Consider the following 57671-nt stretch of genomic DNA (forward strand, 5'->3'; position numbering starts at 1 on the left):
AGCAGCCGCGCATGGCAGTGGAAATACCGAGCACGGCGACCACGATCACGATTACCGCGAGGATGCCCGCCACCACCATGGGGGCCTTGCTCTTTTGCGGACGGATGTGCGAGGTGTCGTACGTGCGGAACTGACGCTCGCCCTGCGCATGCACCATGCGGGCGCGATGGGTGGGGTGCGAACTATACGTGATCTGCTTACGCGGCATGGGCATTTCCTTTGCAGACATCGGGCGCGCGAGGCACTGCGCGCGGTCTAATTATTTTGGGAATCGAGCCAGACCTGGAGAAACAGGCTCGCGGCAATCATATCCACTTTGCCGCGCATCGCGCGCTCATCCAGCCCCTCTTCACGCAAAATGCGTTTAGCTTCACGTGAACTCAGGCGCTCATCGGTGAAGGACAAGGGCAGGCCGGCGGCGCGAGAGATGCGTTGCGCCTTCTCGCGGATGCTGGCAGCCTGCGGCCCCTCCTCGCCCGCGAGGGTGTACGGCAAGCCGCACACGAGCTGCTCGATTTCCCAATCCTCTATGATGCGGCGAAATTCCTTGCCATTGCCTAGAACCTCCTGTGCAGGAAGCACCTTGAGCGGCGTTGCGATCCTGCCGGCGGCGTCGCTTATGGCGAGGCCGATACGAGCTTCTCCAATATCGAGAGCTAGCGTGCGCATGCTAATCAAAGGGGGAGGGGGAAGGGAAGTGTCCCTTCCCCCTCCCCCTTTGGAACCCCCTCCTCTTTTCCTCGCTCCAGGGCACTTGGGACACCGGATGATTGTGGCTTCATCGCCCACCGGGGCGGCTTCGCTTCGCTGGCCGCCCGATTGCGGCAGCGGTTGAGCATTGGGGCACCGCCAGGTGTCTCAATGCCCTTCGGTTCGCGCTTCGCGCGGCGCACTCGCTTCGCTTGTGCGCGGGCGGACATCGCCTTCGGCTTGCCCGCTTACGCTCCCAGCATTTCCTTTGCTGCGGCCAGGGCGGCATCCATGCCGGACGCATCCTTGCCGCCGGCCTGGGCCATGGTGGGCTTGCCGCCGCCACCGCCCTTGATATTGCCGGCGATGGCCTTGATGACTGCGCCGGCGTTGAACCCGGCGGCAACCGCCTCGTCGGTGCCGGCGGCCATAATCACGGGCTTGTCGTTGTTCACGGTGCCAAGCACGCAGGCGCCCGGCTTGTCCATATGGCCGCGAATGATATCCCATGCGTTGCGCAGAGCGCCGGTGTCCAGGCCGTCGATGCGGGCCACCACCAGCGGATACCCCACGTCGATCATGTCCTTGAGGTAATCGGCCATGCTGCCCTCTGCCTCAGCCTGGCGGGCGCGCTTGCGCTCTGCCTCGAACTCCTTGATGGTCGCGGCGTTGGCGGCGCAACGGTCGGCCACCTCGAGCGGCGTCACCTTCAAAGTGGCGGCGGCGCGCTTGAGCTCGTCCTCCTCGCGGTTCATGTACGCCAGCGCATCGAAGCTGGTCACAGCCTCGATGCGGCGCAGGTTGGCGCCCACGCTGCTCTCGGACACGATCTTGATGAAGCCTATTTCGGCGGTATTGGAAACATGGCAGCCACCGCACAGCTCGGCGGAGAAATCGCCCGCCTCTACCACGCGTACGGTGTCGCCGTATTTCTCGCCAAACAGCGCCGTAACGCCCGCCTCGCGAGCCTCATCGAGAGAGGTCTCATAGATGTTCATTGCCGTGGCCTGCATGACCACATCGTTGGCCACGTCTTCCACCTGCTTAATCTGCTCGGGAGTCACGCCCTCGAAGTGCGTGAAGTCGAAACGAAGGCGGTCGGGGCCCACGTAGCTTCCGGCCTGCTTGACATGATCGCCCAAAACCTGGCGCAATGCGGCGTGCAGGATATGGGTTGCCGTATGGTTGCGCGAAATGCGGGCGCGACGGCGCTCGTCGATCACGGCGCGCACGGTATCGCCCACATGCACCGAGCCGCGCACCACTTTGACCTGGTGGCACACAAGGCCCTTCTCGGGCGCCTTGGTGTCGAGCACCTCGATATGCAAATCGCTGCCCTCATCGGCGCCTTCCATGACGCCGGTATCGCCCACTTCGCCGCCCATCTCGGCATAGAAGGGGGTGATGCCCAGCACAACCTCGCCCTCATCGCCGCAGGCGAGCTCGTCGACGCGTTTGCCGTCCTTGATAAGCGCGGCCACGCCGGACGAAGCCATCGCGCGATCGTAGCCCACGAACGCAGATGCGCCCAGCTCCTTGAGGAGCTCTGCATGCACGCCGCCGTAGGTGCTCCACGCCGCCTCGGCCGAACCCTTGGTGGCGGCGCGGGCGCGCTCGCGCTGTTCGGTCATGCATGCCTCGAACTCGGCGGTGTCAACCTTGATGCCGCGCTCGGCGCAGATCTCCTCGGTGACCTCGACCGGGAAACCGTAGGTGTCGTGCAGCGTGAAGGCCTCCTTGCCAGAGAGCGTATCGCCCTCAAGCTTCGCCAGCGCCTCGTCCAAGAAGGCCTGGCCCTGGCGCAGCGTGGCGCCGAAGCGCTCCTCCTCGGAGGCAACCACGCGCTCCACGAGCTCGCGGTTCTCCACGATCTCGGGGTACACGCTGCCCATCTCCTCCACAATCTTGTCGATGTAGTTGGAGAGGAACGGGCCCTCGATGCCCAGCTTATGGCCGTGCATCACCGCGCGACGGAGCAGGCGGCGCAGCACGTAGCCACGGCCCTCGTTGGAAGGAAGAATACCATCGGCGATCATGAAGGTGACCGAACGGCTGTGATCTGCCACGATGCGCAGGGAAAGATCGGCGGCCGCATCTCCCGACTCGTAAGCCTTGCCGGAAAGGCGCTCGCCCACAGCCACCAGGCCGCGCAGCACGTCGGTATCGTAATTGTTGGTAACGCCCTGCATGATGGCCGCAATGCGCTCGAGGCCCATGCCGGTGTCGATGTTCTTGGTCTTAAGCGGAGCCAGCGTCCCATCTTCCTGGCCGTCGAACTGGGTGAACACGCAGTTCCAGTACTCCAAGAAACGATCGCAGTCGCAGCCCGGCTTGCAATCGGGCTTGCCGCAGCCCACCTCGGGGCCCTGGTCGAAGTAAATCTCGGAGCAAGGGCCGCAGGGGCCGGTGGGGCCGGCACGCCAGAAGTTGTCGTCTTCGCCCAAACGAGAGATGTGATCCTCGGGCACGCCCAGGTTCTTCCAGATCTCGATGGTCTCGTCGTCATCTTCGAACACGGTGAAGTACAAGCGCTCGGCGGGAAGCTCCAGCACCTGGGTGGAGAACTCGAGCGCCCAGGCGCACATCTCCTTCTTGAAGTATTTGCCAAAGCTGAAGTTGCCCAGCATCTCGAAGAAGCTCAAATGGCGGCCCGTGGTGCCGATGATATCGATGTCGTTAGTGCGCACGCACTTCTGCACCGTGGTGGTGCCCACATAGGCGGGATCGAGCTCCTTCACATGCAGGAAGTAGGGCTTGAACTGCACCATGCCGGCACTCGTGAGCAGAAGGCTCGGGTCGTCGGGGATAAGCGAGGAGGACGGCATGCGCTTGCAGCCCTTCTCCTCGAAGAACTTCAGGTACTTCTCGCGGATCTCCGCGGTGGTCATGTACTTCATCAGACGCGTCTCACTCTCATTGTGCAACCAAATCCAGCGGCATGGACATCCGCCCCGCCGCGCGAAAACCGGCACTCGCCGATTGAAAACATACGGTTAGGCATAATAGCCAAAAGGAAGGCCCTACGTCACCGGTTTTCCGGGTTGTTCTCCCCCGAATCCCGCGATTCTGCGGATTTTTCGGCAGAATCGCCGCTTTCATCACCCGAGGGCGGCTCCGCCTCCGAGCGCGTGGCGGCTTTTGCGGCGCCGCCTCGCTCGTAGCGCATGGCCAAAAGGCGGGCCTCTTCGCGCAGGCGCCATTCCTCGCGCATGCTCGCCACACCCACGGCGTCGGTCAGCGCGTCGGGACGCGTGGCCTCCTCGTCCAAATGCGAGGGAGTGCCGCGGAAGAACACGCCGTCTTCCGACACCACCTGCCTGCCCGTGCGCCGCTCGAAATAGAACACGAAAATCGATTTGGCGATAGCGACCATCGGGATAGAGAGCAGCATGCCCACAACGCTGCCCACAAGCCCCTGCATCGCCCCTCCGATGGCGCTTCCGCAGAGCAGGGCGACGATCACGAGCGCCGGATGCACGTCCACCGAGTTGGCCATGATCTTGGGGCTCACGAACGTATAGACGAACTGCTGGATGGCGATGGTGAAGACGAGCGCGAGCAAGGCCGCAAGCGGGCTGTCGAAAAAGCCAACGAGCGCCGCCAGCGCGCCGCCGATCCACGGACCCACCACGGGGATGATATTCATCACGCCGGTGATCAGACCCAATGCGGCAGCGTTGGGAATGCCCACGATCTGGAAGCAGATGCCGCACGCCGCGCCGATGAGCAAGCACTGCAGAAGCGTGGCCTTGATGTAGCCGCCCATCACGCGCGTGAACGTGATATGGATCATCTCAGCCTCTTCGCGGCGCGCCGGCGGAATCAAGCGCATGGTTTCTCGGCCGATAGCGGGCAGCTCCATAAGAATCCAGAACGCCACCACCAGCGAAAAGCCGATCACCATAACCGAGTTGGCCACGCCCGTGCCAAAGCCCACCACGCCGTCGGCCGACACCTTTGCCACGGTGGAAGCCCAATCGGTGAGCGACTTGGCGCCCGAATCGATCCAGCTGCGCACCGTATCGTTCTGGAGCACGTCGGCGTATTGGACGTAGAGCTGGTTGCCCCAATCCACGAGCTGCTGAACGTAGCCCGGCAAGCCTGACAGCATCGAGGCGAACTGGTCGCCCAGGCCAAGCGCAGGCGAGAACATGACCATGCCAAGCACGGCCAACACGATGAACATGCCCACATAGGCTATCGCCGAGCCCACTGCACGCGGCACGCCCGCAGATTCGAGCTTGTCAACCGGGGTGCGCAGGCACAGCACGATTATGGCGGTCCAGGCCACGATTGCCACGGGCGTTGACAGCACGTTGAGCACGAAGCCCAGCACGTACACGATAGCGATGGCGCCGATTATCGCCCAGATCTGGAAGAACCGACGTCGTGCGACGTCGGTTCGATCGGCCGACGTTCGCCCATGCGCCTCGACCGGCGAGCCCCCTTTGGAAAGGGGTTCCGTTTTGCCCCGCTCCTCGGCGGAGGTAGTAAAAGCGTCGGCCGCAGAATCTTTGCGACCGACGCCCTGGTGCGCTGGATGGTTCAAATCCGCATCTCCCAATCTACTTGTTGTACGTGAAGTAGCCCGTGGAGGCGTTTTCGTCCTTGCTTGCCGCAGGCCCGGAGGAAGGCTCTTGGACTTGCGGGGCGGAATCGACGGCAGCCTGCGCCGAAGCGTCAGCCGCTGCGGGCGCGGCAGGCTCGCCGGGCTCCCCTGCGAAAGCAGCAGGAGCCGCTGCGGACGCCTCCCCGAGCGCTGCGGCCTGAGCCTCTTCGCCGGCGGACCCCAGCGCGACCGACGCATCGGACGCCTTCTTCTGCGAGAAAGCCCCGCGCAGCTTCTCGGCGGCGGTGTTCACCAGCTTCATGGGCGTGTTGGCGACCGTTTCTACCGCGTTCGCCGCGCCGGCAGCCGAAGTGGTCATGGCGTCCACGTTCTCGAGAATGCCGTCCAAGCGCATGATCTCAAGATTGGCGGCATCCACCGCAAGCGACACGCGTTCGGCCAAAGGATCCATCTTGTCGATGGCGGGCTTGAGACTCTCGGTCATCTCCTTCACGTCGGAAATGACAGGGCGGATCTCCTCCTCCATCGTTTCGACGGTCTTGCGCGTCTTGCGCAAGAAGATGATCAGCTCCACGAGCGCCCACACCAGCACGATGCCAACGACCACGTATACGATAGGCAGGGCTACCTGCTGAATGAATGCCGTATCCATGATATTTCCCTCCATCTCGGGGCGCCGGACGCGTGCCGCGGCGCATGACAGGGCACATGCCCCACCTGACGATACGGCCGACCGCCAGGCTAAATCCTTGCCTGCCAGTGTATCACTGCCTCGGCGGTTTTCTATCGCGCGCGGCGGCTTCCATGCGATATGCTTCCCAACCGGCCTCGCCCGGCTGATAGAAGCACCCGCGCTCCAAGCCCTCGGGCAGGTAGCGCTGCTCCACCCAATGACCGGGATAGTCGTGCGGATACTTGTACTCGCCGTAACGCTCGCTGCCGGGGCGATGACGGTCGCGCAGATAGCTGGGTACGTCGCGCTTGGGGCCGCGGCGAACCTCGGCGAGCGCGGCATCGATGGATGCCTCTGCCGAGTTGCTCTTTGGCGCAAGAGCCATATAGATAACAGCCTGGGCCAGGTTGATGCGGCATTCGGGCAGACCGATCACCTCGGTGGCGCGGAATGCCGCTTCGGCTATGAGCAGCGCCTGCGGATCGGCGTTGCCAATATCCTCGCTCGCCAGAATGAAGATGCGACGCGCGATGAATTTGGGGTCTTCCCCGCCATCGATCATGCGCGCGAGCCAGTACAGGGCGGCATCGGGATCGCTGCCGCGCATGGATTTGATGAACGCGCTGATGATGTCATAATGCATGTCCTTGTTCTTGTCGTAGGGCAGCGCGCGGTGCGGCGTGGCGAGCTCTACCGCGTCCGCGCCCACAACCAAGGGCGCATCGATCGTGGGCTCGGGCTCCCCCGCACGACGCGCCTGCTCCTGGGCAAGCCCGGTCGCCAGCTCGAGCGTGGTGAGCGCGCTTCGGGCATCGCCGCCCGACAGGTTCACGATGGCGGCAACCGCTTCGTCGGTAAGCGCGAACTTCCCGCCCAGGCCGCGCTCATCGGCCAAGGCGCGCGCCACGATGCGCTCGATGTCGGCATCTTCGAGCGAATGGAGCTCTATGACGCGCGAGCGCGAGATAAGCGCCGAATTGACCTCGAAAAACGGGTTCTCGGTAGTGGCGCCGATGAGCACTACGGTACGGTTCTCCACCGCATGGAGCAGCGAATCCTGCTGGCTGCGATTGAAGCGGTGGATCTCGTCCACGAACAGAATGGTGCGGATGCCGTTGACAAGCAGGCGCTTTTCCGCCGCATCGATCTCGCGACGCAGGTCGGACACCGTTCCTCCGATAGCCGACACCTCCACGAACGCCGCCTTGGTGGTCTCGGCGATGATGTGCGCGATGGAGGTTTTGCCCGTGCCCGCCGGACCGAACAGGATGACCGAAGAAAGCGCATCGGCCTGAATGGCAAGGTTGAGCCAGCTGCCCGGCCCCACCGCCTCCTCCTGACCGGCGAGCTCGTCGAGCGTGCGAGGCCGCATGCGCACGGCCAAAGGAGCCACGCGCATGCGCGCTGCGTTGTCTATTTCGGTGAACAGGTTTTCCATGCGCCCCCGCGCCTTTCAGATCGATGGTTGCGGCCCTGCGAACGAATCGCGCCATCATACATGGACGCCCAGCCTCGCGCCGCCCTGGCAATGCGCTCTTTATCCCTATTATATAGGAACACTTGTTCGAATCAAATGGCTTGCGAACAGACTCCCGGGCACTTCGTTACGACCCCTTGCGAATCTTGAGAATCACCCACACGCTTAGAATCGCTGCGCCCAGATACCCCAAGAAGCCGATAACGGGAATACCGAGGAGCTGAGGCTGCATGCCCGTGGCATAGATGAACGACGAGCCTATGAACAGACCGGCCGTTATGATGGCCAAGCTCAGCCGGTCGATGATGTTGCCGAGCTTTTCCATGGGCTGGGTGGCCTCGGTCAAATCGAACCCCAGCTTGAGCCGGCCCTTCTCCGCCATGTCCAACACGTTAGCCACGCGCTCAGGAATCTGGGTCGCCTTGTCGGCTGCGTTCACGGCGGCGGTCAAGCGCCCCTCCATCTCCTTCACGGGGTCGAACGTGCGCGACATATAGCTTTTCACGTAGCGCTGCACCACGGCAAGAATGCTGATCTCGGGCGTGAGCGTAATGAGCGTGCCCTGCAACGACGCCAAGCCGCGCACCAGCATCACGAAGCTCTGCGGCATAATGACGTTGGCCGTGTCGAGGATGGCCATGATGTCGTTGAGCAGCTGGACGATATCCATGCTGGAGGCGTCCTCGGCGCTGTAACGGTTCACCAGCGTTGTCAGATCCTGCAAAAGCTTGCCGTAGTTGAGCTTTTTCCCGGGCGCATCGGACACGCGCCCCCACTCGATGAACAGGTCGGTCAGCGCATGGCCATCCTGCAGAACCATCGCCTTCATCATGTCGTAGAACAGGCTGCGCTCATGGGGCGAAAGCTCCCCCATCATGCCGCAATCGATCCATACCACCTCGCCGCGGTCGCGCTTGCCTTCGGCGCGCTCCTCCTCGGACAGCGCCGGACGCACGATGATGTTAGCCGCATGCGGGTCGGCATGGAAAAAGCCGAACTCGGTCATCTGGCGCATATACGAATCGGCGATGCGGTCGCCCAATTCGCGCAGATTGTATCCGGCGTCTTTGAGCGCCTGGGGGTTTTCAAGCGAAAGCCCCTCGACGAACTCCATGACCAGCACCGTCTCGTCCGAAAGCTCAGGATATACCTTGGGGCACGTAACGCCGTCGTCGCGCTCGGTGTCGCGCGCGAGCCTGAGCAGGTTCTCGCGCTCGATGTTGAAGTTGATCTCCTCGCGAACCGTGCGATCGAATTCGTCGATCACAGTAACGATATCGACCCCCGCCACGCGGGCGGCGCCCGCGAGGTTGAGCAGGTCGGCGGCGCGGCGCATGAGCTGGATATCGCGCTGCATATCCTCTTTTACATGGTCGCGGCGAATTTTGACGGCAACCGCCTCGCCGCTATCACGCAGATGCGCCTTGTGAACCTGAGCGATAGACGCCGAACCCAGAGGCGTTTCGTCCAGGTCCGAAAACACCTCGTGGTAGTCCTTGCCGTAAACATAACGCAGACGCTCCTCAACGCGCTCGAACGGCTCGGGCGTGGTTGAGCTGCGCAGCGTTTGAAGGGCGTTGCAGTACTCCTGCGGGAGCATGTCGGAGCGGGCGGAAAGGATCTGCCCCAGCTTGATAAACGTAGGGCCAAGATCCTCAAGAAGATGCACCAGCTGCTCGGGGCTGACGCCCCTGGTAACGCTATTCTTGCGCAGCGCCTTGATGATTTCTGCCAGACGCGAGGCGGATGTTTTATCGTTCATGCCGTCGCGCAGCAGCTTGACGACATCTTTGGCGCTCGGCATGTTCCACCCTCCTGTGAGTCGTTTCCCCGCAAATCGCGTATGCAAACTTAAGGCCTAGCGGCTTTATTCTGCACCCATTGTAGCCGATTCATGTCAAGGGGTTTCTTTCGTTACCCAGTCGTATATACTCAATGCAGGCCCTATCTCCGAAGCCGTTATTTGCGATGGACCGATGCAATTTTTTAGGGAGCCTCAGATTGCATGCGGATGCAGGGATTCGTATCCGTTGATACGAAAGCTCTGAAGCATGCTGCGGGCACCCACCTTGATAGGTGGGTTCATCCTTAGGCCGGGGGTAGGGCTTTTTGGGTTATGTTTCAAAAAGTGTGTCTTTTTGCTGCCCGAATCCTTTGTTGCAGCGGCGTTCGCCGCATGTGGCGTTATTCGATGGATTCCTCAAGAAAACGCTCGATAAGGCCATTGATGCGCTCCGGAGCATCGGTGTTGGAATTGTGGCCTGCGGCTTCGATCCATTCCATGGGGAATCCCGACCGAGCCTCCCATGCGCGGTTGTAGCGCTTGGCGGATCCGGCCGCATCCTTTTCTCCGCAGATGAGCAGCGTGGGGCAATCAAGGCTATAGGGGCGATTCTTTTCGACCGCCTCCGCAAGCACGCGGTAGCCCCAAGCGGCAAGGTCGACATACTCGTGCTTCTCGTACGAAACCATCATATCGCGCATGAGAGCGCGCCCATACTCGCTGACGGCGACACCGTTTGAGCCAATATCCAACAGTAGCTTCCAAGGAATCGACGCGTAAATGCCTCGCGTATGCTTGAGCGCCCAAAGCTCAAGTGCCGAGTAGTATGAACGCTGAAGCGGACAGGAATCGATGGAGATGAAGCCCGCCACCTCTCCGGGGTGCAGATCGATATACGCTTGCGAAACGTAGCCTCCCATGGATTGTCCGATCAGCACCGGGCGATCGAACCCTTCACGCTGCAGAATTCCATGCAGCATGCGCGCCAGATCGTCCATGCTCCAGTTGAGGGCAAACGGGCGCGACAGCCCATGCGAAGGCGGGTCCCAAACCAGGCAGCTTGCCCGCCTCGCAAAATGCTCGATCTGCTTGTCGAAAAGTCGGTGATCCGCCGTAAGGCCAGGGAGAAACACAAGCTGAAAAGAGTCGCTTGCCTGGGGTGAGACCCAGTAGCAGATGGAACCGCCGGTAGTAGCGAAGGCCTTCTCGAGCATGACACTCCTCCCGCGACATGGGCCAAGCAATTGCGCTTTACATTGTAGCGGCACCTACGCCCCGCCTCAGCGAGACTCGCTGACGGAAAAAGGGGGGCGTGCCGGGCTTGAGGCCGCGCGGCCCACCCCGGCGATACTCGCTGGCGGTTGACCTTGATGGAAGCGAAGACCCTAGGATGCACTTTCCAAACCGCCTGGACGCCAAACGCTCATCGCCTGTGAGGCCAGCGCTGTAAACCCAGGTATCTTCTCCAAGCCATCTGCGACGTCAAGCGGGCAGGCGGCGTCCGATGGGATAGACGCACGCACGATGCGATTCCAAACCGCCTGCGACGTCAAGCGAGCAGGCGCTCCTCCGCACGAATTGTGACGATTCAGAAACGGGAAAATCCCGTCTTTCTAGCGCGCCCGCGAGGGTCTATACTATGCCCGCATTTTATTCCAGCATGTTTCAAGCGGCTCAGCACATTTCTTCGCAACACCCCCCCCACGTCTTGACGGCACCTTCGAAACGCGTGTCGCACGATTCCGACGCGCACCGCGAAATGCCCGATGCACGCCGAGACGTCCGCCCGCATCACGCGGACGGATGCCGGGCGCGCCAAGGCTACCAAGCGCGCCTTGGCGCACGCCCGCATTGCCTGAATGGGTGGATGTTCGCGTTCGGGATGAATGCTTGCGCCCAGCAAGATAAAGCCGCACGAAACCGCACGCGCCGACCAACAAACTCGAGAAAGGACATCAGATGAGCGAACCCACGTACACGTTCCGCCTTGCCACGCCTGACGATGCCGAAGCGCTTCAGGCCATATACGCCCCGTACGTGGAGACGTCCATCACGTTCGAGCTCGAGGCGCCTAGCGTCGAGGAGTTTCGCCGCCGCATCGAGGAGCGCATTTGCATCTACCCCTACATCGTGGTGGAAGAAGACGGCGTGCCTATGGGCTATGCGTATGCGAGCCGCCTGTTCAGCCGCGCCGCCTACGATTGGGCCGTGGAGCTTTCGGTATACCTGTCGCGCGATTGCCGCGGACGCGGCCTGGGACGCGCCCTGTACACGCGCATGCTCACGCTGCTTGAGATGCAGGGCATCCGCAGCGCGCACGGCAAGGTGACCGAGCCCAACGAGGCGAGCGACAAGCTGCACCTTTCCATGGGATTTCGCCGTGTGGGATTCATGGACAACGTGGGCTTCAAGCTGGGCAAATGGCGCGATGTTGGCCATTACGAAAAGCTGATAGGCGATTTCGACAGCGCACCCGACCCCGTGATTCCTATCACCAAGCTCGATCCTGCCAAGGTTGAGAAGGTGCTGCGCGAGGGGGCCTAGCCGCCCCACATCTGCGCCCAATTGGACCGCCACGACCGTCAGGCCGAAGAGCAACGAGAACGCCCCCCCCCCGACGAGAACGCCCCCCGAAGCTCCGACTCGCATCTGCGCCCAATTGGACCGCCGCGGCACCTGCGCTGCACTATTCGTGCCTAGTTGGGCCGCTGCAGCCCCTGCGCAGCACTATGCCAGCCCAATTGGACCTCCACATCCCCTGCGCAGCACTATGCCAGCCCAATTGGACCTCCACATCCCCTGCGCAGCACCATTCGCGCCCAATTAGCTCGCCGCAGCCCCGCACAACTCTATGCGCGCCCAATTGGACCGCCGCAGCCCCCTCTATTGCTCTATTCCTCAGTTTTTGCGCCGCCCGTGCCCGAGAAGCAAGGAATAGAGCACGCCTTTGCGCGCTGGAAGCGCTCCAACCGAAATTCCCTTCCATAAAACACCTTTTCACCTGGGATTACATACTCCATCAAGGAATGCCTTTCATCATCGGCACCCATAGCGTGCTCTATTCCTTGACTTTCGGTCGCAACATGACAAAGAATCAAGGAATAGAGCATTGCCTGCATCACGCTTGCCTTTTGGGTATACAATGCAAAGACCATATGCTGAAGCTCCAGCGCCGCGCAATGCGCAGCAGCGAAGGCACTTACGCTACAGAAAGGCTGAAACCAATGGCAAGGAAATTCACAAACGTCATCGTCCGCCGCCCCGGCAAGTCGCTGTGCGACGGCATCACCAGCGCTCCCGAGCTGGGCAAGCCCATCTATGAGAAGGCCATTGAGCAGCATGACGCATACATCGAGGCATTGAAGCAGTGCGGCGTGGAAGTGACCGTGCTGCCCGCGCTGGAGGAATACCCCGACAGCTGCTTTGTGGAGGACACCGCCGTGATCACCCGCTGCGGCGCCATCATCGACAACCCCGGCGCCGGCAGCCGCAACGGCGAAGCCAAGGAGATGGAGCCCACCATCCGCCAGTTCTTTGACGACGAACATATCGCCCACATCACCGCGCCCGGCACGCTCGAGGGCGGCGACGTGATGATGGTGGGAGACCATTTCTACGTGGGTCGCTCCGCCCGCACCAACGAGGAAGGCATCCGCCAGTTCATCGAAATCCTCGAGGGCTGGGGGCTCTCCGGCTCCGAGGTGCCGCTGGAGTACGTGCTGCACCTGAAGACCGGCGTGAACTATCTGGAAGACAACAACATGCTGGTGGCCGGCGAGTTCGTGACCAAGCCGGAATTCCAGAAGTACAACCTGATCGAGGTGCCCGAGGAGGAGGCCTACGGTGCCAACTGCATTTGGGTGAACGGCACCGTCATCGTGCCCGAGGGCTACCCCACCGTGCTGGCAAAAGTCCAAGAACTCGGCTACAAGACGCTCGTGGTCGACACCTCCGAGTATCGCAAGATCGACGGCGGCCTGAGCTGCCTGAGCCTGCGCTTCTAATCAGGCAGCCTTTCTGGCCCACTACGCGCCTTCATCAAAATCGCGCGCTATTGCAAAGCGGAGCCCGTGCAGTACGGGTTCCGCTTTTTCGTTTTGGCGATACACCGCCATACCTTAGCCTGCGACGCTGGCCTCTCGTTCGCCGGCGCTGTTTCGCGCGCATCGCTATCCGCTCCTCGTTCGCCGGAGCTGTTTCGCGTGCACCGCCATCCGGCCCTCGTTCGCCGATGCACGCCCACGCCCGCGGCTTTGCCCCTAACGCAAAGCCGTCGGTATCAAGACGGTCGGTCTCAATGCCGCAGGTGTCGGGATCCGCGCGTTCCCGCGCAAACACCTCGTGGCCACCCGACCGCTCGGCGGAGATTGCGGGAACGCCCTCCGAAACCTCTTGGCAAAACTACAGGAACGCCCCAGGTACTACGATGCGCCCCTCCGTTGGACGCTCCGCAACAACTCCTTCAGCAACAAAAAGGCCGACCCTAACGGATCGGCCCCAAGAAAGCGAATGAGGTTTGGCTGAAGCTAGTCGCAGCACTTGCACTTGCAGCCAGCTTTGACGGAGCGACGCTTGCCATGGGCGCCCTGAGCCTTGGCGGCAAGAATCAGCTTCTCGGTGAGGGCGTTGAGCTGCTCGATTTCCTCGTCGGAAAAATCAGCGAGAAGGTTACCGGCCACCTCGGTGTGCTTGGCGCAACGCTTCTCAGCGATTTCTTCACCCAGCTGGGTCAACGTGACCTTGTACGTGCGCGGCTGCTCGACATCGGACATCTCCACGTAGCCATTGCGCACGGCCTTCTTGACCACGGCCTTAAGCTCCGCGCGGTCGAACGAGAGCACGTCCACCAGCTCGCGCGAAGTCATAGCGCCCTCGTGCTTGTGCAGCACTTTGAGCAGCGCACCCTGTCCGCGCTTGTAGCTCTTGGGGCCGTTCTTATGAAACGCGCGGTTCACCAACTTGGAAGATTTCTTCAGCTGCGCCAGCGTTTTGGTCTGCTTGCTCATTGCATCCTTCTCTCATGCTCAGCCACCCATATGCCATGTGTGGCAGTTTCCGTTGTGTTGATGCGTATTATGGCGCAACCGCAACCATCATCTCTATTATTCAGTTAAAGTGCATTGAATATACATTTATCCAGGTAGATGACTTGATTCATATTATCTATGATTTAATATATTCTCACAGATGATTATAGTTTGGGAAACATCGTCATCCAAGCTCGCCGCCATTCCGCCCCGCTTCCACGATCCCCGACGCCCCGACCGTTCGGCGGCGGTTGCAGAAACGCCCCAGAACCCATTGACAAAACTATAGGAACACCAAAAAAGAATATCGACAGAGCCAAAGCAGTTCCCGATAAAAGCAAAAAGGCCCGGAGCGATTCCGGGCCTTGGCTGTGTTTCAGAAGAAGCGCTCCCGTTAGAACTTGCGGAAACGGTTGTAGCGGCGCTCGAGCAGCAAGTCGTGCGGCACCTCTGCAAGCTCGTCCAAGCGATGCGTCACGTAGCGCTTGACGGCGTTAGCCGCAAGCTCGGGGTTGGCGCTCGCCGAACCCTCGCCCTCTTCGAGCACCGCATCGATGATGCCCATCTCAAAGATCTCGTAGGCGTTCATGCGCATGACCGCGGCCGCCTCAGGCGCACGCGAGCGGTCCTTCCACAGGATGGATGCGAAGCCCTCGGGCGAAAGCACCGAATACACCGCGTGCTCCTGCATGGCGACGCAGTCCGAAAGCGCCAGAGCCAGCGCGCCGCCGCTGCCGCCTTCGCCCACCAGCACGCTGATGATGGGCACGCGCAGGCCCGCCATGGCGAACAGGTTATCGGCAATCGCGTTGCCCTGGCCGCGCTCCTCGGCCTCTTTGCCGCAGAACGCGCCCTGCGTATCCACGATGCACACGATGGGCATCTTGAAATGCTCGGCGGAGCGCATGAGGCGCAAGCTTTTGCGGTAGCCCTCAGGCTCGGGGCAGCCGAAGTTGCGTTTTATGCGATCCTGCAGGTCGCGGCCCTTTTCCTGCGCGATGCACATAACGGCTCGCTCGCCGATCCAGCCCACGCCGGCGAGAATCGCTCCGTCATCGCCGAAGGCACGGTCGCCATGCAGCTCGAAGAAGCCCTCCACCATCGCGTCCAAGTAGTGCGACGCCGTAGGACGATGCGTATCGCGCGCAATCTGTACGCTGCGCCAGGCAGGATTGTCCTCGCCCTCGCCGTCTTGAGAAGCCCCGCGAGCGGGCAGCGTAAGAAGGGCCGCCACGCGCTTGCCGCTTTCCTCGATACGCTGGCGCTCCCACGCGTTGGGACGACGCAAGGGGCGCGTCACGGCACGGCCGACGGCGCGCACGGCAGCGGACACGAGCCCGCCCGTCGCGGCAGGCATCTCGTCGCCATCGGGCGACACGGCGCCCTCCTCCACCTCTTTTGCGGTGGGGTGCGCCGCCAGAGCGGCCTTCACGGCGGAGTAGCCGCGCGGGGCCTGGGCATGCAGAGGCGCATGGAGCGGTTGCAGATCAGCATCGCGGGCCTCGTAAAGCGCAAGCAGGTTGGCCAATGCGGCTCGCAGGCGCGAACGCTCTACGATGGCGTCAATCAGACCGTGCTCCAGCGCGAATTCCGCCGTCTGGAATTCCTTAGGAAGCTCCTGGCGGATGGTGTCCTGGATCACGCGGCGCCCGGCGAAACCGATGAGGGCGCGGGGCTCAGAGATGATCACGTCGCCCTGCATGGCGAACGACGCGGTAACGCCACCCGTGGTGGGGTCGGTAATCACCGCGAAATACGGCAGACGCGCCTCGGAGTGACGCTTGATTGCGGCGGAGATCTTCGCCATCTGCATGAGCGACACCAGGCCCTCCTGCATGCGAGCGCCGCCCGAGCACGTGAAGATCACCAGCGGCAGGCGCTCGCGCGTGGCGCGCTCCACCGTGCGCGTGATACGCTCGCCCACAACCGAGCCCATAGACCCCATGAAGAACGTGGAATCCATGATGGCAAGCGCGAGCGGCATGCCGGCGATTTTGGCGCCGCCGCAACGCACGCCTTCGGAGAGGCCGGTACGGGTGCGCATCTTCTCTATTTTCTCCAGATAGCCGGGGAACTGGAGCGGGTCGGTCTCGGGAACATCCTCGATGTCGGTCCACTCTTCGAAGCTCTCGGCATCCACCAGATCGTAAATGCGCTCGGTGGACGTCATGCGGAAATGATGCCCGCAATCGGGGCACACCTTGTGGTTCTCGCGCACGTGTGCCGCGTCAGACACCTTGCGGCACTTGGGGCACACGGTCCACGATTCGGCCGTGGTCTGCGGCAGCTCGCACTTTAGGCAGTCGCACACGGCCCATGCCTTGGACGTGCCGCCGAACGTCACCGCCGAGGCATCGGCCTCCAGGCGATAGACGCTGCGACCCGCCTCGACCGCCATGCCCACAAAGCGCTCGTCGGATGCAAGGCGACTTCCCACCAGCAAGATGGCGCGCGCGTTGGCCACCTCTGCCGCCGAGAGAATGCGGTAGTTGTCCTCGAACGCGCCCTTGCCGCGCACCGGTCCGATGCACACGCTGCTATCGGCCAGCTGCAGCTGAGGCTCTTTGGCCATATCCTCCGTGTACACCATGCACGTGGCAACGCCCACCGCGCGGCATGCCGCCATGACGCCTTCGGCCGTGCGACCGGGATCGACCACCAGCACGCGATCGCAGCCGCTCATGCGGATGTCGACCAGGCTCTGCAGCTCTTCAGCGTCAACGCCCGTCACATCGCCCGCCATGCCGTCGGCGATGGCGTGCGTGGATTTATACTCGTTCTTCGCGGATTCCACCAGCTCGCCGATGCGCTCGAGGCTGCTCGCATCGCCGGGAATCTCACGCGGGATTGTGATATAGCCCGCCTTGTTGGAGCGACGCGCCACGGTATCCCCTTTCCTTCATACCGCCCTGGCCCACACGGGGCCAAGGCTGCGGGACTGCCCCGCAAGCAGGCCCGGCAAGCCACCGCCTGCCAGGCCACCGAGTTAAGCCAATACGTATTTCTGCGTCGCGGAGGCGGCCACATTGCCGCCCACGAACGCGCACACCTCGGCTACGCACATGCGCTTGGAGGATTTGACGATCTTCGCCTCAAGGCGCAGCGTGTCGCCGGGCGCCACCTGATGGCGGAACTTCGCGCCATCGATGCCGGTCAGAAAGCCGATTGCACCTTCGCGTTGCTGGGCCACCAGGATGCAGAAGCTCGCCGCCTGGGCAAGCGCCTCCATGATGATGACGCCCGGAAGCACCGGATGGCCGGGGAAATGTCCCTTGAACAGGGGCAGATCGGGATCGACGTCAAGCTCTGCCACGATGCTTTCACCGGGCACGCACGCCGTCACGCGGCTCACCCATACGAACGGGTCGCGATGAGGCAGCACCGCCTCCACGACTTCTTTCCCGCAAGGATACGTGATATCCATTTTTCCTCCTTGAGGCGGAGGCGGATGCCCCACCCCCTGAATTTGCCAATCGCAACAATACCCGCGAGAACGATTCGCGAAACCCGCAGGTCGCCAGAATGTCCATGCAAGCCTACTGCATACCGGAACTCTAGCGAAAGAAAGCTCCCCACCTTGTTGATCGCCGCAAGGTCAGCGAGGGTGAATCTGGCGAGTCATATTGCCCCGAAAGAGGAGCGCCGCGTACTTTGGTACGCAAGCGACGATTGAAGGGCAAGATGGCCGCCAGATTCATCCGCAGCGTCAAGCGGTTCGGAGGCTGCTAAGCCGCCGAAATCCCTAAAACGGTGCAATAGCCAAGCTCGCGTTGTGGCCGCCGAAGCCCAGCGAGTTGCTCAACGCCACCTTCTGGGGGTAGTCGGTCACGGGCTCGAGCGGAACGTTCACGCCGCACGCGGGGTCAACGTTCTGGGTGCCGGTGGTAGGCGGCACGCAGTCGCGCGCCACGGAAAGCGCGCACACGATGGCCTCGAGCGCGCCCGCCGCGCCCAGCGTGTGGCCGGTGCAGCCCTTGATGGAGGTCACGGGCACCTGAGCGCCGCGCTCCTCGCCGCACAGCGCCTTGATGGCGGCCGACTCCATGGCGTCGTTGGCCGAAGTGGACGTGCCGTGAGCGTTGAGATGGCCCAGGTCATCCGGCGTGAAGCCGCCCTCGGCGAGCGCCTGGCGCATCGCGCGCACCGCGCCCTCGCCAGAAGGCTCGGGAGCGGTCATGTGGTATGCATCGCCCGTGGAGCCGAAGCCCGCCACCTCGGCGATGATGTGCGCGCCGCGCGCCATGGCGTGCTCGAGCGACTCGAGCACCACGGCACCCGCGCCCTCGCCCGGCACGAACCCCGAACGGTCGACATCGAACGGGCGCGAGGCGGTGTCGGGATCGTTGTTCTTGGTGATGGCGCCCAAGTTGCCAAAACCTGCCAGGCAGATGGGCACGATGGATTCCTCGCTGCCGCCGGCAAGCGCCGCGTCGGCATAGCCGTGACGAATCAGGCGATAAGCCTCGCCGATGCAGTGGTTGCCCGTGGCGCACGCGGTCACGATGGACAGGCAATCGCCCTTCATGCCGTAGCGAATGGACAGGTTGCCCGCGCCCATGTTCTCGATCATGATGGGGATGAACAGCGGGTTCACGCGCTTGGGTCCCTTGTCGTGCAGCGCGATGCAGCCCTCTTCGAACATGCCGATGCCGCCGATGCCGCTGCCCCAGACGCATGCCACGCGCGTAGGATCCTCGGCCTCCATGTCAAGGCCCGCCTGCGCCATGGCCTCGTCGGAAGCGATCATCGCGTACTGCACGAACGGCGCCAGACGACGAGCGTCCTTCTTGGAGAACCCGAAGTTCAGCGGGTCGTAATCGGGAATCTCGCCCGCAATCTTGGACGCAAAATCAGTGGTGTCGAAACGCGTGATGGGAGCAATGCAGTGCTTCTTGGCCATGAGCGCGTCCCACAGGGTCTCGACGCCCGCGCCAGCAGGCGAAATGGCGCCCATGCCAGTGATCACCACGCGATGCGTGCCATCGGGTTTACGCATATCCGTCATAGTGCCAATCCTCCGTCTACTTCGATGACCTGGCCCGTAATGTAGGCAGCCGCGTCGCTGGCGAGAAACGCCACCACGGCCGCGATGTCCTCGGGCTGCCCCATGCGCTTCATGGGGATGCCGCCCAGCACGGCCTCTTTCGCCTTCTCTGGCATGGCATCGGTCATGTCGGTCTGAATGAATCCGGGCGCCACCGCGTTCACGGTCACGCCGCGCGAGGCAACCTCCTTGGCGAGCGACTTGGTGAGGCCCACCACGCCCGCTTTGGATGCCGCGTAGTTCGTCTGCCCCGCATTGCCGTGGATGCCGGAGATGCTGGACATGTTGATGATGCGTCCGCGACGCGCCTTGGTCATGGCGAAGGCGGCAGCGCGACAGCAGTTGAAGGTTCCTTTGAGGTTGACGGCGATCACGCGGTCGAAATCCTCTTCCTTCATGCGCACGAGCAGTCCGTCGCGCGTGATGCCGGCGTTGTTCACCAGCACGCTCACGGCGCCCAGCTGTTCGGCGGCGTCTTTGATCAGAGCCTGAGCCTCGTCGAAGACGGACACGTCGGCCTGAATGGCGAGCGCGTTCACGCCATACGCCTCGCGCAGATGGGCAGCGACTTCCTCGGCCGCTTCCTTGCTGCCGGCGTGGGAGTGGTTAACCGCCACATCGTAGCCGGCCGCGGCGAGAGCCTCGCACACCGCGCGACCGATACCGCGCGCGCCGCCGGTCACGACCGCGCACCCCTGGGAGGAAGCGGCCGACGCGGCGTCTTTATTCATTACGTCCATAGAAAGGACCCTTCTCTCTGCCCAACATATGCGGTCGTCGAGCAATCCCGAACCAATGAAAGATTTTTGGACAACGCAACAGGTTAGCCGGCAGCGTTTGGCGCAAATCGACGGTTCTGCGCGCCGCTGCGTAGGCAAAACCGCCAGAATCAGTCGGTTCTGTCCGCACAATGCGCAAGACGGCTCGGTTTGACGCCTTGTTTTTCCGGCCAACCCGCAAAGTTGTCCAAAAATCGGCCTGGAAAATGTCCCAGAATCATGGAACCGTGCCACGCACGCCAATACGGCACACGCATCGCACGCGCCCCATGGCACTAAGCACTCAGATGTTCCTTCACAGCGGCGATGTCTTCCGCAGATTCGGCCTTGAAGCGAGCTGCGGATTTATCGGTGCGACGCACCAGCCCTACGAGCACGCCGCCGAAACCGCACTCGACGAAGGTATCGACGCCCTGCTCGGCAAGCCACAGCACGCTCTGCTCGAAACGAACGGGGCTCACCACCTGGGCGACCAGATGGTGAGCCGCATCCGCCGCGGCGAGAGGCCGAGCATCCACGTTGCACACCAGAGGTACGCTCGCCTCGCGAAACTCGATGCCCGCAAGGAACTCGGCGAGCTCGTCGGCCGCGCTCTGCATGAGCGGGCTGTGGAAAGCGCCGGACGTGGCCAGCATGGCGGCGCGATGCTTGGGACGAGCGACCCAGGCCTCCTGCGCACGCGCAACGGCGGCGCGATCGCCCGAAACGACGATCTGGCCCGGCGAGTTGTAGTTCGCAGGCACCAGCACATCGCCCTCGGCGCACGTCTCGCACACCTCTTCCACCTCGGCGGGCTCGCCGCCCATAAGCGCGCACATCGCCCCATCGCGCTCGGCGGCCGCTTTGGCCATGACCGCTGCGCGAAACGCCGCGATGCGAAACGCATCCTCGACGCCCACCATGCCCGACACGGCGAGCGCGCCAATCTGGCCCAGCGAGAAACCGGCCACGAACTGCGGCTCAACGCCGGCTGCCCGAAGCGCTGCAGCACTTGCCACCGAGCACGTGCACATGGCGGGCTGAGCGATGGCCGTGTCGTTCAAACGCTCGGGCGTGGCATTGAGGCAGGCGTCTGCAACGTCGAAGCCGAACACATCGGCCGCGGCATCGAACACCTCGCGCGCTTCGGGGATATCCAGAAGCCCCACGCCCATGCCGGGCTTCTGCGCGCCCTGGCCAGAAAGCAGGAATGCGACCTTGCCCATGCCCTACGCCTCCTTGGATGCGCGAGCGGCGTTCGCATCGGCGAGCGCCTGAAGATCCAGCGCCCCGCGAGCGGAGCCTTCCTCCATGAGCTCACGAAGCACCTCGGCCGCGGTCTTGCGCTCATGCACCAGGCATGCCACCTGACCGGCCATCATGGATCCGTTGTCCACGTCGCCCTCGACGGCACGGCGCAGCGAGCCCACATAGTACTGCTCGAGCTCGTCGGAACCCATGTTGGAATCCTCGAGCTTGCGCACGGCGCGCGCCCACTTGTTCTTCAGGCCGCGCACCGCATGCCCGCTGCCGCGTCCTGTGACCACGGTGTCGGAATCCTTCGCCTTGAGCACGCGCTCTTTGTAGGCGTCGGCCACGCTGCACTCCTCCACGGTGAGGAAACGGGTGCCCACCTGCACGCCCTCGGCGCCCAGCGCGAAGGCGGCCGCCATGCCGCGACCGTCGGCGATACCGCCGGCGGCAATGACGGGGATGGATACGGTGTCGCACACCTGCGGCACGAGCGCCATCGTGGTGAGCTCGCCGATATGGCCGCCCGACTCAGTGCCTTCGGCCACAACCGCATCGACGCCGCACTTTTCCATGCGAGCCGCAAGGGCGGAAGAGGCGACCACAGGAATAACCTTGGCGCCCACCTCTTTCCAGCGCCCGATGAATGTAGAAGGGCTGCCGGCGCCGGTGGTGATCACGTCTACGCGCAGCTGGGCCAAAAGCTCAGCAAGCTCTGCCGCGTTGGGATCCATCAGCATGACGTTCGCGCCGATGGGGGCATCGCCCGCTATGCCGCGAGCGATCTTCACCTGCTCCTCCACCCAATCAAGCGGCGCGCCGCCGCAGGCGATGATGCCAAGGCCGCCGCCCGCCGAAACGGAGCCCGCAAGCTTACCGTCGGCGATGCGTGCCATGGCGCCCTGCATAATGGGGTACTTCGTGCCCAGAAGCTCGGTCACACGAGTTTTCAAAATACTGCCTCCAATAAAAATCGTATTGCAGGTCACCGAAACGGCGGAACTACTTCAGGCCGTCGATGTAGGTGCACAGCTGCTCGATGGTCTCCAGGCCCTCAGGCTCACCGAACTCGACCTCGCAGCGGTCCTCGATCTCGGAAATGAGCTCCACCATGTCCAGGGAGTCGATGCCCAGGCCCTCGAAGGTGGCCTCGGGGGTTACGGTTTCGGCGTCGATGTCGAGGTTCTCGGACAGAATCTCTTTGACGATGTCGATGGTTGCCATGATGATCTTCCTTTCGTTCGATATCTTTCGTTTTGGCCCGCCACTCGGTTCAGACCTTGCTTTCGATTTGTTTACTTCGCGATTCGCTCGGATGTGACCAGCCGCTTTTCCTGCTCTTCAAAAAACTCCTTGACCTTGACGAGCGACCGCGCGAACACGGCCTCCTCCTCGGGGCTAAGGACCGAAAGGGCGGCGTCCACCAGCTGCTTGTGGAAAAGCTCATGGGTCCGATAGGCGGAGCGCCCCGGAGCCGTGAGCGAAACCAGAACCTGCCTGCGATCGGCCTGGCTGCGCGAACGTGTGACGAAGCCCTTGGATACAAGCTTGTTGATCGAGGCAGTGAGCGTCGCGAGCGTCACCCCCAGCCGAGCGGCCACCACGTTCATGGGGCTCGAATCATGGAGCCCCACCGCATGGATGGTATGGATCTCGGCGATGGTGAGGCTTTCCGTCAGCCGATTATTGAGCACGTCCTGCTCGACGCGCAGAATGCTGTTGAACGTTTCCACCAAGAGGTCGTTGACCTCCTGGCGGCCCAGAGCAGTGTCAGTCATGCTCGTCCTTCCGCAACCTTCCTACAGATCGCGCGGGGCCATGGCGATGCCAAGGGTGCCCATGCCCAGATGGGTGGCGATGATGGCGCCGCAGTTGTCGACGGAAACGGTCTCGTAGTCCACTCCCGCATCGGCGAGAGCGTCGACCAGCTTGTCGATACCCTTCTGATTGCGAGCCTGCAGAAGGCGCACGCGCGCAGGGCCATGCTCCTCGACATAGGACGTGAGGTAATCGGTCATGGCGGAAATCTGGCCCTTCTGGCCCTTCACCTTGTCGAGCACGTTCACCAAGCCGTTCTCTTCAGTGAGGGTGATGATGAGGCGAATGTTGAGCATGCCGGCCTGGCTAGCCGCCTCGGCGGGCATGCGTCCGCCCTTGACGAGGTTCTCCAGCGTCTCGGGGGCGAGCACGATGCGGCAGGAGTCGCGGTAGGCGTTCAGCTTGTCGCACATCTCGTCGAGCGTGATGTCGGTCTCGCACAGCTCGCACGCCTTGTCAACGAGCAAGCCCAGAAGCGAGGCGGCGCCACGGGAATCAAACGTGCGCACCGGAATGGGCGAGGTCTGGGCAGCGATCTCGGCGGCCTGAATGGTGCCCGAAAGCGTAGGGGCGATATGCATGCTGACGATGCCCTCGTACCCCTCGCTCGCCAGGCGCTCGAACGCCTGAGCGAAATCATGGGGAGACGGCTGCGAGCTGGTGGGCAGCGTCTCGGAGGCGATCATCTTGTCGTAGAACTCATCGCAGGAAATCTCGTACTGGTCGGTGTAGGATTCCTCGCCGCCGAAGTTGACCTTCAGCGGAACCATGGTCACGCCGCGGGCGGCGTAATCCTCGAAATGCCAGTCGCACGTCGAGTCGGTGACAATAGCGATTTTCACGCGGTACTCTCCTTCTCTCGCTTGCGACGGACTCCGCGCGGCCGCCCGTGGGCGACAGGCGCCCCAAACCGCAAGGCGCAACGCAGCCATCCGTCAAAACCGATAGGGAGTATACCTTATTGTTTTGATAATCAAACTATTTTATAACCTAACCATATTTCTTTCGAAAATCGCCCAGAAGGCGCTGCCATGAAAAGGCCCGCGACGCACGCCGACGGGCCGATGCCGCAGAATACTCCCGCGCTCATCCCGCACGAAGCCGAGAGCGAGCGCGGAGCCGAAAGCTCACCTTTGCATATGCCTTGCGTAGTGCGCATGCCGATGGCAAGCGCGACAGGCCGACGCCCACAAAAGGCTTTTTACGAATCAGACGACACGCCCAACGCCTCATAGATATCATGCACGGCGTAAAGCGATCCGAAACAACAGGCCACGCCTGCATCGCCGTCGCGCGCCGCAGCTTCGCGAGCCGAACGAGCGGCGTCGCCCACGCTCGCGCACACATGCACCTCAAGCGCGGTAATCCCCAGGCTATCGGCAACCTCGCGCACCGCTTGAGCCAAATCGCCTGCCGCAAGCGCACGTTCATTATCCGCCTGCTCGCAGCAGTAGAAGCGCTTGGCGAGGGGCAGCACGCTCGCGAGCATCGAGCGGTAATCCTTGTCGCGCAGCACGCTCATGGCAAACGTCACACCGCCCTGTGGGAAATACTCGCGCAGCGAAGACGCCAGCGCGCGAGCGCCCTGGGGATTGTGCCCGCCGTCGACGATGACCACGGGAGCCTCCCCCACCACCTCGAAGCGACCCGGCCAACGCGTGGCCTCCAGACCCTGCTTGATTGCAGCGTCGGAAATGTCAAAACCGCGCGTGCGCAGAAGGCGGGCGACCTCGATGGCCACAACGGCGTTGCTCGGCTGATACACCCCCGCAAGCCGCAAGCGCACATCCGTGATGCCGTCATAGGAAAACGCCTGGCGCAGGCCCTCCGCATGCGCATGAACGCGACCGAAACGCGGCACTATAAGCGGCGCGGCCACCTCGCGCGCACGGTTGCGAATAACCGCCATCGCCTCATCGGTCTGGAGAGCGCATACCACGGGCACGCCGGGCTTGATTATGCCGGCCTTCTCATGGGCGATCTTGTCGATGGTGCCGCCCAGCACATGGGTATGGTCGAGCGAGATGGGCGTGATGGCGCAGGCGACAGGGTCTACCACATTCGTGGAATCCAGACGTCCGCCAAGCCCCACCTCGAGCACGGCCGCATCGCATCCGACGCGCGCGAAATGCGCGAGCGCCACAGCCGTGATCAGCTCGAATGCCGTGGGGCGTTCGTCCATCGCTTCCGCGATGTCGCGCACACGGCATGCATCTTCATACAGATCCTCGTCGGAGATATCGCGCCGATTCACCTGGACGCGTTCGTTGAAACGCAGGATGTACGGCGAGGTGAACAGGCCCGTCTTATAGCCCGCCGCTTGCAGAATGCCCGCGATGAACGCGCTCGTAGACCCCTTGCCGTTGGTGCCCGCCACGTGGACGATACGCAAACCGTCCTGCGGACGCCCCAATCGCTCCAGCAGTTCGCGCGTGCGATGCAGCCCAAGCTTCACATCGCGCCACGCCCCCTGCTGGAGATACGCCTTGGGATCGAATTCTTGGCCGACTCCACTCATGCCCAAATCTGACACAGGCAACTCGCTTTCATATGTACTCAGCGACATGCGCCGCAGCAGCTAGCAGCCACCGAGACAAACCGCGACCACGGCAAACGCGGACACGGTCAATGCCGACACAACCGACTCTGATGCAAACGATGCCGACACAGCCAATGCAATCGCGGCAGACTGCAGCCACCATGGACATGCCTATAGCTTTGCGTCATTTTGACACCGAAATTCTCTTATCCGGTGCAAATCGGCATCAAAATGACGTGATTCGCCCACAAAGGGCACACCCCCGAACGAAGTGCTTACTGCTGCCGCAAGAATTCTCCCAGCGTGCGGAAATCTTCCTCGAGCGATTCGCGCTTGGTGCGGTCGTAGATGGCGGCCGCAGGATGGAACACCGGGAACACCTTGAAGCGCCCCGTCTGCTCCAGGCGCCCATGCAGCTTGGTGATGCCGCGATCGGTGCGCAGGATGAACTTGGTGGCAAAGTTGCCCATGGTCACGATGTACTCGGGCCCTATCGCGCGCACCTGGTCGCGCAGAAACGGCGCGCACAGCGTGATCTCATCGGGCTGCGGATTGCGGTTCGAAGGCGGTCGGCATTTGAGCACGTTGCCGATGAACACTTCTTCGCGCGTGAGCCCCGCGTACCCCAGAAGCTCGGTGAGGTATTTACCCGCGGCGCCCACGAACGGGCGCCCCTGCAGATCCTCGTTTTTGCCGGGCGCCTCGCCGATGAGCATCACGCGCGCCTCGGGATTGCCGAAACCGGGCACCACGTTGGTGCGACCCTCGCACAGATAGCACTGACGGCACGCCGCAACGCTCTGGGCAATCATGTCCAGCAGCTGCTCGGGAGTTTCCTCGCCCACGGGCGCGATGGTCTTGAAATGGTCGTTCACGATGGTCATGTCCGAATCCTTCTCTATATAAGCGAAACGCCGCACTCGAGTCGCTGCCCCGCGCGACGCCTGCGGTTATCGTAGATACACCTTGGGCATGCGGGCCGAAAGCGCGCAGCATACCTCATGCGGGATGGTTCCCAGCATGTCGGCGATGTCTTCGATGCTCACGGCGGCTCCCCCCTGGGCGCCCACCAGCAGAACCTCATCTCCCACTTGCGGATCAAGGCGACGGTGCGTGCCGTAGCTGCGCAGGTCGACTTCGAACATGCACTGATCCATGCAGATGTTGCCCACCTGACGGCAGAGGTGCCCGTCATATACCACCGACGCGCGGCCCGAAAGCGCGCGTGCGTAGCCGTCGGCGTATCCGATGGGAATCGCGCAAATCTTGACCGAGCCGGGGCTGCGGTAGTTCATGCCGTAGCTCACGCCCTCGCTCATGGGCGGCATGTTGATGGCGGTGATGCGAGCGTGCACGCTCATCGCGGGACGCAGGTCAAAGCGCCCGCGCGTCTCGGGGCACGGATGAAAGCCGTACATAGAAATGCCCAGGCGAGCCATATCCATGTGCGTTTCGGGATAGCGCAGAAGCGCGGCGGAATTGGCGCAGTGCACAAGGCCGGGATTGATGCCCATTGCGCGAATGGCGGCGATGGTCTCCTTGAAACGACGGAACTGCATGTTGAAGTCCAGCGTTTCGGCACAATCGGCCGTCGCGAAATGCGTGAACGTGCCTTCCTGCACCAGAGCGCGATGGAAGCTGATCTGGCGAAGGAAATCCACCGCTTCGTCGAAACGCACGCCGATGCGGTTCATGCCCGTGTTCACCGCCAGATGGAAGGGAGCGCGCAGCCCGTGCGCGTCGGCCTCTTCGGCATAGGCGATAGCGAACTCCGCGGTATAGACCGACGGCATGAGGTTGTAGGCGAGCAGCACCGGAGCCGCCGTTGCAGGAGGCTCGGACAGAACCAGGATAGGCGCCTCGATGCCCGCCTCGCGCAGCTCGACGCCCTCGTTGACCGTGGCAACCGCAATCTGCGCGGCGCCGGCGGAAAGCGCGGTGCGCGCCACGGCAACCGCCCCGTGCCCGTAGCCGTTCGCCTTGACCACGGCCATGAGGCGGCATCCGGGCGTGAGACGCCGCTTTGCCACAGCCACGTTGTTGCGGATGGCGGAAAGATCGACCTCGATCCATGACCAGCGGCGATCGGGGCCCGTTATGCCTTCGAGGCGCTCCTCGGAAAACTCGTCGGGTTCTGCCTTCATACGGTACTGCGCATCAGAACGCTCGCGCGCGGCACGCAGGAACTCCTGCACGTCGCGACCCGTAGACGCCCCCTGCGCCCCAAATGCATTAAAGCTCATTTCCGCCGTCCTTTTTCTTACTTGCCCGCCTTGCGAGCATAAAGCGCATTGTTGGCAGCCAGCCAGGTTTCGATGGTGCCCGTGTCGAAGCCGTCTTCCTCGGAGATGACCAGGGCGTACATCTCCTCCTCCTTGAGCACGGCATCCAGCGCATCGGTGAGCTGGATTTCGCCGCCCACGGTGGGCTTGGCGTCGGCCAAAAGCTCCATCACGCGAGGCGAGAGCAGATAGCGCCCAAACACGGAGAGATTGGACGGGGCATCTTCCAGCTTGGGCTTCTCCACCAGGCCGGACACCTTCCACACGCCCTCTTCCACCTGCGTGCCGTCGATGATGCCGAAGCGACTCACCTGGTCATCGGGCACAGGAAGCACGGCGATTACGCTGGCGCCTCCGTGAGCGCGAGAAATTTCGAGCATCTTGGGGCACACGTTGTTGTCGGGCACAAGCACATCGCCCAGGAGCACGAAGAACGGCTCGTCGCCGCATGCCTCGGCAGCGCAGTGGATGGCGTGACCCAAGCCCAGCGGCTCGTCCTGGTACACATAGGATACGTTGAGATTGCCCACGCGCTCCACCTCGTCGGCGTAGGCGTCTTTGCCGCGAGCGCGCAACGTGGCGACGAGCTCGGGGTCGGGCGAGAAATGCTTCTCGATGGAGGTCTTCTCGCGACTGTTGATGATGACTACTTCGTCGGCGCCGGAAGAGAGCCCCTCCTCCACCACGTACTGAATCGCCGGACGGTCAACCACCAGCAGCATCTCTTTGGGCTGCGCCTTGGTAGCGGGAAGGAAACGCGTGCCCATGCCCGCCGCGGGAATCAATGCCTTCATGCAAGTGCTCCTTGTCTTTTCGAATGCCTCTTTCAAGGCACGCTCACGCCGCCGGCATCGAGCCTGCCGCGTGGCGCCGCTACCTCATGGCGGCTTTTCGGCGGCCTTGCGCAAGCGCGACGCAATGGCGTACGGCGATTTTGACCATAACAGACGTATTGTACTGCACTTTGGCGCAAGCGACGCGCGCCCCCATCAAGGCTGCACGTCAAATGGAGGCAAAAGAACGCGCGAGCGCAGTGGACCCTCGAAACCGCCCGCGTTAGATCCCTGATGGAAGGAACGAAAAGCGTGCAACCGCAAATAACACAACCGCCATATGCTAGGCCCCTGATGGACGAAACAAAAGCCGCCCGAGCGCTCCTTTGGCCGCTCCTAGGCAATGCGCCAATCAAGACGTTAAAACGCACCAATCGAAACGTTCAAACACACCAATCGAGACGTTCAAACGCACCAAGCGAGACTTTTCAAAAAAGGAAGATCGCTTGGCGGCAGTCGTGCTGGAAAAGTCGCGTTTAGCGTGATTTGCATAAGCTCCTGCTGAAAAAGTCGCGTTTAGCGTGATTTGCATAAGCTCCTGCTGAAAAAGTCGCGTTTAGCGTGATTCGCGTAAGTCCCTGCTGAAAAATGCACGTTTAGCGAGACTCGTTCTTGTTCGAAAACCACCCTTTTCGAAAAGCGAAAGTAATAACAATTCCTCCATCAGGCATTATGCAAAATCATCATACCGAGAGACGAAAGAGAAATTCCCATAAGTCGCGCTAAACGCGACTTTTTCAACACGAGGGGCCCCGAATCGCGCTAAACGCGACTTTTTCAGCAGAAAGAGACTACGACAGCATACGTCAGGAACTGCGACAGAATGCGGCAGGGACTACGACAGAATTGTGGACCCTCATGCCGCATGCCGGACGCCGGCGGCACCCCAATGCCGAACAGCACCGCCGGCTGTTTTAACGATTCGCATTCTTGTAGAAACCAGAAAGCTGCGTCGTAGCGAGGCGTGCCAAGCCGATGCCCAACAGGCGAATGCCGACGGAGCTTTTGTGCATGAGCATCGAATTGGATGCATAAATGATGAATGAGAACACCGGCCCCGCACGGAACTTTTGCGTATGCGCACCGAATCCGACGCTTGCATCATTGCGCGTCCGGAGCAACGACTCCACGATGGCCTCGCCACCCTCATAGCTGCCTTTTATCTTGCATCATTGCACGCCCGGCACGGCAACTCTACCGACCCCAGTAGAGCTCACTCGACCGTCAGTGAAGCCCCGGTTCAGAGGGAATTCTTCCATGAGGATTCTTGCCGGCCTCAGACGAGCCGGCAGTTGCAACCAATGCGGCAAAACCCTGACGACTATACGAATTACGCCTACCGGCCTCGGGCGGGCCGTACAGATGCGATTGGCCGGAAAAGTCGCGCTTCCGGCCACGCGCCCGTCCGCCACCCGCCCGGCACACGCGCACTTGGGCGTTCATCACGCTTCCGGCCACGCGCCCGCCCGCCCCGCGCCCGGCACACGCGCACTTGGGCGTTCATCACGCTTCCGGCCATGCGTCCGTCCGTCACAGGAAGCCCTCGCGTGAATCGCCCGCAGCGACGCGCTTCCTGCCACACGCCCGCCCGCCGCCCGCCGAACGCGGAATCGCTCGCCTATTGCGGCTTAGATGTCAGATGCCAGCCGCCGCAGTAGCGGCACTTGTAGCTGCGAAGGCCGCGCGTTCCGTGCTCGGCGCACAGGCGAATGGCCTCCTCGGCATCTGCATGGCTCGAATAGCGATTCTTGGAGGCGCAGGCTTTCTCATAGAGAGCCTCGTCGTGCTCAACCGCCTGACGCTCGCTGCGCTCTTCTTCGCGCGCGAAAATATCGTCGAGGCCGCCCAACCCACCATCGCCAAGCTGCGATTTGAACGCCGCGACCTTTTTCATATTCGCCGAAGGCTTTCTGCTTTTGCCCATAGCCCTCCCCCTTCAGCCGCACTGTCATTGAGCGGAATTGTATCGCAGATTGGCGCGACGCACCTACTCGGCCACCACATTGCGCTCCTCTTCGAGCAAGTTTTGGAAACGGCAGAGATTCGGCGTAAACTAGACCAAGACACTGAGCAACTCGACGCGCCCGACAAGCACGGATGGAAACGAGGCAGCATGAACATAGCCGTATACTGCGGGTCAAGCCCCGCCAAGAACCCCCATTTTACCGAATGCGCCCACGAACTGGGAGAATGGATTGCGCGCAACGGGCATACGCTCGTCTACGGCGGCAGCTCTGTGGGGCTTATGGGTATCGTGTCTCGCGCTGCGCTCGATGCGGGCGGCGCGGTGTACGGCGTGGAGCCACGCTTCTTCATTGAGGCGGGTGTGGCGCAGCACGACCTCACCAAGCTCTACGTGACCGACGACATGACGCAACGCAAAGCGAAGATGATCGAGCTCGCCGATGCGTTTGTCGCCATTCCCGGCGGCGTAGGCACGCTGGAAGAGATATCGGAAATCTTCTCGCGTATCAGGTTGGGGCTCGGGCCCGACGAGTGCTTTTTGATGAACATCGACGGGTTCTACGACCCGCTGAAATCGTTGCTTCACGGCATGTACGCGCAGGGATTTCTTTCCCAGGACGACCTCGATCGCATCCATTTCCCCGAAAGCCTGGACGAATTCGCGCGCATGCTGGATGAGTCTCGAAAGCATCCGGCAAAGCACCTCGCCACCGCAGCGGAGCTGAACCCGCCGAAAAAGCGCTAACGTTCATGACGGACAAGGCGCACGCATGCGAACGCATTCGATACGCAGAGCTTGAAGCGCAGGCAGGAATCAAGAGGCGATGAACAGGTCTCCGGAGTGGCAAGGCGTAAAGGGGGCAGGAGGCGAGCTCAATCGGGTCTTCAACAACATATCGCGTTCTTAATGCGGCCGACGATTCGTCATCGGTCATCTACGTAATCGATTCGGCGAAACACCCGTTCGGCATAGCCCAAGCGGCCTACGGGTGCGCATCGACGGTGGTCGCCATCCCCATTGCTAACTGGAACGACGCTCTCACGCCTTGGCCCGCACCAGGATTCTACGAGGATGAGCCATGGTTCGGCGGGCACGGCGACGAAACGCTCAAGAACCTTCTGAACCACACGATTCCCAAGATCGAGGCGGACCTTGACATGTGCCGCACGACCGCGCAACCCGCCCTCCATAACGATAATGCCGGATCGATTAGACGCGCCATCTGCGGGTATTCGCTCGGCGGGTTGTTCGCGCTCTACGCATTCGTGAACGACGCACGCTTCGATGCCTGCGCGAGCATTTCGGGGTCGCTGTGGTATCAGGGATGGATGGACCATCTTCGCGAAACGACGGAAAAGCTCGTCTCCTCCGGGTCCGTCGACCCCGACCGACCCGGCAAACAGGACCGCTATGCGTTTCTCTCGGTTGGCAAAAAGGAGTGCAAATCGGGTCTGCCCCTGTTCCGCTGCGTTGAAGACAACATGCACGCAAGCGCCGACCTTCTTCGCACCGTCGGCTGCCGGGTTGACGCCATCGTTGGGCCCGGCAACCACATGCAGCACATTCCCGAGCGCTTCGAAGCTGCGCTTGCCGAGCTGGACGAATTCCTCGCACGCCCGTAGTCCTTCGGCGCTCCACCGCTGCGGAGCTCGCAATATGCGCCATTCTCGGAAAGACCGCCACGCGTGGCCTCCGCACCACTCGCAGCACGTTCGCCGCTCGAAACCGTTCCCCGCTCGTAGCATGCTCGCCGTTGAAGACGCCGCCTTCTTGCTCTACCATGACGTGACGTTCTGTCGACGCAGGCGAAGCGCTCGCTCTCGCCATCCGTGCACGACTGCCCGCATGCAGCCGCTCCGGCGCCGACAGCCCTTACACGAATGCGAATCAGAGCGTAAGCACGCAAAGGAGACGGACTGTGGCGCGCATCGACTTCGACGCCATCCCGGCATCGACATACAAGATTCTTCTCATCGTCGTGACCGCCATCTGGGGGTCGACGTTCATCATGATGAAAGACGTCGTGGGCTCCATCGATCCCGCGTGGCTCATAGGCATTCGCTTCTTCTCTGCCGGCATCATCCTGCTCATCGCGCTGCGCAAGCATGTGGCGCGCTTCATCTCGCGCAAAGTGGTGAGCATGGGCGTGCTTCTGGGCATCTTCGATTTCACGGCCTTCCTCTTCCAGACCATCGGCCTTCAGCACACCACGCCCGGCATCAACGCGTTCCTCACCGCCACGTACTGCGTGATCGTGCCGTTCATTTGGTGGATCGTCGCGCGCCGTCGCCCCACGCTCATCAACGTGACCACGGCCCTGCTCGCCCTCGTGGGCATCTGGCTGGTCTCGGTGAGCAGCTCCGACTCGGGGCTTACGCTGGGCATCGGCGAGGGGCTCACGCTGCTCGGCGCCGTCATGTTCGCCGTGCACATCGTATTCGTATCCAGGTTTTCGCAGCTGGGAGACGTACTCACGCTTACCGTGCTCCAGTTCCTCACCGAAGGCGCCTGCGGCCTTCTGATAGGCGCCGCGTTTGAAACCGCTCCCACCCTCGCTACATTTACCCTGCCTATCGTGGCGCAGCTGGTGTTTCTCGTCCTTTTTGCGAGCATTTTCTGCTTCGGCACGCAAAACATCGCCCTGGCGCATGTTCCACCCGCCCAGGCGTCGCTGTTTCTGAGCCTCGAATCGGTGTTCGGCGTCATCTTCAGCGTAGCGCTGTATGGCGAGGTGCTCACCGCACGCCTCATCATCGGCTTTGTCGTCATCTTCGTCGCCATCGCAGCCAATGAAACGCTGCCGCAGCTGACCGATAAGTTCAAGAGGGGCAAGTCCGGCCAACAGGAATAGCCCAGGCGCGAACTTCAGCAAATGAACTCGAAGATACGCAACGTGAGGCTCCGTCATTGCGACCGGAGCCTCGCATTGCTTCGACGGCATGGAGCATCCGAAGAGCCCGCCCAGGGCAATGCTCCAAGGACAGCGCAAATGAATGGGGCTCCGCAAATAGCCGATGCGAAGCCCCATGATGCGTCGCTATGCTCGGACGCTATTTGATTCGGCCACCCTTCGAGCTACATTCCCAGCTCTTTGACCTTGGCCATGGCCTCGGCCTTAGGCGTCTTCCAATCCTCGGAGTCGTCGGGGCGCGGCGCCATGGCCTCTTCGGCGCCATTGGCATCCTTGAGGCGCTTGAAATAGCTGCGCGCCTCTTTGGCAACCACGCCGGACAGCGCGAACAGCGCAATCATGTTGGGAATGGCCATGCATGCGTTGAAGATGTCGGCGATGGTCCACACCGCAGAAACCGTCATGTACGGGCCGATGAAGATGCACAGGATGTACAGCCAGCGATACGCCTTCACGCCCTTTTTGCTGCGGTTGCTGAAATACTCCAGGCAGCGCTCGCCATAGTAGCTCCAGCCCAGAATGGTGGTGAATCCGAACAGCGCCAGACACACCATCAGCACGAACGACACCACCGCAGGCGGAACGAACGGCAGGCCCGCCTGGAACGCCGCCGTGGTCACCGCGGCGCCTTCAAGCCCAATCTCGTAGGTGTCGGTGAGCACCAGCGCAAGACCGGTCATCGAGCAGATGATCATGGAGTCGATGAACGTCTGCGTCATAGACACCAGGCCCTGGCGAGCAGGCTCTTTGGTCTGGGCGGCGGCTGCGGCAATGGGAGCGGATCCCAAGCCGGCTTCGTTGGCGAAGATGCCGCGGGCAAGACCCATCTGCATGGCGATGAGAATCGCGCCCAGCATGCCGCCGCCGAACGCCTGCAGGCCGAACGCGCTGCTCACGATGGTCACGATGGCGACAGGAATCTTATCGATGTTGTACACGATCAGCAGAAGCGAAAACGCCAGGAACACGACCACCATGGCAGGCACCACGCGCTCGGACACGCTGGCGATGCGCTTCACGCCGCCGATGATAACGAGCCCCGCGCAGATGGCGACCACCAAGCCGCCGATGATGGTGGCAACGGAAACCTGCACGCCAATGAGCGGCACGGTGACCAGATAGGCGTTGTTGGGGTCGAAGAACCCGTTCACGGCGCTGGAAATCGAATTCACCTGCGTGAACGTTCCGATGCCGAACAGGCCCACACACATGCCGAAGAACGCGAACACCTTGGCGAGCCACTTCCACTTCTGCCCCATGCCGTTTTCGATGTAGTAGAACGGGCCGCCCAGAACATGGCCCGCCTTGTCCATGGTGCGGTACTTCACCGCGAGCAGGCCTTCGGAGAACTTGGTCGCCATACCGAACAGCGCGGCCATCCACATCCAGAACAGCGCGCCAGGGCCACCGGTCACCACGGCGGTGGCGATGCCCACGATGTTGCCCGTGCCCACCGTGGCAGACATGGCGGTGCACATGGCCTGGAAGCTAGAGATTTCGCCGCGCCCGTCCTTCTCGTTTTTGAAGGTGTATCGCAGCGCCTTGCCCAGATGGCGGAACTGCAGCCCGCCCAAACGAAACGTCAGAAAAATACCGCCCACCAGAATAAGAGCGATCAGCGGCGGGCCCCAGATAAAGCTGTCGATGGTGCTGAGCAGCTGATTGAAAGCGTCCAAGATGTTCCTCCTTTTGCTTCAGACGTTTTCCTTTGAGCTGCGTATCCTGCATATCCGGCAACGCATGCGCACGTCGCGTGGGATTTGCAAGCGGTCTGAAGTTTTCCAGAAGGAAGAAGTGCGCGACGCCCGGATGGCGGCGTCTTGCTCTGTCCTTTGGCCTGAGAGTTTCGATGCGCGAGGCCTTACGCCCCAGCCGCCTCGTCACGAAGCAGCTTCGCCGCCCTCGCTGACGCCGACGAACCGGCGGGCGACGCGACTCGCATCTTGCCCCTTCGGCACCCGGTTTGCCCGGGATTCTCCAGAGGCCCCATCCACGTCCAGTCTTGCTTGGCGAAAGCCGCCACGGCAATCCAGGACGCTTCAACGGGGAAACGCAAATATGTGGTCGATATTGTAAAGCCGAGCAAGCGTTTGTCAAGCAACACTTTAGCGGATTGGAGCGAATGGCATAAAACGACCCCCGGTGATGAGCGCGCACCGGGGGCCCAAAGGAGGCTGCCGTCAGACGATTGCCGTCGGGCGATAGTCTACATACGGCCTGAATCGCACGGCCTGGATCCGAACGCGTCAGCTACATGCAGGTGTAGCCGCCGTCGACGGGAACCATGATGCCGGTAACGTAGGAAGACGCCGGCGAAGAGAGGAACAGGACCGCGGTGTCCAGCTCGCCCTCGTTGCCATAGCGCTCGGCGGGAATCATAGTGCGAGCATTGGCCTGGAAGAACTCACTGTCAAGCGTCTCCTTGGTGAGCGGGGTGTAGAAGTATCCCGGGCAGATGGCATTGACATTGATGCCCTTGGCCGTCCACTCGGCGGCAAGCGCGCGAGTAAGGTTGACCACGCCGCCCTTCGCGGCATGATACGGCGAGGAGCCGGCCACCTTGTTGCCCACCAGGCCGTACATAGAGGCGATGTTGATGATGCGGCCGTACCCCGCAGGAATCATGGCTTTCTTGGCAACCGCACGCGCCACCTTGAACGTGCCGAATAGATCGATATCCATCTCGTGGCTGAACTGCTCGTCGGTGATGTCCTCGGCGGGGGCTACGGCGCCGGTGCCGGCGTTGTTGATCAGGATGTCGATGCGGCCGAACTTCTCCAGAACCTTATCGACCATCTCTTCCACCATTTGGGTATCGGCCACATCGCAACGCACGGCAAACGTCGGAACGCCGAACTCTTGGGCGATATCGGCCGCAACCTCATCGATCTTCTCCTGACGACGGGCGATGGGAACGATTGCCGCACCTTGACTGGCCAACGCCTTGGCCATCTGCACGCCCAATCCGCCCGAGCACCCCGTGACGATGGCGACCTGCCCGCTCAAGTCGAAATAGTTCTTCATGCGATATACGCTCCTCACTTTTCACAATGGCGCACACGGCAGCCGCACGCGCCCCGTTGCCACGAACTGAAAGAGCTGGCCTTGCTCGATTGCGACTCGGATATCCTTTGCTATGTAAAAGGTAGCAAATAACGAAGCACCGCGCATGCCCCGATGGATGAACGGACGATATGGCCTGCTATCAGGTGTTTTATGTTTCCACGGTGTTTCACGCCCTCGGTGAACGGCAACAATCTTGCCATTCACGCCCATGACAGGCCCCGCATGTTCTACCATGGACGGCAACAAAGGCCGACGCAACGCTCGCATCGCGCCGGCACCCCGACGACAGATGGGAGGCCCCATGGCTAACATCAAGGAAACCTACGTCGACTACCTGGGCTTCAAGACCTACTGCAAGATTTTCGAGCCCGAAAATCCCGATCCTGCCAAAAAGCCGCTTCTGGTGCTGCACGGCGGCCCGGGCGACTGCCATAACTACCTGCTCACCTATGGCGAGCTGGCCGACCGCGCGGGACGCAAAGTGGTGTTTTACGACCAGATCGGCTGCGGCAAATCCATGATTCCCCATCAAGAGGACGAGTTCTACACGTACGACCTCTGGGTGAACGAGTTCTACGCCGTACGCGAGGCGCTGGGACTTGACGACATCCACCTGTTTGGCAACTCGTGGGGCGGCATGCTGGGTATGCTCTGCATGATGAAAGACGATACGGGCGTGAACTCGTTTGTGATCAACAGCTCGCCCGTACGCATCCAGACCTGGCTCGATGAGGCAAACCGCCTGCTCAAGTACATGCCGCAGGATATGCAAGACGCGCTGGCGGAAGCCGAACGCACCGGAGATTACGAAACGCCCGAGGCCAAGGCAGCGGCCGACGAATATTACAAGCGCCACGTGGTGGGATTTTACGAGAACGACCCAGACTACCCGCAGATGGTGAAGGATTCGTTTGCCGGCGTGGGCGAATGCTACATGATCATGCAGGGCGCAAGCGAATTCGTGGTTACCGGCAAGATGCGCGACTGGGACATCCGCGAAGGCGTGAAGAACATCAAAGTGCCGTGCATGGCGCTTTCCGGCACCGACGACGAAGGCACGCCCTACACCATCAAGGAAGGCGTGGACCTGATTCCCGGCTGCGAATGGACGCTCATCCAGGGCGCGCCGCACATCGCTAACGCAACGCACCCCGAGGAGTGCCTGGCGGCAGTGGAGGGCTTCATCAGCCGCTTCGACTAAGCCGCCGGCAACTCTAGCTTGGCGACGACCCCGGCCCAGCGACGGTCCCAGCTCGGCGACGGTCCCAACCTAACGGCTGCTCCATCCTAACAGTGGCTTAGCCCAACGAAGGCCCCTGCGAACCGGTGGTTTGCAGGGGCTGTTTGCTTTGGGTCAGTCACCCTCAACGTAATGCTCGCGGCAGAAAGCCTCGAGCGGCGGCACTTCGTTCTCAATGGCATCCCAGGCTATTTCCGCATCAAACATCTCGTACCCATGCACCAGATGGCATCGCATCCCGTAAATTCGACGCCATTCGATTTGGGGATACGCCATCTTGAATTCGTCCGACAGCCGTGCAACCGCCTCGCCTATTTGGATGAGGCACAACGAGCAGCTGTCCTGAAATGGAATGTCACCGCAAAAGCACTCATAGGAACGCCCGAACCGATCAAGCGAGGCGGCCAAGCGCTCGCAATAGCGAATGATGACGCCCAGCTGATCATTGTCACGCGCGGCTTGCCGCATACAACACCACCTCATCCTTGCGAATTTTCTGCAGGAACCTCTCGCTCGCCCCAGCAGTGGTCACCACATCCACGGAATGACCTAACCGCTTTGAGAGCTCGTCTTGGAAATCCAGCACTTGCATGCCGCGAATATCCCCCTTTTCGAGCAGAATATCCACGTCGCTACTGTCGGTCGCTTCGCCACGCGCGTATGAGCCAAAGAGCGAAACCTTGGCAGCTCCATACTCTTTTGCCAGGTCAATCACATGATATTGAATTTCCTTCATGCCGAATTTGGGGTCTTCCCCATCTAGATAGCGCTCGATGATGCGCTCGATGAGTTTTGAACGACTCGTAACCTGCCTGCCCTCCAAACCCTGTGCCCTATCCTGCGCCGCGCAACGCTCCACGGCAGCATCAAGGCGTCGTATGACGTCTTCCCGCAGGTAGATGGAAATCGCCTGAGACATAGTGCACCGCTTTCATTCAGCTTATCATATATTAGTATTATACATGAGAAGGACTAGCAAATGCCAAACTGGCAAATGATGCGGCTTTTACATACCGAACGCGACGGCGCCTCATGCACCATGCGCAGCAGAGGAACACTGCATCCGACGTTTAAGCGTAACTAAAAACCCGCTTATTCAACATAGTTGTTCACGATGTCCAATAGCTCCTGCTTTTTATGAATGCCGAGCTTTGCATACAGTCGCCTAACATGAGTTTTCACCGTGTTGTTTGAGATAAACAACTCCTCGGCAATTGAGGCCATGGTATAGCCGCGCGCGAAATAACCCAGAATCTCAACCTCGCGCTGTGAGAGACAGTACTTGCGCCCCACCAAATCGCACCTCATGGCAAGCCTGTCAGCATAAGCGGCGTCGTCAGTCTTTTGCGGCCCCGAGCCACCCTCGCGTTCCTCTTGCGCCTCCTGCGCGTCAAGCACGGCATCGTCAACGGGAATGGGCTCCTGGCGCGATAGCGATATAAACTCTATATCGCGCCCCTCTTCCTCGAACGAAACCGAAATACCTCGCACCGCATAGAGCACCAATGCCATTACAGCCTGCGTCACCAGCGCAATTACGGTAAGCACATCGACGCCGCTCGTGTTGCTCAATGCGGAAGCTCCCGGGCCAAGCGCATACCCTGCACCCTGCATGATAATGCTCGCGCCTATTTGCAAGCTGATGCAAAACAAAGGATTCACACCATAATCGTGAGCCGTTTGTACGCACAGCACCTGTAACGCAAGGCTTGAAAAGCTATACAGAATGTAAAGCACGGCAGCAACAGGGGCAAATTGCTCCACCCCGCAAAACGGAAGGGCGCACAAAGCAACAACCAGCAGGGGAAACACTACGCAAAAAAGACGGTTGATGCTAAATTTGACCGTTCTAAAACGCCATATCGCCGCAATGGCCGCCGCTGCGATGCATCCGCCCAAAATGGACGCGACATTGACGAAAGACATGACGTCCGCCTGGAGAGAAAGCGAGCGAATCACCCCTCCAAGAAAAGCGAACGCACCTCCAATAAGAACGCATTTCCACATGCTGCGCAGAGCATGCACGTAGCTCATCTTGTTTTCGCGCGGCACATTGAGCACCATGGGAGATCGAACGTCGGCCCGTCGCCATTGATGAATGAGCAGCAGCCACGAAAAAGCAATGGCGCACACCACAATCGCGCGTCTCGCTACAGCATCTTCGGCGAGGCCCAGCACAGCCCGTAAAGGCGCGCTGATAAACCAGGCGAGCAAAAGAATCATGAGCGCATTTTCGATGTCACGCATCGCCGCAACGGCGAACCACGCGAAGATAAGCAGGTATGCACCCGCCAGCAGCACTATGTTCAACGCAATTACATTCGGAGACGCATTCAAGAAAAACGCCATGGCGAAAGCGCCACAGGACGCAACAAGCATGCAGGCTGGATTGAATATGAGCAACGCAACCGCAAGCGTTTTAGGATGCAGGCACGACCAGGCAAACGCCACGATGCACGCCGCCGTACCCGTCAGCACGCCTATCCCATGCACGCTAAAAGCGGAAAGGTCGGCAGAGACCGCCCAGCCACTCTCCCAAAGCACAAGCGAGGAAAGCGCCATGGCCAACGCAAAGCCGAACGACGCAATTGCGACATCTTTACCGTGAATGAGCTTAGCCATAAATCCCTCGCATCCCCTTGACGCGCACAGACTACCTCAAAACGTTGCGTCACAGCACAGAAATGTGAAAACACGAGGCCTAAATTGGGGAATTCACGAAAAAGGGTGACACCCCATCAGGCAATTCACCAGTTTTGGGTTTCAACATCACTTCACCCTTGCCGCCATACTTGCCCGCATGAAATCTTCGGCCGCCCCCTCCACCCCCTCCATGCAGCCATACAAAACTGCATCGCCAGCGGCCGAGATTCTTTCAAGACCAACAGGAAGGGAGACCATATGAGCAATGCACAAGGGAATGCAATTTCGCGGCGTTCGTTCGTGAAAAACACGGCGGTTGCAACATTAGCTGCAACCGCTGCGGCGGGTGGGGCATCAAGCCTGTTTGGCTGCGCTCCTAAGCAAGTCGAGGAGCAGCAGACAACAGCAACCGGGCAAGTGGTTGCCAATGAAATACCAGAAGAAGGCAAGATTGTCTGGCAGAGCTGCTGCCACTGCGGGTTCACTGCCTGCCCTATCAAGTGCCACGTAATAGACGGCACCGTGCGCTGGATTGACAACGACACCGACGGCGACCCGGAATTTGGCGGTGTTGCTTTTCGCCCGTGCCTGAAAGCGCGATCCATTCGCAAATGGATCAACAGCCCTGAGCGCCTGAAATATCCCATGAAACGCGTGGGCAAACGCGGCAGCGGTGAGTTCGAGCGCATCAGTTGGGATGAGGCCCTTGACATCATCGCCGAGAAGTGGCAATACACGCTTGACACCTACGGCCCCGAGGCGTTCTATGTGTGCGCCACGGGAACACGCAACTATCCCATACAGCGCCTGATGAATCTCACCGGCGGATATCTTGGAACCTACGGATCGGAATCCAATGGACAAATTAACCAAGCCGCAACCTACCTTCTAGGCATGGACCCTGTCACATTTGACTGCGGCGGTGGACTAGGCAGCACAACTTCGGCCATCAAGGACGCCGATTGCGGCGTGTTCTTCGGCTGCGGGTCGGGCGAATCGCGCATGTGCGGCATGGGCGAGGTGTACGAGGCGGCCAAGGCGCGCGAAGCGGGCATCCCCCTCGCGTTCATAGACTATCGCTTGGGCGAAGGCTCTTCGGGCAACCCCGACGAGTGGTTCCCCATCTATCCCGGCACCGACGCCGCCCTGGCAAGCGCCATCGCCTACGTGATCATCAGTGAAGGCAAGCACGACAAGGAATTCCTGGGCAAATACGCGGTGGGCTTTGATGCCGACACCATGCCCGAGGGCGCGCCCGCAAACAGCTCCTATATGGATTACATCATGGGTACGGGCTACGACATGATTCCTAAAACGCCCCAATGGGCGGCTCCCATCTGCGGCCTTCCCTCCGAACGCATCGAATACCTCGCGCACTTCATCGCCGATGCCGACACCTGCTACATCACGCAGGGCTACGGACCGCAGCGCCACCACAACGGCGAATGGAGCGCCATGGCAATCGCCGCGCTTGCCGTGATCACCGGCAACATCGGACGCCCCGGCACCTGCCCCGGCCTCAACGGCAAGGGCATGCAGCTCGAATTCGACGGCGGCATGTGGAATTCCGTACCCATCGGTACCAACCCCGTGAAAAAGCAGATCTCCATCTCGGGGCGCTTCAACGCCATCGACCACGGCCCCGAAATGACCGCGCTCACCGACAACGTGAAGGGCGGAGACAAGCTGAATGTGGGCATCAAGTTAATGTTCCTCTATGAGGCGGGCAGCTTCGGCAACTCCAGCTCCGACCTCAACTGGGCAGCCACCATCCTCGAGGACGAATCAAAGTGCGAGTTCATCGTGGGCAGCGACGTCATCATGTCCACCTCGCTGCCCTACTGCGACATCATCCTGCCCGATCTTATGTATCAGGAGCGCATGAACTTCGTGTCCACCGTCACGGGCGGCTCGGCTTATGGCTTCGTCTTCGGACGCCCCGTGCAAGAGCCCCAGTTCGAGTGCCGCCTCTCTTACGACTGGTGCGCCGATCTGGCCGAACGCCTTGGCCTTCGCGACGAGTTCACCGAAGGAAAAACCTGGGAAGAGTGGATGAAAATCCGCTACGAGGAAGAAAGCCGCCCCTCTGCGCCCCACGGCAACGCCCCGTCGTTCGAGGAAGGGCTTGAGATGGGATTCTGGCGCGACCCCGAGCCCGCCGAGCCCATTATCGCCATGGATCGCTTCGTGGCAGACCCGGTAGCAAACCCGCGCACCACTCCCTCGGGCAAGATCGAGCTGTACTCCGAGCAGCTTGCCACCATCCGCGACACCTGGACGTTTGCCAACGGCGATCGCGACGTGGTGCGCCCCGTGCCGAGCTATTTCCCCGAAATTGAAGGCGTGGCCGATGTGAACGACACCTATCCGCTGCTGTTTGCCACCTGGAAGGCAAAAAATCAGTTCCACAGCCGCTACCAGGTAATCGAGGAGCTGCAGCAGGCATGCCAACACTGCCTGTGGATTAACCCCATTGATGCAGAGCCGCGCGGCATTCAAAACGGCGACGAGCTACGCGTATTCAACGACCGCGGCGAAGTACGCATCATGGCGCGCGTAACCGCCCGCATCATGCCTGGCGTAGTGGGCATGCCGCACGCCCATAGGCGGCAGATGGAAAACGGAGTTGACGTGGGTGCCAACGCCAACACACTCACCAGCCACCACTGGTCACCCATCTCCAAGAACTGCCCGTCCACAGGGTCCACGCTGGTACAGGCAGAAAAGGCTTAAGGGGGATTTTGCCATGACTCAATACGGATTTTACTTCGATACCTCGCGCTGCACGGGCTGCAAAACTTGCGAGCTTGTGTGCAAGGACTATCATGATTTGGGACCCGATATTCTTTTCCGTCGTATTTACGACTACGAAGGCGGTAGTTGGATCAAAACCGACGAGGGGGCATGGGAAAAGACCGCATTCAACTACCATCTGTCCATTTCTTGTAATCATTGCGACGACCCCGCCTGCGTCAACAACTGCCCCACCGGCGCCATGCAAAAAGATGACGAAACGGGCCTGGTGAACCTTGACCCCGCCGCCTGCACCGGATGCGAGATGTGCGTGAAGACGTGTCCCTATCTCGCACCGCGCTTCGACGAGACAATGGGGGTCGCGCGCAAATGCGACGGCTGCCTGGCGCGCGTGCGCAACGGCGAAGAGCCCATGTGCGTGGGTTCGTGCCCACTGCGCGCGCTGGAATTCGGGCCAATCGAGGAGCTACGCGAGAAGTATGGCGACGTTTGCCAGGTGCCCCCGCTGCTTGAGCCCACAACCAAGCCCAACCTGGTCATAGGCACCTGCCAGGCAATCGATTCAGACACGTACAACCTGGATGAAGGCTACGTTGCCAACCCGTTGGAGGTAATATAATCATGGCGGAACTGGCCGCATTGCACGAATCCATCGATACACACAGCACCATCGAGATGGATACGGAACTGCTTGAAAGCATCCGCTCCTGCGCAACGCTTACGGGGGCTCTGCTTTTGCAAAGCCCCTCTAACGAGGCGATTGCCCAAACTACCCGCGAGCTAAGGGCCATGGATGTGGTACGTGAATGGCCCTTCGGAACGGCCAACGAACGCTCTGATGCGGCCAATCTGCTCAGCGCCTGCCGAGACGAGCCGACCGACCGGCTTGACCGTGAGTACCACCATTTGTTTGTAGGACCGCAGTATTTAGAGGCGCCGCCTTGGGGATCGGTATACCTCGATTCTGAATCGGTGGTGTTCGGCGATTCATGCATCGCACTCACAAGATGGATGCGTGCAAACGGCATAGCGCTGCACGAGAGCTCCGGCCGAGAGCCCGCCGACCATATTGGGCGCATGTTGGTACTGCTTGGATGGCTATGCGAGAACGACCCTGCGCTTGTGGAAGAATACGTGCGCCTGCATCTGAACACCTGGGCACCTGTATATTTCAAGCGATTTGACGACGCCGCAGCGGAAAGCCCCTTTTACCGGGCGGTGGCAAGGCTCGCATCGCTCATGCTACGGGATATAGCCTGCAGGGGGCAAGTTAAGTAGCAGAAAGAAAACAGCATAACGCTAAGCCAATATACACCCAAACGAAAAGGCTCCCCGCATTCGACGTGTTTGTGAGGAGCCTTTTGCGTGGGTCGATACCGTTGCTCGACTCCACACGCCAACAGGCAAATTGGACAGGCAGAACGAACGATTAAATCACACGCCAATGAGGAGGGGGCACGGGCAGCGTCTCACGAAAAACGGAGAGCAGCCAAGCCAACACGCCAATCCTTACGCAAAACGCCAATCATTTGATACCGCATTGGCACCCAGCTCAAAGTGAAGCTTGGCGATTCCCAGATCAACCTTTCCGCATGAAATCGCAGGCAGAGCAACGGCGCGCACGGTTGAGCCGTCTTCGCCAAGATCGAAGCGAAAACGCTGCTGGTTCATGGCGGTGGGAGCCAAACGCGCCGCCTCAACGCCCGCGGCGAACCAGGCCGGCGCAGCGCCGGTTGCCTGGAACAGCTTCTCCGCAGGCTTCACCTTGTGTGCCGCGCCCGATGTCTCCCCGTGTCCGACAGCGATGCACAAGGAGTACTTCTCCCCCGGCGCTACGCGCGCCTCGCTTGCCTTTTTGCTGAAGGTCATTGCGACCCAGCACGTATTGAGCCCTACAGCCTGTGCGAGCAGAACCAGGCGCTCGCCGTAATAACCGCATGCTTCGTCAAGGCCTGGCCCCGCCGGCCCCACCAGTGCAATATGGTTGCGCACCCCTCTGAACGAGCCGTAATGGGCAAGCCTGCCGTTGAAGGCGTCAGGGTTGTCCACTATCAGCTGTATCGAAAGGCCGCTTTGGGCATTACATGCTTGAATTTCCTGCTCCAACGCTTCAAGCGCCGCGCCTTCGATGGGCTCGGGAGAATACTACCGAACCGAATGCCTGCCTTCCATCAGCTTCATCAACGCGTCGCGGCCAAGCTGCCCGACTACCGCCTCAAATGGCGTCATACCATCTCACTTCCTGTTGCTCGATGTCGACGAGCACGGGTTGATGCCCCTTGCCTCCAGCTGCGCCTCAGTTGCAAACAGGCCCCGCACTCAAAAAGAGCGCGGGGCCTGCGAGCGTGCGCGATCATAGTGCCGCACAAGCAGAGCGCGTGGATAGCCGCTCTAGATTTCGAATTTGGCACCCATCAGCTTTGCGAACTCGCGGCAGATGGCGGTATCGGCAGGCCACGCAGGAGCGGTAACCAGGTTGCGATCGACCACGGCATCATCCATGCCAACCTCGACATAGGTGCCGCCCGCATTGGTCACATCGGGGCCGACGGCGGGATATGCAGTTGCCTTGTAGCCCTCGAGAACACCGGCAGCGGCCAGAACCTGCGGGCCGTGGCAGATGGCGGCAACGGGCTTGCCTGCGGCAAAGAACTCACGGGTGATCTCGAGCACGCGGGGATTCAGGCGAATGTACTCGGGAGCACGCCCGCCGGTGATGAACAGGCCCTCATAATCCTCGGTCTTCACCGCGTCGAAATCGGCGGTCAGTGCGAAATTATGGCCGCGCAGCTCGGTATAGGTCTGCTCGCCGAGGAAGTCATGGACGGCGGTGGCAACGGTCTCGCCCGCCTTCTTGTCGGGGCATACGGCGTCCACCTGATAGCCCAGCATGGACAGGGCCTGGAACGGAACCATGGTCTCATAATCCTCGGTGAAATCGCCGCAGAGCAAAAGAACCTTCTTGGACATACGCGACTCCTTTCCTTGAGTCATATCGCCTAACCAGAACGCGTTTCACGCTTTGGCTTACAACCCTTATTCTACCCGCGTGCAATGCTAGCGGCGCGCTCATCGCCGCTAGCGGCACACCTTGCCGGGGTTCAGGATGCCCTTGGGGTCGAACACGCGCTTGATGCCGTCCATGAGCCCAATGGCCAAATCGCCCGCCGATTCACGCAGGTAGCGCTTCTTGGCATAGCCGATTCCGTGCTCGCCGGAAACCTGTCCGCCGAGCTCGGCGCACTTGGCGTACGCAGCATCCATGATCTTTTCCGTGCGCGAAACAAAATCGTCACGATCGACGTCGTTCCCCACGCAGTAGATATGCAGATTGCCGTCGCCGGCATGGCCAAACGAGCGAATGCGCACACCGTTCTCTTCGCCCAGGTCGTGCACGAAACCCAAGAACTCTGCGATGCTGTCCACGGGCACCACCACATCCATCTCGTCGCACAAATCCGCCTCGGATTCGATGACGGTCAGAAACGCGCTACGGGCGGCCCACACAGCCTCCTTCTCGGAAGGCGTATCCACCACCAGCACGTCATAGGCGCCGGCCTCGTCGGCAACGCCCGCCAGAATCTCGGCGCGCTGGAAAATCTCATCCTCATCGTTGCCATCGAGCGTGACCAGAATATACGCTCCCGCTTCCTGGCCCTGAACCACTGTGGGAAATACATGCTTGCCCGTGAAATCGGCCGAGGAATCCACGATGTCGCGTTCCATGAACTCGATCGACTGCGGGTTCAAACCGGCAAGCTTGATGGATGGCACCGAGCTGATCGCCGTTTCGATATCAGCGAACGGCAGGATGAACGAGGTATCGGCCTGAGGGTCGGGGATCAGCTTGAGAGTAAGCTCGCAGATGACGCCCAGCGTGCCTTCGGAGCCGATCATCAGGTGCAGCAAGCTGTAACCCGAGCTCGTCTTGGTGACGGCGGGTCCAAGCTCGAGCACTTCGCCGCTTGGCAGCACCACGGTCATAGCCAGCACGTAATCGCGCGTGGCTCCGTATTTCACGGCGCGCATGCCGCCGGCGTTGGTGCTGACGTTGCCGCCCACCGAGGCGGTTTTCTCGCCGGGATCGGGCGGGTACATGAACCCGTGGCTCGTAGCGTCTTCTGCCAAATCGCACAGACGCACGCCAGGTTGCACGCGCACGGTGAAATTTCGCTCGTCGTATTCGAGAATCTTATCCATGCGCATGGTGCACAAAACGATGCCGCCCTCGCGCGCCACGCAGCCGCCCACGAGGCCCGTTCCCGCGCCCCGCACCGTTACGGGAATGCAGTTGTCGTTGCAAAGCTTCATGATGGCAGCCACCTCATCGGTGGAGGCGGGCAAGCACACCGCATCGGGCGTGCGCATGCCGTACAAAGGCATTTCATCACGAGCGTAATCCTCGCCGATGGCATCGCCCACGAGGCAATTGTCCTCGCCGACGATGGCGGTCAGCTGCCCAATCAGTTCAGGCGTCAGTTCGCGAAATTCAGACATAGGAATCTCCTGGCGAATCAGGGTTGACATACGTTTTTATGGTACTCCACCCGAGCAAAGCGATTTACCGCTCGCCGGTCAAATTCGGCCGATGGCTCCACTGCGTTCCCCGATGGCTCACCTCGTCCGGGCGAAACGGGGCGATACGGCGGGCGTCTCCGCAAAGTATTTTCCCAACTGTCCCGCAAATGACCCACCTAAGCCGCACATCACCGCTAGTATCGTACACAAGTTCGAAAAACATACCGCAAACGCAGCGGGGTTGCGGGCACCATGCGTCTGCGCCTCAAGCAAGGAGACGATATGGCACATGAAAACTTCTATACGAACCAAAAGCTCGTCCAGGTTGAGGGCGACTGGATTGCGGATGTGCTGCGCATATGGAACGAAGACACCCGCGCCTGGGACAGCCATGCGCCCCTTACCATCAGGTTTGATTCTCTTGATCTTGTCGTATACGCCCATGAAGGCGGGGGGCTTAGATGGGAGGCGAATCTTGCGCCGTACGATCTTGCCCCAATCGAACGGACCCCCCGCGGCGCTTCGCATGGTTCCGCTTCGCAGGCCATCTACGAAATGGAGGATGGCGCACCGCGCGCAACCTACGACCTCGTCAGGTTTCCCGCCCTTTCTGCGGCAGTCGGATCGCGCGTGGAGAGGGTCACGGCGGGCCGCATGTCCCCCGATCGCGCGTCCGCCAGTCGCGCGCCCGAAGGCGATGCGCAAAGGGCGAATTCGCTTGAATTAGCGCTCGATACCAACATGACCCTTACATTGACGGCACAGAGCGATGGAGCGCTTCGAGCGTCTTTGGCGCCCACCTTCGAAGCGCCAAAGACGCCGGCATGCCCCCAGGCGCATCTCCCGTTCGGCCGGAACACGCATCGAAGCTGATCGATGCGTGCGCCTTGCGACGAAGCCCGCGCCTCCCAAATCGTGCGGCCGACGCGCGCATCAGAGCTGATCGATGAGCCCCTGCAGATATGCGCGGTAATCTTCCACCAGCCAGCGCGGCTCGGCGATCTTTACCGTGCCTCCCAGGCCCGCCACCCATCCGAAGAACTGCTCGCTCCTGCGCACGGTCACAAACGCCTGCACCCGCGCTTCATCTTCATCTTTGCCCATCGCGCCCATCTGCACGGCATCGCCGAAGCGATCGAACACGATATCCACCTTATCCGCCGCCACATCGAGCACCACGTTTACCGGGTCGCCGCCAAAGCGACCGAAGTTCTGATATTCAGCATCGTCGAACGCATGGCGCGTTATGAGCTCGTTGCGCGTCGCCGGTTCATCGGTCACCACGATGCGGTGCATGCGGTCTATGCGATAATCCGCGAATCCCTCATGGCTATCGCTGTACATGGTGGCGTAATAGAACCCGCCGGCATACACCACCTTTACCGGCGTGAGCACATACGGTTTGCCGTCGTGCTGAATCTGACGCGTGCGATCGGGCCCCAGCTTGAAGTAGAGAAACGACACCTTGCGCCGCTCGCGCAGAGCCTCATGGATTGCATCCACATTGCGAAACACCGAATCGTTCTTGGACTTCACGCGGCCCGCCACGTGGATGCGCTTATCAAGCAGAGCGCGCTCACGGTCGCTTGCAAGGAGCTTGATGTTGCGAACCAGCGCGTCACACTGGCGCCGCGTGAGAAAGCGGCTCGACTCCACGGCATCCACCATCAGCATGAGTTCCGAAATCGAAAAATCTCGTCGGGCGATGGCGTATTGCACGGGAGAGCGCTGGTAGGTGGCAATATCGAGCCCGAACTCGCGCAGCGTCTCGATGTCGCGGTAGACGCTCTTGCGCTCCGCCTCGATGCCTTGCGCCTCAAGGCGCTCGATGATGTCGCGCATGGTCAAACCGCGCTCGGAATCGGTCTCGTCCTGCAGCATGCGCATGATGGCGAGCAGTTTGAGCTTCTGCTTGTTGTTCGCGGCCATGAGGGTTCCTTTCCCTAGCACGCATCGCCCCAACGAACCGAGGCTCATCCCGCTCCGCAGAAAGAGGGCGCGGCGCGTGACGAGCGCGACGGCTCGCATTTCTTCCTAACTGTACCACAAAAGGGACATCCTAATCACTGGAACGCTGTATTCTACAGCCATCAAAAGCAATCCGAGGAATCGAGGAGCCATGTACGAACCGTCTCGCCGCATCGATGCATTCTTCATCGCCGGGTTCCAGCATTGGGATGGGGCGCTTGTTCTGAACGATCTCAAGCCCGGTATGCCGGTCGACCTCATCGCCGAGCCCGAAAACCCTTATGACCCCGAAGCTGTCGCGCTTATCTATCAGGGTGTGAAACTGGGTTATGTGCCCGCAAGCCAGAACAGCCTGCTCTCGCTGCTGGCGTTTTACGGCCATGCGGCAATTCTCGAAGCGCGCATCCTGCAGGTGAAGCCCGACGCCGACCCTTGGGAGCAGGTGCGTATCGGCGTGTTCGTCAAAGACGCGCGAGAACTCTAAGCCCTCGCCCTAGGCGCAAGAAAGGCGGATCCGGATGGCATCCACCCGTCCTTCCTTTCTTTCCTTTCGGTCTCCTTCCCGGATGCGTGCCGCACATTCGCCTTTCTTGACCGCCTTTTTTTTGAATAGCCACCCCGCCCGCAAAGGTACGCCCTTGTTATTGCCGGTCGCGATCTTGGCTATCGGCTATTTGATAGCCACCCGCCCGCAAAGGTAGCCACTCCGCCCGCAAAGGCATACGCTCGACGGCCCTACGGCAAAACCTTGATGTTCCCCGCAGCAATATCCTTCGTGATTCCGAAATACTCGCGCAAAACGTTGTTGGGAAGATAGAGCGGATTGGACGGCGCCGCGATGCCGCACGCGTTGGTCATGCCCTGCGACCTGGCGAGGGCCGTGCCGCGGAACACGTGGAAGTTGTTGGTCACGATACCCACCGAGCAATCGGGCGAATCCATGAGCGCCAAGCTGTAGGAGATGTTCTGCTGCGTGTTGCGAGCCTGGGGCTCCAGTATGATGCGCGACTCATCGATACCGACGGCCACCAGGTAGTCGCGCATGCCCTCCGCTTCGGTACATGGTTCGTTATATCCCTGCGCGCCCGTAACGATGCAGCGCGTTGCGGGGTTCTCCTGCAAATATGCGGCAGCAGCATCCAGCCGATACCGCAGCACCACACTGGGGCCGTCGGCCTTCACTTGAGCACCAAGCACCACTAAATAGTCGAGCCCTGGCCTTCCGGCGGCGTTGAAGCCTGTGGCAATGAACCCCGATTCGACCACGCCCACCGCGAGCACCGCCGCCAGCGCTACGCCGCCCGCCCATCGCACGGCCAGGGGCGCCTTGGCGATCCAATCAAAGTGCACGCCAGCCGCCGCTCCGAAGAAGAGCGCGGCAATGGCGAACCACACCGCGAAGAACATCGTGCCCGAACCTACTGCGAAGATCGCAAAGCCGTACGCTACGCATGCCACGCCCAATGCAACCAGAATCCATTCAGCCATGGGGCATCCTTTCGTGCGCTCCCCTATCCCAGCACGTCTTCCGCGAAGCCCACGCGATAGTGAGCGAATGTAGCCTCGCCGGAATCCTGAGTCGCATCCAAATCGACATCGGCGCGAATCATGAAGTCGCGATCGTCGTCGGAATCCTTGAACGTTTGCGTCACGCGCCATACGTGCGCGCCTTCCTCATCGGATTCATCTATAGTCAGATACGCCATCGAGCGGGCATCACCATCGAGCACGATCTCTTCATGCTGGTCATAGAACGCATCGAGCGCCTCCTGCCAACGGCGCTCCGGATACCCCAGGTCGGCATCAAGCTCGCCCAGCTCTTCGAGCTTGCCAAGGGCGGCCAATCGCACGCGGCGGAAAAGCGCGTTGCGCACCAGCACGGTGAGCCCGCGCCTGTCGCGCACCACCGCTTGCACTGCATCGGGCGCCGCGGCATTCTCGGCGTCTTCTGCTCCTGCGTTCTCCCACTCGTCCACCAGGCTCGAGTCGATCGAATGCACGACAAAATCGAGCCACGCCGTTATGTCTTCCAAGCGCTCGTCGCGACGCGATTCGGGAATGGTGCGGTCGAGAACGCGGAACGCATCCGAGAGATAGCGCAGAAGCAGCCCCTCCGAACGCGCGATCTTGTAGCGATTCACGTACGTCTTGAAATCGGATGCCGTTTCCACCATGTCGCGCAAAATCGATTTAGGGCTGGGCTCGTAGTCGCGAGCCCACGGCACCGTTTCGCAGTACTTTCCAAACGCAAACGTTATCACGTCTTCCAGGGGCTTCGGATATGTCACGTCGGCCAGACGCTCCATGCGCTCCTCGTACTCCACCCCATCGGCCTTCATCTCGGCCACCGCGCGCTCGCGAGCCGCACGCTCCTGAGCGCGCAGCACCTGGCGCGGATCTTCCAGCGTCGCCTCAACGAGCGAAATCACGTCCAGCGCATAATTGGGATCCTCTGGTTCCAACAGATCGAGCGCCGCCAGCAAAAACGGCGAAAGCGGCTGGTCGAGCGCGAAATCCTCCGGCAAATCAACCGTGTTGGCATACTCGACCGAACCGTCATCCAGCTCATGGCGCTCCACCACGCCCGCATCGATGAGCGTGGAGAACACTTCGGAGGCGCGCTGGCTGAGCGCGGCTTTCTGCTCGTCGGATTGCGACGAATCGGCGATGAGCTTCTGCGTGCGCTCCCAGGCATCGCCGCCCTGCGACACCAGCGAAAGCACCATGGAGTGCGTGATGCGCATGTGAGGAACGAGCGTTTCCGGCGCCGCCTCGCGCAGGCGGTCGAACGTTTGCTCGCTCCAATTGACAAAGCCCTCCGGCGCTTTCTTTTTCTTGAGCTTGCGAAGCTTCTTCTCATCACCCGCTGCCTTGAGGCGCGCCTTCTCGTTCTCTATCTCGTGCTCGGGTGCCTCGGCGATCACCAGACCCTCGGTGTCGAATCCAGAGCGGCCGGCGCGGCCTGCGATCTGATGGAACTCGCGCGCCCGAAGCCTCCGTTGACGAACGCCGTCGTACTTGGTGAGCGCCGTAAACAGCACCGTATGGATGGGCACGTTGATGCCCACGCCCAGCGTGTCGGTTCCACAGATCACAGGTAGAAGGCCCTGCTGCGCGAGCTTTTCCACCAGCAGGCGATAACGCGGCAGCATGCCCGCGTGGTGCACGCCCACACCGCAGCTCAAAAGGCGCTGTAGGATTTTGCCGAACCCCGTAGTGAAGCGCGTGCCCTTAGCCGCCGCCTTCACCGCCTCGCGCTGCTCCTTGGTTGCAACGCCGTAGCTTGCAAGTGCCTGAGCGGTGGCAATGGCGGCATCCTGCGAGAAATGCACGATGTAGATGGGCGCCTTGCCCTCGCGAAGGGCCAGCTCGACGGTGGACTCCACGGGCGTTTTCACGTACTCAAACGCAAGCGGCACGGGACGCGGGGCGTTCGCCACCACATCAACCGCGCGCCCGCTTTGGCGCTCCAGCGACTGCGCAATCTGCGTCACATCGCCCAGCGTGGCGCTCATCAGCAAAAACTGCGTCTGAGGCAACATGAGCAGGGGCACCTGCCAAGCCCACCCGCGATCGGACTCGCCATAGAAATGGAACTCGTCCACCGCGACGCACCCGATATCGGCATCCTCGCCTTCGCGCAAAGCCTGATTAGCAAGAATTTCCTGCGTGCAGCAGATGACGGGCGCCTTCGTGTTGATGTGCACGTCGCCCGTGATCATGCCCACGTTCTCGCGACCAAGCAGGTTCACCAGATTGAAGAACTTCTCACTGACCAGCGCTTTAATGGGAGCGGTGTAATAAGAGGTGCGCCCGGTGCACATGGCCATGAAATGCATGCCCAGCGCCACCATAGATTTGCCCGAACCGGTGGGCGTGCCCAGAATCACATGGTTGCCGGCCGCTAGGTCCATGAGCGCGTCCTCCTGATGAGGCCACAGCTCAAGCCCCAAGCCCATAGTCCATTCGAGGAACTGCTCGAACGCCTCGTCGGCCGTGCGCCAAGGCTCGGGCTCGCTTCCGTCCTCGGGCACCCACCAGGTGGGAGCAAGCCTTCCCAAGGCGCCATAGGAGGCAGCGCCGGTGCCTGTTGCCGCCACTGCGCCTTCATCCTGCTGGCCTGCGTTGGAGGGGGTTGTTTCGTCTGCAGATTTCGACATAACGCGCTTTCCGCTCTCTCGTATCTCTTTGCGTCCGCGCTATTATATCCCGCGAGCAATGACGGCAAACTCAAAGCGCGCCGCAGCCTAAAAACGCCCAAAGCCTCCAGCCGGAAAGGAGCGCGTATGCGAACATTCATCGCCCTTGAACTCCCCGATAATTTCGCCGCCGAGACAGCCGCCCTGGCGCGCGCCCTGCACGACCACGTGGACGGCCGCTTCATGAAGCCGGAAACGTATCATCTGACCCTGGCGTTTTTGGGCGATATAGACGAACGGGAGCTGGGCCTTGCCATAGAGGCGACGGACGCCGCCTGCGAAGGGGGCTGGCCAATCGAGCTGAGCTGCACGGGACTGGGCACCTTCGGCCGCAAAAACGACGCCACGCTGTGGCTGGGCATCCAGATCAACGACCCGCTCGCCCAGCTTGTCTTTGACCTTCAGGGACAGCTAGAAGCACGCGACGTTTCCTACGATGCCAAGATGTTCAAACCCCACATCACCTTGGCCCGCCGCGCACGTATCCCCCGCGTCGCTCTTCCCGACCTGCCCTTTCCCCGCGCCGAATACGCCACGCGCGTAACCGTGTTCAAAAGCGAGCTTTCGCCCGAAGGGGCCGTGTACAAACCGCTGCATACAGTTGAACTGGGGTAGCCGAGCGTCGCGATGACGCGCCCGCCACGCTCGCACCCACTCGCACCCTCGCGGACGCCGCCCGCGAGGGTCTCTGTGTATATATGGTCGACTCCCTTGCGCCGCCCTCGGCTCGGGCGCATGCTGGCTGCGTACTGAAATGCGACCGAAGGAGGAGCATATGAGGCTCGAAGGGAAAGTCATCCTGGTCACGGCCAGCACGCGCGGCATCGGTGCGGCAATCGTGCGCGAATGCGCCAAGGAAGGCGCCACAGTGTATATGGCGGCCCGCCGCCCGGAAGCGGCCCAGGCCATGGCCGACGAGTTGAACGCGGCCGGCGGCAACGTGCGTGTGGTCTACAACGACGCCTACAAAAAGGAAACCTACACCTCCATGATCGACGAGGTGGTAGCCGCCGAAGGGCGCATCGACGGACTGGTGAACAACTTCGGCACCTCCGATCCGCGCAAAGACCGCGACATCCAAAACACCGAATACGACGAGTTCATCAAGACGATCGACGCCAACCTGGGCAGCGTGTTCATCGCCTCGCAGAAGGCCGTCGAGGAGATGGGCAAAACGGGCGGCGGCTCCATCGTGAACATCTCCTCCGTTGGCGGGCTCGTGCCCGATGTGTCGCAGATCGCCTACGGCACCAGCAAGGCGGCCATCAACTACATGACCAAGCTCATCGCCGTACAGGCGGGCCGCTCGGGCGTACGATGCAATGCGGTTGCTCCCGGCATGACCGCCACCGACGCCGTGATGGACAACCTCACACCCGAGTTCATGGAGTTCTTCCAGCGCCACATTCCCATCAAGCGCATGGGCAAGCCCGAAGAGATCGCGCACGCCGCGGTGTATCTGCTTTCAGACGAAGCCCAATACACCACCGGACAGATAATTGCCGTGACCGGCGGCTTCGGCATGGCAACGCCCGTGTTCGCCGACCTGGCGGATTCCGCGAACAAGCGCTAGACCCATCTGGCAAATACCCCGCCGAACGGCTACACTGAACGTCTGGCTTTTTGCGCCCGGAGCCCCTGAGGCATCCGGGCGCTTACACGTTTGACCGAGGAGAGGCATCGCAGCATCATGACCGAGTGGCTGGTACGACACTTCGTGAAAGACCACGAGAAAGCGGACGACCCCGCAGTGCGCATGCGCTACGGGCAGTTCGCCGGCATCGTGGGCATCATTTGCAACATCGCACTATGCCTTGGCAAAGGCGCTATCGGCCTGATCGCGGGATCCGTCTCCATCGTGGCAGACGCACTGAACAACCTCTCCGACGCCGCAAGCAACGTGATCAGCCTGCTGGGCTTCAAGCTGGCGAGCAAGCCCGCCGACCCCGGCCATCCTTATGGCCATGGGCGCTACGAGTACCTCTCCGGCCTTGCCGTTGCCGTAGTCATCGTCATCATCGGCGTGGAGCTCATCCAAACCTCGATCGACAAGGTGCTCAACCCCACCGCAACCGAATTCAGCCTGGCCGTAGTTGCCGTGCTGGCACTCTCCATCCTGGTGAAGCTGTGGATGGCGGTGTTCAACCGCACCATCGGACGCCGCATTTCATCCACTACGCTCGAAGCCACCGCAGTGGATTCGCGCAACGACGTGATTTCTACGGGCGTCGTGCTCGTGTGCGCCATCGTGTCCCACCTTACCGGCATCGACCTGGACGGCATCGTGGGCATTGCCGTGGGCGCATTCATCGTGTACAGCGGAGCGCAGCTGGTACGTGACACCGTGAACCCTCTGCTCGGCCAAGCCCCCGACCCGGCGCTGGTGAGTCACATCCAAAACAAGATCCTGGGCTACCCCGGCGTACTGGGCACCCACGACCTGATGGTCCACGACTACGGACCGGGTCGCCAGTTCGCAAGCGCCCATGTGGAAATGGCGGCCGAGGCCGACCCCATGGAAAGCCACGACCTCATCGACAACATCGAGCAAGATTTCAAAGAGGACGACGGACTCATCGTCACGCTGCACTACGATCCCATCGTGACCGACGACCCCGAGGTGAAAGACCTGCGCAACCAGATCAATGCGCTGGTGAAGACGATAGACGCGCGCCTTTCCATCCACGACCTGCGCACCGTGCCCGGGCCCACGCACACCAATGTGATCTTTGATTGCGTGAAACCGGCAGATTTCGATATGGACGACGAAGACCTGCGCGCCCGTATCGCGGCGCTCGTTGCCGCCGATCATCCGCAGGCCATCTGCAAGATTACCATCGACCAGAGCTACGTGAGCTCCGAGCAGTAGTCCAAAGTCTGTCCGCTCAACACCCTTCGCGTTTGCACGCATTGCTGATACGAGGAACATCAGGGCATTCTCTTGGAAATCTCGCATTCATGAAGCTTTTTCCTTCGTTCGCGCGATGCAAGCCGTATACTTGTTTTTTCGAATTTCGCCGGCAACGTGAGAAAAAGGGGTCAAAATGGGCGGATTCTTCGGCGCTACGTCAAAGCGCGATGTGGTTCTGGACGTGTTCTTTGGCGTGGATTACCACTCCCACCTGGGCACCAAAAACGCAGGCATGGTGTTCTGCGGAGGAAACGGAACCTTCCAGCGTGAGATTCACTCCATTGAGAACACGCCGTTTCGCACCAAGTTCGAAGACGACCTGAGCAACTTCCACGGCAACGCGGGCATCGGCTGCATCAGCGACACCGACCCCCAGCCCCTGCTGGTGCGTTCGCATCTAGGCACGTTCGCCATCACCACGGTAAGCGCCATCAACAACGCCGATGCGCTGATCGACTCCTGCTTCGAAGGCGGCAAGCGCCAATTCATGGCCATGGGTTCGGGCAAAGTGAACGACACCGAGCTCATCGCCGCATTGATCACGCAGAAGGACGATTTCGTATCGGGCATCAAGTATGCCCAGGACGCCATCGACGGATCGCTTACGCTGCTCATCATGACCGCAGAGGGCGACATCATTGCCGCACGCGATAAGATGGGGCGTTTGCCCGTGCTTATCGGCAAGAACGACGAGGGCCGTTGCGTGGCGTTCGAAAGCTTCGCCTACCATAAGCTGGGATACGACGACGA

At 61.1% G+C, this 57671-nt stretch carries 49 protein-coding genes, 1 other RNA gene, 1 pseudogene and 1 riboswitch (2 of these 52 cut by a window edge); of the genes and pseudogenes, 16 read left to right on the plus strand and 35 right to left on the minus strand.

Translation table 11 applies throughout. The annotated features are described in order from the left end of the window. The 7 genes from mltG to DMP06_RS00255 form a co-directional block, all read right to left on the minus strand. On the minus strand, positions 1-208 hold the 5' portion of the coding sequence (mltG, locus tag DMP06_RS00230) for an endolytic transglycosylase MltG (protein ID WP_338056777.1). 971 nt of this gene lie to the left of the window's left edge; 208 of the gene's 1179 nt are visible here — the first part of the coding sequence; the start codon lies at positions 206-208; its stop codon lies off the left edge, out of view. Positions 209-255: 47 nt separating this feature from the next. Next, a complete protein-coding gene (gene ruvX, locus DMP06_RS00235) occupies positions 256-669 on the minus strand; it encodes a Holliday junction resolvase RuvX (protein WP_123207743.1) in 414 nt (137 codons plus the stop codon). A gap of 269 nt (positions 670-938) precedes the next feature. Further along, on the minus strand, positions 939-3587 hold the full coding sequence (alaS, locus tag DMP06_RS00240; RefSeq protein ID WP_123207744.1) for an alanine--tRNA ligase: 2649 nt from the start codon (positions 3585-3587) through the stop codon (positions 939-941). Between the two features lie 128 nt (positions 3588-3715). After that, positions 3716-5239 carry an AI-2E family transporter gene (locus tag DMP06_RS00245; protein ID WP_245962298.1) on the minus strand — a complete coding sequence of 508 codons (1524 nt, stop codon included), beginning with the start codon at positions 5237-5239 and terminating at the stop codon, positions 3716-3718. 16 nt (positions 5240-5255) lie between these two features. After that, positions 5256-5912 carry a hypothetical protein gene (locus DMP06_RS11645; protein WP_245962299.1) on the minus strand — a complete coding sequence of 219 codons (657 nt, stop codon included), beginning with the start codon at positions 5910-5912 and terminating at the stop codon, positions 5256-5258. A gap of 112 nt (positions 5913-6024) precedes the next feature. Continuing rightward, positions 6025-7371 carry a replication-associated recombination protein A gene (locus tag DMP06_RS00250; protein ID WP_123207746.1) on the minus strand — a complete coding sequence of 449 codons (1347 nt, stop codon included), beginning with the start codon at positions 7369-7371 and terminating at the stop codon, positions 6025-6027. Positions 7372-7537: 166 nt separating this feature from the next. Beyond that, positions 7538-9214 carry an ABC1 kinase family protein gene (locus DMP06_RS00255; protein ID WP_123207747.1) on the minus strand — a complete coding sequence of 559 codons (1677 nt, stop codon included), beginning with the start codon at positions 9212-9214 and terminating at the stop codon, positions 7538-7540. A 134-nt stretch (positions 9215-9348) separates the two neighbouring features. On the opposite strand from DMP06_RS00255, the gene ssrS reads away from it, so the two are divergent. Continuing rightward, positions 9349-9520: non-coding RNA, 6S RNA (gene ssrS, locus DMP06_RS11935), on the plus strand. 74 nt (positions 9521-9594) lie between these two features. On the opposite strand, the gene DMP06_RS00260 is transcribed toward ssrS, so the two are convergent. Further along, positions 9595-10407: an alpha/beta fold hydrolase gene (locus tag DMP06_RS00260; RefSeq protein WP_123207748.1), complete on the minus strand. Its 813-nt coding sequence runs from the start codon at positions 10405-10407 to the stop codon at positions 9595-9597. A gap of 745 nt (positions 10408-11152) precedes the next feature. On the opposite strand from DMP06_RS00260, the gene DMP06_RS00265 reads away from it, so the two are divergent. Continuing rightward, entirely contained in the window at positions 11153-11737 is a 585-nt protein-coding gene (locus DMP06_RS00265) for a GNAT family N-acetyltransferase (RefSeq protein ID WP_123207749.1), read from the plus strand. Positions 11738-12084: 347 nt separating this feature from the next. Here the strand turns inward: DMP06_RS00265 and DMP06_RS00270 are convergent, their stop codons facing one another. Next, positions 12085-12315, minus strand: a complete 231-nt coding sequence (locus DMP06_RS00270) for a hypothetical protein (protein ID WP_148042465.1) — start codon at positions 12313-12315, stop codon at positions 12085-12087. 102 nt (positions 12316-12417) lie between these two features. Between DMP06_RS00270 and DMP06_RS00275 the strand changes: the two genes are divergently transcribed. Next, positions 12418-13197 carry a dimethylarginine dimethylaminohydrolase family protein gene (locus DMP06_RS00275; RefSeq protein WP_123207751.1) on the plus strand — a complete coding sequence of 260 codons (780 nt, stop codon included), beginning with the start codon at positions 12418-12420 and terminating at the stop codon, positions 13195-13197. 522 nt (positions 13198-13719) lie between these two features. On the opposite strand, the gene DMP06_RS00280 is transcribed toward DMP06_RS00275, so the two are convergent. From DMP06_RS00280 to DMP06_RS00355, 15 genes are all read right to left on the minus strand, one after another. Next, the gene (locus DMP06_RS00280; RefSeq protein WP_123207752.1) at positions 13720-14199 is read right to left on the minus strand and encodes a MarR family winged helix-turn-helix transcriptional regulator; all 480 of its coding nucleotides are present in this window, start codon (positions 14197-14199) and stop codon (positions 13720-13722) included. A gap of 415 nt (positions 14200-14614) precedes the next feature. Beyond that, positions 14615-17104, minus strand: a complete 2490-nt coding sequence (accD, locus tag DMP06_RS00285) for an acetyl-CoA carboxylase, carboxyltransferase subunit beta (protein WP_220092507.1) — start codon at positions 17102-17104, stop codon at positions 14615-14617. 102 nt (positions 17105-17206) lie between these two features. After that, a complete protein-coding gene (fabZ, locus tag DMP06_RS00290; protein WP_123207753.1) occupies positions 17207-17644 on the minus strand; it encodes a 3-hydroxyacyl-ACP dehydratase FabZ in 438 nt (145 codons plus the stop codon). 318 nt (positions 17645-17962) lie between these two features. Beyond that, positions 17963-19225, minus strand: coding sequence for a beta-ketoacyl-ACP synthase II (gene fabF, locus DMP06_RS00295; RefSeq protein ID WP_123207754.1), 1263 nt, complete (start codon positions 19223-19225; stop codon positions 17963-17965). Beyond that, positions 19222-20004 (minus strand): 3-oxoacyl-[acyl-carrier-protein] reductase, encoded by a 783-nt coding sequence (fabG, locus tag DMP06_RS00300; protein WP_338056778.1) that lies wholly within the window; start codon positions 20002-20004, stop codon positions 19222-19224. The genes fabF and fabG overlap by 4 nt, the downstream gene beginning before the upstream one ends. Before the next feature lie 314 nt (positions 20005-20318). Continuing rightward, a complete protein-coding gene (locus DMP06_RS00305; RefSeq protein ID WP_123207755.1) occupies positions 20319-21248 on the minus strand; it encodes an ACP S-malonyltransferase in 930 nt (309 codons plus the stop codon). A gap of 3 nt (positions 21249-21251) precedes the next feature. Next, positions 21252-22226 (minus strand): nitronate monooxygenase, encoded by a 975-nt coding sequence (locus tag DMP06_RS00310; RefSeq protein ID WP_123207756.1) that lies wholly within the window; start codon positions 22224-22226, stop codon positions 21252-21254. Positions 22227-22275: 49 nt separating this feature from the next. Continuing rightward, complete coding sequence (locus tag DMP06_RS00315; protein ID WP_123207757.1) at positions 22276-22497, minus strand: acyl carrier protein; 222 nt, start codon at positions 22495-22497, stop codon at positions 22276-22278. A gap of 71 nt (positions 22498-22568) precedes the next feature. Beyond that, a complete protein-coding gene (locus DMP06_RS00320; RefSeq protein WP_123207758.1) occupies positions 22569-23051 on the minus strand; it encodes a MarR family winged helix-turn-helix transcriptional regulator in 483 nt (160 codons plus the stop codon). Between the two features lie 21 nt (positions 23052-23072). After that, positions 23073-23933: a DegV family protein gene (locus DMP06_RS00325; RefSeq protein WP_161957762.1), complete on the minus strand. Its 861-nt coding sequence runs from the start codon at positions 23931-23933 to the stop codon at positions 23073-23075. Positions 23934-24292: 359 nt separating this feature from the next. Next, positions 24293-25624 carry a bifunctional folylpolyglutamate synthase/dihydrofolate synthase gene (locus DMP06_RS00330; protein WP_245962300.1) on the minus strand — a complete coding sequence of 444 codons (1332 nt, stop codon included), beginning with the start codon at positions 25622-25624 and terminating at the stop codon, positions 24293-24295. A gap of 281 nt (positions 25625-25905) precedes the next feature. After that, entirely contained in the window at positions 25906-26514 is a 609-nt protein-coding gene (locus DMP06_RS00335; RefSeq protein WP_123207760.1) for a uracil-DNA glycosylase, read from the minus strand. Between the two features lie 66 nt (positions 26515-26580). Then, on the minus strand, positions 26581-27873 hold the full coding sequence (alr, locus tag DMP06_RS00340) for an alanine racemase (protein ID WP_123207761.1): 1293 nt from the start codon (positions 27871-27873) through the stop codon (positions 26581-26583). Between the two features lie 17 nt (positions 27874-27890). Further along, entirely contained in the window at positions 27891-28706 is an 816-nt protein-coding gene (locus DMP06_RS00345) for a UTP--glucose-1-phosphate uridylyltransferase (protein ID WP_123207762.1), read from the minus strand. A gap of 1657 nt (positions 28707-30363) precedes the next feature. Further along, positions 30364-30669 carry a hypothetical protein gene (locus DMP06_RS00355; RefSeq protein ID WP_123207764.1) on the minus strand — a complete coding sequence of 102 codons (306 nt, stop codon included), beginning with the start codon at positions 30667-30669 and terminating at the stop codon, positions 30364-30366. Between the two features lie 189 nt (positions 30670-30858). Here DMP06_RS00355 and DMP06_RS00360 point away from each other — a divergent pair, with 189 nt between their 5' ends. The 3 genes from DMP06_RS00360 to DMP06_RS00370 all read left to right on the plus strand — a co-directional run bounded on the left by DMP06_RS00360 (position 30859) and on the right by DMP06_RS00370 (position 33562). Further along, a complete protein-coding gene (locus DMP06_RS00360) occupies positions 30859-31455 on the plus strand; it encodes an LOG family protein (protein ID WP_123207765.1) in 597 nt (198 codons plus the stop codon). A 257-nt stretch (positions 31456-31712) separates the two neighbouring features. Further along, on the plus strand, positions 31713-32333 hold the full coding sequence (locus DMP06_RS00365; RefSeq protein ID WP_245962301.1) for an alpha/beta hydrolase: 621 nt from the start codon (positions 31713-31715) through the stop codon (positions 32331-32333). Between the two features lie 296 nt (positions 32334-32629). Then, on the plus strand, positions 32630-33562 hold the full coding sequence (locus DMP06_RS00370) for a DMT family transporter (RefSeq protein WP_123207767.1): 933 nt from the start codon (positions 32630-32632) through the stop codon (positions 33560-33562). A 224-nt stretch (positions 33563-33786) separates the two neighbouring features. Here the strand turns inward: DMP06_RS00370 and DMP06_RS00375 are convergent, their stop codons facing one another. Both DMP06_RS00375 and DMP06_RS00380 read right to left on the minus strand, forming a co-directional pair. After that, entirely contained in the window at positions 33787-35298 is a 1512-nt protein-coding gene (locus DMP06_RS00375) for an alanine/glycine:cation symporter family protein (protein ID WP_245962302.1), read from the minus strand. 147 nt (positions 35299-35445) lie between these two features. Next, a riboswitch (glycine riboswitch) is annotated at positions 35446-35605 on the minus strand. Between the two features lie 267 nt (positions 35606-35872). Beyond that, a complete protein-coding gene (locus DMP06_RS00380; RefSeq protein ID WP_123207769.1) occupies positions 35873-36646 on the minus strand; it encodes an SDR family oxidoreductase in 774 nt (257 codons plus the stop codon). A 343-nt stretch (positions 36647-36989) separates the two neighbouring features. Here DMP06_RS00380 and DMP06_RS00385 point away from each other — a divergent pair, with 343 nt between their 5' ends. After that, positions 36990-37889 carry a proline iminopeptidase-family hydrolase gene (locus tag DMP06_RS00385; protein ID WP_123207770.1) on the plus strand — a complete coding sequence of 300 codons (900 nt, stop codon included), beginning with the start codon at positions 36990-36992 and terminating at the stop codon, positions 37887-37889. A 153-nt stretch (positions 37890-38042) separates the two neighbouring features. Here the strand turns inward: DMP06_RS00385 and DMP06_RS00390 are convergent, their stop codons facing one another. The 3 genes from DMP06_RS00390 to DMP06_RS00400 form a co-directional block, all read right to left on the minus strand. Then, a complete protein-coding gene (locus DMP06_RS00390) occupies positions 38043-38396 on the minus strand; it encodes a HepT-like ribonuclease domain-containing protein (protein WP_161957763.1) in 354 nt (117 codons plus the stop codon). Further along, a complete protein-coding gene (locus DMP06_RS00395; protein WP_123207772.1) occupies positions 38377-38847 on the minus strand; it encodes a nucleotidyltransferase family protein in 471 nt (156 codons plus the stop codon). Before DMP06_RS00395 ends, DMP06_RS00390 begins: the two co-directional genes overlap by 20 nt. Before the next feature lie 173 nt (positions 38848-39020). Beyond that, positions 39021-40550 carry a response regulator transcription factor gene (locus DMP06_RS00400; RefSeq protein WP_123207773.1) on the minus strand — a complete coding sequence of 510 codons (1530 nt, stop codon included), beginning with the start codon at positions 40548-40550 and terminating at the stop codon, positions 39021-39023. Positions 40551-40829: 279 nt separating this feature from the next. Between DMP06_RS00400 and DMP06_RS00405 the strand changes: the two genes are divergently transcribed. From DMP06_RS00405 to dmsD, 3 genes are read left to right on the plus strand one after another with little or no spacing between them, the layout of a single operon-like run. Next, on the plus strand, positions 40830-43304 hold the full coding sequence (locus DMP06_RS00405) for a DMSO/selenate family reductase complex A subunit (protein WP_123207774.1): 2475 nt from the start codon (positions 40830-40832) through the stop codon (positions 43302-43304). Between the two features lie 13 nt (positions 43305-43317). Continuing rightward, positions 43318-43944 carry a DMSO/selenate family reductase complex B subunit gene (locus DMP06_RS00410; protein WP_123207775.1) on the plus strand — a complete coding sequence of 209 codons (627 nt, stop codon included), beginning with the start codon at positions 43318-43320 and terminating at the stop codon, positions 43942-43944. 2 nt (positions 43945-43946) lie between these two features. Continuing rightward, complete coding sequence (gene dmsD / locus DMP06_RS00415; RefSeq protein WP_123207776.1) at positions 43947-44603, plus strand: Tat proofreading chaperone DmsD; 657 nt, start codon at positions 43947-43949, stop codon at positions 44601-44603. 231 nt (positions 44604-44834) lie between these two features. On the opposite strand, the pseudogene DMP06_RS00420 reads toward dmsD, so the two are convergent. The 3 genes and pseudogenes from DMP06_RS00420 to DMP06_RS00430 all read right to left on the minus strand — a co-directional run. Continuing rightward, positions 44835-45458, minus strand: a pseudogene (locus tag DMP06_RS00420) (nitroreductase family protein); the annotation flags it as partial. Positions 45459-45716: 258 nt separating this feature from the next. Next, positions 45717-46295: a DJ-1/PfpI family protein gene (locus DMP06_RS00425; protein WP_123207777.1), complete on the minus strand. Its 579-nt coding sequence runs from the start codon at positions 46293-46295 to the stop codon at positions 45717-45719. A gap of 108 nt (positions 46296-46403) precedes the next feature. Further along, entirely contained in the window at positions 46404-47822 is a 1419-nt protein-coding gene (locus DMP06_RS00430; RefSeq protein ID WP_123208039.1) for an FAD-binding oxidoreductase, read from the minus strand. A 303-nt stretch (positions 47823-48125) separates the two neighbouring features. Between DMP06_RS00430 and DMP06_RS00435 the strand changes: the two genes are divergently transcribed. Further along, complete coding sequence (locus tag DMP06_RS00435) at positions 48126-48716, plus strand: hypothetical protein (protein WP_148042466.1); 591 nt, start codon at positions 48126-48128, stop codon at positions 48714-48716. A gap of 60 nt (positions 48717-48776) precedes the next feature. Here DMP06_RS00435 and DMP06_RS00440 read toward each other — a convergent pair whose 3' ends face one another. Continuing rightward, positions 48777-49772: a helix-turn-helix transcriptional regulator gene (locus DMP06_RS00440; protein ID WP_123207779.1), complete on the minus strand. Its 996-nt coding sequence runs from the start codon at positions 49770-49772 to the stop codon at positions 48777-48779. 190 nt (positions 49773-49962) lie between these two features. Between DMP06_RS00440 and DMP06_RS00445 the strand changes: the two genes are divergently transcribed. Beyond that, positions 49963-50295 carry an HIRAN domain-containing protein gene (locus DMP06_RS00445; RefSeq protein WP_123207780.1) on the plus strand — a complete coding sequence of 111 codons (333 nt, stop codon included), beginning with the start codon at positions 49963-49965 and terminating at the stop codon, positions 50293-50295. A 251-nt stretch (positions 50296-50546) separates the two neighbouring features. Here the strand turns inward: DMP06_RS00445 and DMP06_RS00450 are convergent, their stop codons facing one another. Beyond that, entirely contained in the window at positions 50547-51299 is a 753-nt protein-coding gene (locus tag DMP06_RS00450) for a YdcF family protein (protein ID WP_123207781.1), read from the minus strand. Positions 51300-51322: 23 nt separating this feature from the next. Next, a complete protein-coding gene (locus DMP06_RS00455) occupies positions 51323-53971 on the minus strand; it encodes a DEAD/DEAH box helicase (protein ID WP_123207782.1) in 2649 nt (882 codons plus the stop codon). Positions 53972-54097: 126 nt separating this feature from the next. Here DMP06_RS00455 and thpR point away from each other — a divergent pair, with 126 nt between their 5' ends. From thpR to DMP06_RS00475, 4 genes are all read left to right on the plus strand, one after another. Beyond that, positions 54098-54625, plus strand: a complete 528-nt coding sequence (gene thpR, locus DMP06_RS00460) for an RNA 2',3'-cyclic phosphodiesterase (protein ID WP_123207783.1) — start codon at positions 54098-54100, stop codon at positions 54623-54625. Between the two features lie 160 nt (positions 54626-54785). Beyond that, positions 54786-55583: a 7alpha-hydroxysteroid dehydrogenase gene (gene hdhA, locus DMP06_RS00465; protein ID WP_123207784.1), complete on the plus strand. Its 798-nt coding sequence runs from the start codon at positions 54786-54788 to the stop codon at positions 55581-55583. A gap of 117 nt (positions 55584-55700) precedes the next feature. Then, positions 55701-56879 (plus strand): cation diffusion facilitator family transporter, encoded by a 1179-nt coding sequence (locus DMP06_RS00470; protein WP_123207785.1) that lies wholly within the window; start codon positions 55701-55703, stop codon positions 56877-56879. A gap of 175 nt (positions 56880-57054) precedes the next feature. After that, positions 57055-57671: the 5' end (the start) of an amidophosphoribosyltransferase gene (locus DMP06_RS00475; RefSeq protein WP_123207786.1), read on the plus strand. It continues 808 nt past the right edge of the window; 617 of the gene's 1425 nt are visible here — the first part of the coding sequence; the start codon lies at positions 57055-57057; its stop codon lies off the right edge, out of view.

It is taken from the genome of Slackia equolifaciens (assembly GCF_003725995.1).
GTDB lineage: Bacteria > Actinomycetota > Coriobacteriia > Coriobacteriales > Eggerthellaceae > Slackia > Slackia equolifaciens.

Excerpts from the sequence above, each read along its gene's own strand:
- thpR (WP_123207783.1), top strand. The coding sequence starts at position 54,098 with ATGCGAACATTCATCGCCCTTGAACTCCCCGATAATTTCGCCGCCGAG.
- DMP06_RS00315 (WP_123207757.1), bottom strand. The coding sequence starts at position 22,497 with ATGGCAACCATCGACATCGTCAAAGAGATTCTGTCCGAGAACCTCGAC.
- DMP06_RS00395 (WP_123207772.1), bottom strand. The coding sequence starts at position 38,847 with ATGTCTCAGGCGATTTCCATCTACCTGCGGGAAGACGTCATACGACGC.
- DMP06_RS00385 (WP_123207770.1), top strand. The coding sequence starts at position 36,990 with ATGGCTAACATCAAGGAAACCTACGTCGACTACCTGGGCTTCAAGACC.
- fabG (WP_338056778.1), bottom strand. The coding sequence starts at position 20,004 with ATGGACGTAATGAATAAAGACGCCGCGTCGGCCGCTTCCTCCCAGGGG.
- DMP06_RS00390 (WP_161957763.1), bottom strand. The coding sequence starts at position 38,396 with ATGCGGCAAGCCGCGCGTGACAATGATCAGCTGGGCGTCATCATTCGC.
- DMP06_RS00380 (WP_123207769.1), bottom strand. The coding sequence starts at position 36,646 with ATGAAGAACTATTTCGACTTGAGCGGGCAGGTCGCCATCGTCACGGGG.
- fabF (WP_123207754.1), bottom strand. The coding sequence starts at position 19,225 with ATGACGGATATGCGTAAACCCGATGGCACGCATCGCGTGGTGATCACT.
- dmsD (WP_123207776.1), top strand. The coding sequence starts at position 43,947 with ATGGCGGAACTGGCCGCATTGCACGAATCCATCGATACACACAGCACC.
- DMP06_RS00320 (WP_123207758.1), bottom strand. The coding sequence starts at position 23,051 with ATGACTGACACTGCTCTGGGCCGCCAGGAGGTCAACGACCTCTTGGTG.
- DMP06_RS00250 (WP_123207746.1), bottom strand. The coding sequence starts at position 7,371 with ATGGAAAACCTGTTCACCGAAATAGACAACGCAGCGCGCATGCGCGTG.
- alr (WP_123207761.1), bottom strand. The coding sequence starts at position 27,873 with ATGAGCTTTAATGCATTTGGGGCGCAGGGGGCGTCTACGGGTCGCGAC.
- DMP06_RS00400 (WP_123207773.1), bottom strand. The coding sequence starts at position 40,550 with ATGGCTAAGCTCATTCACGGTAAAGATGTCGCAATTGCGTCGTTCGGC.
- DMP06_RS00470 (WP_123207785.1), top strand. The coding sequence starts at position 55,701 with ATGACCGAGTGGCTGGTACGACACTTCGTGAAAGACCACGAGAAAGCG.
- DMP06_RS00405 (WP_123207774.1), top strand. The coding sequence starts at position 40,830 with ATGAGCAATGCACAAGGGAATGCAATTTCGCGGCGTTCGTTCGTGAAA.
- DMP06_RS11645 (WP_245962299.1), bottom strand. The coding sequence starts at position 5,912 with ATGGATACGGCATTCATTCAGCAGGTAGCCCTGCCTATCGTATACGTG.
- alaS (WP_123207744.1), bottom strand. The coding sequence starts at position 3,587 with ATGAAGTACATGACCACCGCGGAGATCCGCGAGAAGTACCTGAAGTTC.
- DMP06_RS00360 (WP_123207765.1), top strand. The coding sequence starts at position 30,859 with ATGAACATAGCCGTATACTGCGGGTCAAGCCCCGCCAAGAACCCCCAT.
- DMP06_RS00260 (WP_123207748.1), bottom strand. The coding sequence starts at position 10,407 with ATGCTCGAGAAGGCCTTCGCTACTACCGGCGGTTCCATCTGCTACTGG.
- DMP06_RS00265 (WP_123207749.1), top strand. The coding sequence starts at position 11,153 with ATGAGCGAACCCACGTACACGTTCCGCCTTGCCACGCCTGACGATGCC.
- DMP06_RS00305 (WP_123207755.1), bottom strand. The coding sequence starts at position 21,248 with ATGGGCAAGGTCGCATTCCTGCTTTCTGGCCAGGGCGCGCAGAAGCCC.
- DMP06_RS00280 (WP_123207752.1), bottom strand. The coding sequence starts at position 14,199 with ATGAGCAAGCAGACCAAAACGCTGGCGCAGCTGAAGAAATCTTCCAAG.
- DMP06_RS00445 (WP_123207780.1), top strand. The coding sequence starts at position 49,963 with ATGTACGAACCGTCTCGCCGCATCGATGCATTCTTCATCGCCGGGTTC.
- DMP06_RS00425 (WP_123207777.1), bottom strand. The coding sequence starts at position 46,295 with ATGTCCAAGAAGGTTCTTTTGCTCTGCGGCGATTTCACCGAGGATTAT.
- DMP06_RS00355 (WP_123207764.1), bottom strand. The coding sequence starts at position 30,669 with ATGGGCAAAAGCAGAAAGCCTTCGGCGAATATGAAAAAGGTCGCGGCG.
- DMP06_RS00455 (WP_123207782.1), bottom strand. The coding sequence starts at position 53,971 with ATGTCGAAATCTGCAGACGAAACAACCCCCTCCAACGCAGGCCAGCAG.
- DMP06_RS00450 (WP_123207781.1), bottom strand. The coding sequence starts at position 51,299 with ATGGCTGAATGGATTCTGGTTGCATTGGGCGTGGCATGCGTAGCGTAC.
- DMP06_RS00430 (WP_123208039.1), bottom strand. The coding sequence starts at position 47,822 with ATGTCTGAATTTCGCGAACTGACGCCTGAACTGATTGGGCAGCTGACC.
- DMP06_RS00335 (WP_123207760.1), bottom strand. The coding sequence starts at position 26,514 with ATGACCATCGTGAACGACCATTTCAAGACCATCGCGCCCGTGGGCGAG.
- DMP06_RS00255 (WP_123207747.1), bottom strand. The coding sequence starts at position 9,214 with ATGCCGAGCGCCAAAGATGTCGTCAAGCTGCTGCGCGACGGCATGAAC.
- DMP06_RS00275 (WP_123207751.1), top strand. The coding sequence starts at position 12,418 with ATGGCAAGGAAATTCACAAACGTCATCGTCCGCCGCCCCGGCAAGTCG.
- hdhA (WP_123207784.1), top strand. The coding sequence starts at position 54,786 with ATGAGGCTCGAAGGGAAAGTCATCCTGGTCACGGCCAGCACGCGCGGC.
- DMP06_RS00435 (WP_148042466.1), top strand. The coding sequence starts at position 48,126 with ATGGCACATGAAAACTTCTATACGAACCAAAAGCTCGTCCAGGTTGAG.
- ruvX (WP_123207743.1), bottom strand. The coding sequence starts at position 669 with ATGCGCACGCTAGCTCTCGATATTGGAGAAGCTCGTATCGGCCTCGCC.
- DMP06_RS00345 (WP_123207762.1), bottom strand. The coding sequence starts at position 28,706 with ATGAAGGCATTGATTCCCGCGGCGGGCATGGGCACGCGTTTCCTTCCC.
- DMP06_RS00440 (WP_123207779.1), bottom strand. The coding sequence starts at position 49,772 with ATGGCCGCGAACAACAAGCAGAAGCTCAAACTGCTCGCCATCATGCGC.
- DMP06_RS00410 (WP_123207775.1), top strand. The coding sequence starts at position 43,318 with ATGACTCAATACGGATTTTACTTCGATACCTCGCGCTGCACGGGCTGC.
- fabZ (WP_123207753.1), bottom strand. The coding sequence starts at position 17,644 with ATGGATATCACGTATCCTTGCGGGAAAGAAGTCGTGGAGGCGGTGCTG.